Below are 57,671 nucleotides of genomic sequence, written 5' to 3' on the forward strand. Positions count from 1 at the left end.
GGATCGGCGGACTGGGTGATCGAGCGTAGGGTCTGCGACGGCGCGGCGCCGGCCTCGGAGACCCGGGTCGCCCAGGCCGGGAAGGGGAACTCCAGGCAGAGCGGGACGGGAATGTCGGGCTGGTTGACGAACATGGTGCCCGGTTTGGCCAGCAGCGCCCGTTGCCGCTGCGCGGGCGGGAGGAAGCCGTATTCCGGACGGGACGCCTCGGCCGGGTCGAGCCGGCCGACCACCCGGATCGCCGAGTTGGTGACGATGCGCCGCTCCACCTCGCTGGCGGTCTGCTGCGCGCCGACCAGGATCACTCCGAGCGAGCGGCCCCGCTCGGCGATGTCGAGCAGCACCTCCTTGATCGGGGAGGAGCCCTCCCGGGGGGCGTACTTGTTCAGCTCGTCGAGGACCACGAAGAGCAGCGGCTTGGCGGTGCCGGCCTTCTCCTTGCGCTCGAACTCGCTCTTGAGCGTCACGCCGACCACGAAGCGCTGCGCCCGATCCGGCAGGTTGTGCAGGTCGACGACGGTGACCTGGGCGCTCTCCGAGGTGTTGATGCGGTGCGGGCGGCGGGTGGCCAGGTCGCCCCGGATCAGCCGGGAGAGGTCCTTCTTGCTGCCGATCAGCCGGCGGGCGAAGGCGTTGACCGTGCCCAGGCCGACCGCGCTGCCCGCCCAGTCGCCCCGGGTCTCGTCGTCGCTGAGCTGCTCGACGACGTGATCGACCAGGTCGGCGTAGGTGCCCAGGCGAACCCCGTCGATGCTGACCCCGCCGTCGGCGGGTTGGGCGTACCGGGCCAGGTGGGCGGCGACCGAGTGGACCACCATCGTGTACTGCTGGCGCTCGTCGTCGGCGTCGGCGAAGACGTACGGCAGGAGACGCTTCTCGCAGAACTCGGCGAGCGTCCAGTAGAAGCTGTCCACACCGGTCAGCCGGCTGCTCACGTCGGGTGTGCCGGAGGAGTCGCCGGCCCGGGGCGGGGCGTACACCCGCACGTCGGGGAAGGCATCGGCGGCCAGGCCTAGCCGGGCGTATCCGGCCCGGGTCGCGTCGTCCAGCCGGGCGTTCGGGTGGTCGAGGAAGAGGAGATCCTCGCCCTTGACGTTGAAGATCAACGCCTTGGCGTTGACCGCGTCGCCGCCGAGCTGCCCGGAGCGGAACACCGAGTAGAGCAGGAAGGTGGCGAAGCTGGTCTTGGTGGCCACCCCGGAGATGCCGGAGATCGACACGTGGGCGCCCCGGGTGCCGTCCAGGAAGTCGGCGTTGAGGTAGACCGGCACCCCGTCGCGGCCGGTGCCCATCGGGATCCGCCGTTCCATCCGGTCGAAGTGCAGGGCCCGGGCCCGGGCGTCGCCCTCGGCCCGGTGCACCACCGCGCCGGGTTGCGGCGGCACGTAGAACTCCGGATCCACCCGGGTGGTGGTGATCTCGGCGGCCTCCTGCACCTGCGCCGGCAGGGTGCCGTCGGCGATGGCGAAGACGTCGGACTCGAACTGGGCGCCCTCGTGCCGGGCCCGGACCTGGGTGACCACCCCGGCGATCGTCACCGGCTCCCGGTCGGGCAGCTCGCGCCGGGTCACCACGACATCGTCGAGCTGGAGGTAGCTGCCGGGGGCGACCGCCGTCCAGAACTGCAACGGAGTGGCGTCGGCGGTGCCGAGCACCCGGCCGACCCCCTCGCCCGGCCCGGCCAACCCCTCGCCCGGGCTGTTGTGCCCCTGGTCAGTCATCGGGCAGCTCCGGTCGGCTGGTCGTCGCGGTCGGCACACACGCCCTGCATCCTGCCGGAGGAGTACGACAGCCCGCCACGCGACGCGGCGGAGACCACGTCGTGGCATGGCGGCGATCGCGTACGGCGACGGCCCGTCCACGGTCCGTGCCGGTGATCGGCCGCTCGGCTACGGGCCCCGCGCCGCGCCGCCCGGCTCCGGTGGGACGGTGTCCGGGTCGAGCCGTCCGGCCAGATCCCGTACGGCGTCCTCGTAGGCGGCATCGGTGTGGTACGGCCAGTGCCGCTCGATCGGCGGGGGCACCGTGTCGTCCGCTGCCACGGTCACCCCATGTGGGTCGCGCAACCGCCGGTCGACCGTCCCGGCCGGGCCCTCAACCCGGGGCTGCTCACCGGGCCGGTGCGCGGAGAACATCGGGCCACCGATCGGATCGGTGTTGCGCCACAGGTTCACCCATCGCCAGCCGATCCGGTCGCCGACCTCGTAGAGGGTCTGGTCGCCGAGGAAGGCCGGACAGAGTCGGGCGTAGAGCCGGTGCAGGGGGCTGCCATGGGTCAGCAGCGCCACCCGGGGCAGCGCCTCCTCCGGAAGCTGGAGCACGGTGGCGGCGGCGAGCACCGAGCCGTGCGAGTGCCCGGAGACGATCACCCCGCCCTTGGTGGACAGCGCGGTGATCCGTCGGGCGAGTTCCGGCACCGCCCGCTCGGCATAGCAGGGTGGTGCGAACGGGTGCACCGTACGCGGCCAGAAGGTGCCCAGGTCCCAGATCACCGCCACCGTACGCCGGGTCTCCTCGGACCGGTAGGAGAGCAGTCCGAGCAGGACGATGCCCACCCCCACCAGGCCGATGACGTAGATCCCGACGTCGGTGGCGAGCGCCAGCTCCTTGGTCCCCCCGCTGTCGCTGTGCACCAGTACCCGGCTCAACTGCGACGGGCCGATGCCGATCAGGTCCAGGGCGACCGTGGTGACCCCGAGCAGCGACAGGAGCAGGAAGGTGGTGAAGACGGGGCTCAACTGCTCGGCGATCGCGGCACGGGCGATGATCTCCCGGACGACGTTCCGTCGGGGCGTGCCCTCCGGTGGCACGTCGGGAAAGTCCTGCTGGACGATGGACTCGGCCAGTCGACGTCGCCGACGCCGGGAGATGTAGATCCGCCATATGGTGCTCGCGGCGACCACCATGACCGCGGCGAGCCCGGCCAGCGCCGCCCAGCGGTAGGAGACCGGTGGCTCCAGTTCCGCTCCACCGGGCTGGTCGGGCCGGGCCGGATTGGGGATGTCGCCCCGGTCGAGGAAGTCGGCGACGCGGTAGACCAGCGCCGCGGAGAACCCGTACGCGGCGGCGACCGCTGCGGCGGCGAGCACCGGGCTGGCCAGTCCGCTCAGCCAGGACAGGGCGGCGGTCGGACTGCGTCGTCGTTGGTGAATGGTCGCCACGACGAGGGCGACCAGCAGGCCGGCCTGGGCCGCGACGACGCCCGCCACCGCGCCCTCGTACCCCGGTAGTTGCCCGCGCGGTGTCTCCGGCTCGATGGGCAGCACGGTGTAGCCGAGGGAGAGGACGGTGATCGCGCCGGCCGCCAGCCGCAGCGGCCGGATGCCCCGCAGGTCGACCGGCCCCCGGCCCAGGCCGGGCGACGGGGTGCGCGCGGGCAGGCAGAGCAGGACGGCGCAGGCCGCCAGCAGGATCCAGGCCGCGACGTAGAGCACGTGCCCGACCAGCGTGGGGTGGATGTGGATTTGCGCGCCGAGCAGCAGCGCGGCGAGCGTGCCGAGCCCGACCGCGAAGTGGATGGCCCGCAGCCGTTGCACGACGAGGGCATCGTTCCAGAATCCGGGCCGGTCGATCCGGTCCTCGCCCTCGGTGGTGCGGTTCTGCCCGCGCCCGGCCGGGAACGCCTCGAACGCCCGGGCCGAGCGCTCCCCGATCCACCAGAGCAGGCGGAGCGCGGCGATCGGCAGCAGCGCGAGAACGGCCAGGCGCGGCCCGAGGGCCATGTCGGCCAGCCAGCCCAGGTAGCCGCGATCCCGCACGCAGACGTGGAAGGGGGCGCACTGCCAACCCACCAGGTCGACGCTCACTCCCACCATGGACAGGACGAACGCCGCGGTCAGGGTGGCCGCCAGCAGCCGGCACAACGGGCCGATCGCCCCGCCGGTGCCGCCGGTGGCCGGTCGGGTCCAGACGGCGAGGTTCACCAGCATGAACGGCAGCAGGAACAGCAGGGACAGGGTCCGCACGGCGGTGCCCGCGGTCAGCGCGCCCCATCGGTACGCCTCCACCAGCAGCCCGGTCGGCCGGTCGCTGACGCCGAACCCGGCGCGGGGGCGGTAGAAGCCGGCGTTCTCGTCACCGGCGACGCGGTCCACCACGGGGTGGTCCAGCAGGGTTTCGGCCGAGGTGCCGGAGACCCCGTGCACTCTCAGCTCGACCACCTCGTGCACCAACGTCCCGCCTCCCGGCAGTTGCCGCTTCCGGTTCACGGTAATGAGTTGACCGGTTGCTATGCGGCGATTTCGACCAATTCTCGGCTGGCCGCTCCCGGCTGCCGGGCGGGACTTGCCGCACGGCCCGGTGGGACCGGCCGTGGGCCGCCGGTGGCCGGAGTCAGCGCCGGGCGTAGCGCAGCAGCAGGGTGTCGTCGCCGGCGAGCAGGACGTGGCGCAGCGGCAGCTGGCGGGCGGGGCTCGGGTCCCCGGTGGTGATCCGGCCGGCGCCGGCCCCGGCGAGCAGCGGAGCGACCGACAGGCAGACCTCGTCGACCAGGTCGGCGGTGGTGAGCGCGCCGAACAGGCGCGGGCCGCCCTCGCAGAGCACCTGGTCGAGCCCGCGTCGGCGCAGCTCGGCCAGGCCGGCGACGAGGTCGACCCGGCCGTCACCGCAGCGCACCAGGTCGGCCACGGCGGCCAGCCCGGCCGGGGCCGGCGCGTCGTCGCGGGTGAGCACCACGGGGCGTACCGGCGCGTCGGCGAAGGCCGCCTGGGCCGGGTCGAGGTCGAGGAGACCGGAGACCACCACGAGCGTCGGGTACTCGGTCAGCCCGTGCGCGCGCCGCCAGGCCCGACGCCGCTCGTCGAGGCGGACCGCCCGGTACCCCTCGCGGCGCAGCGTGCCGGCCGCCACCAGCAGCGCGTCGCAGAGCATCCGGAGCAGCCCGAAGACCCGCTTGTCGGGCTCGCCGGACAACCCGGCGGAGAGGCCGTCGACGCTGACCGCGCCGTCGACGCTGGTCACGAAGTTCATCCGGAGGAGGGGCCGGTCGGCGCGACCGTAGCGGGCGACGAGCGTGTCGTCGTCGAGCGGCGCGGGTGACGGGTCCGGCCAGAGTGCGGAAATCGGAAGTCCGACGTTCATTCGCCGGCCGGACCGGTGACCGGAGGGGTGGGTCGGGGGGTACGGTGCTGGCAGTCGCACCAGTTCCGGCCGGGGCAGTCGACGTGCCGCCGCGTCCGGCACGCTCGGCAGATCATGCTCGCAGCCTATGCCGCGGGAGGATGGGACAGCATGCCGCGTCAGATCTTCCAGCTGAGGATGTCGCTGTCCGGGGTACGTCCCCCGATCTGGCGTCGGGTGCTGGTGCCCGGCGGCTACACCCTGGATCGGGTGCACCGGGTGGTGCAGCACGCGATGGGCTGGCGCGACTGCCATCTGCACTCGTTCGAGATCGACGGCCTACAGTACGGCGAGCCGGATCCCGACGGTGAGCTGGCCGTGCAGGACGAGCTGGACGTCCGGCTGGACGCGGTGGTGGGCAAGGGCAGCCGGTTCCACTACACCTACGACTTCGGCGACTGGTGGGAGCACGACCTGCTGGTGGAGGACGCCTTCACCGCCGAGGCGGACGAGCGCTACCCGAGCTGCCTGGACGGCGAGCGGGCCTGCCCGCCGGAGGACGTCGGCGGTCCGCAGGGCTACCTGGTCCTGCTCGCCGCGCTCGCCGATCCGGGGCATCCGGACCACGGGCCGATGCGCGACTGGGTGGCTGCCGGCTTCGACCCGGCCGCCTTCGACGCCGGTCGGGCCGACACGCTGCTGCGTCGCCTCTGCTGACGACCACCGCTGACGACCACCGCGTCCGGCGACCGCCGGCGCGCCGGGTGGCGGTCCGGCCATCGACCAGGCCCGTTCGGCGGTAACGATCTGGGAACGCTCCCATTGGCCTATTGACACTCCTGACACCTCCCGGCAATCTCATGGGAGCGTTCCCAAAGAGGTGTGGATCACAATCCCGCCCTGGGCGCCGCCGCCGGCTGACCGAGCCGGCGGCGGCAGACGCTGCGGCACCCCCCACCACACGTAAACCAGCCTCACCACCGAAAGAGGGGTCAGGATGAGCCTCACCACGCGGCGTACCCGCATGGCGGCGGCCGCCCTGGCGGCGATCACCGCCGTCGGCGGTCTCGCGGCCTGCGGCAAGGACGATGACACGCCGGCCGACGGCGAGAAGCCCGCCAAGTTGGTCGTGGACACCTTCGGCGAGTTCGGCTACGACGAACTCGTCAAGCAATACGAGCAGCAGACCGGCATCAAGGTCGAGCTGCGCAAGACCGCCCAGCTCGGTGAGTACCGGCCCAAGCTGGTCCGCTACCTCGCCACCGGCAAGGGCGCGGCCGACGTGACCGCCCTGGAAGAGGGCATTCTCAACGAGTTCAAGGCCAACCCGCGCAACTGGGCGGACCTCACTCCGCTGGTCGCCGACCACTCCAGCGAGTACCTGCCCTGGAAGTGGGAGCTGGGCAAGGCGCCGGACGGGCGGCTGATCGGCCTGCCGACCGACGTCGGCAGCCTCGCGGTCTGCTACCGCAAGGACCTGTTCGAGGCGGCCGGGCTGCCCACCGACCGCGACGCGGTCTCGGCGCTCTGGCCGGACTGGAACGGCTTCCACGCGGCCGGCAAGAAGTACAAGGACGCCACCGGCAAGGCCTTCATCGACTCGATCACGGCGGTCTCGAACGGCGTGCTGTTCCAGCAGGGCAGCGACCTGTTCTACGACAAGGAAAACAACATCATCGCGGACACCAGCCCCGCGGTGAAGTCCGCCTGGGAGACCGCGACCTCGATGGCGGACATCTCCGCCAAGGCGCAGACCTGGTCGCCGGAGTGGTCGGGCGGCTTCAAGCAGGGCACCTTCGCGGCCACCTTCTGCCCGTCCTGGATGCTCGGCATCGTCGCGGACAACTCCGGTGAGGCCAACAAGGGCAAGTGGGACGTGGCAGCCGTGCCGGGCGGCGGCGGCAACTGGGGCGGCTCGTGGCTGGCCGTGCCGGAGCAGAGCAAGTACCAGAAGGAGGCGGCCAAGCTCGCCGAGTTCCTGACCAACGCCACCAGCCAGGTGGAGGCGTTCAAGGCCAAGGGCCCGCTGCCGACCAACCTGGAGGCGCTGAAGAACGAGGCCTTCCTCGGCTACACCAACGAGTACTTCAGCAACGCGCCGACCGGCAAGATCTTCGGCGAGAGCGTCAGCAAGATCGAGCCGATCCACCTCGGTCCGAAGCACCAGGCCGTGAAGGAGAACGCACTCGAGCCGGCCCTGCGGGCGTTCGAGAACGGGCAGGTCAGCAAGGACAAGGCCTGGGATCAGTTCACGAAGGACGCACAGACTCAGGGTGCCTTCTGAGTGATTCGCATCCGGTGGCGTCCGGGGACCACCCGGACGCCACCGGTCGGTCCCCTTCCGGGTAGCACCCTGCGCGAGGGCTCCCCGGGCCTCGCCGGCAAAGGAAACATGTATGAGCCTCTCGGCCGCGACGGCGCCGCCGTCACCAACAGTTCCGTCACCATCCGACGCCTCCTCCCGCCAGCGGCGTCGCGGGTACCTGCTCAACCGCCTGGACCTCAAGTACTCGCCGTATCTCTACATCGCGCCGTTCTTCCTGATCTTCGGCGCGTTCCAGCTGTACCCGATGGTGCGCACCGGCTGGATGTCCCTGCACGACTGGGACATGATCGGCGACCACTCGTTCATCGGCATCGACAACTACACCCGGTTGCTCTCCGACGAATACTTCTGGAACGCGCTGGTCAACACCTTCGGCATCTTCGCCTTGTCGACCATCCCGCAGCTCATGCTGGCGCTCTTTCTGGCCAACCTGCTCAACCGCACGTTCCTGCGGGCCAAGACCTTCTTCCGGATGGCCATCTTCGTCCCGAACGTGGTCTCGGTGGCGGCGGTCGCGATCGTCTTCGGCATGCTGTTCCAGCGTGATTTCGGCCTGTTCAACTGGCTGCTCAGCTTCGTCGGGGTGGACCAGATCGACTGGCGCGCGCAGCGGTGGAGTTCCTGGACGGCGATCGCCACCATGGTCAACTGGCGGTGGACCGGCTACAACACCCTGATCCTGCTCGCCGGCATGCAGGCCATCCCGAAGGACCTGTACGAGGCGGCCGCGATCGACGGCGCCAGTCAGTGGCGGCAGTTCTGGCAGATCACCCTGCCCATGCTCAGGCCCACCTTCCTCTTCGTGGTCATCCTCTCGACGATCGGCGGCATGCAGCTCTTCACCGAGCCGCTGCTCTTCGGCAACGGGCGCATCCTCGGAGGCAACCAGCGGGAGTTCCAGACCCTGGCGATGTACATGTACGAGAAGGGCATCGACAACCTGAGCACCGCGGGCTACGGGGCCGCGGTGGCCTGGGCGATATTCATGATCATCGTCCTGGTGTCGCTGTTCAACTTCATCCTCGTCCGCCGCTCGGCCAAGTGAGGAGAGATCGGTGATCTCGGCTTCCCAGCGCCTGTGGCGCACCAGTCCGCTGACCTACGTCGCGCTCGTCCTGGCGGCCCTGCTGTCGATCTACCCCTTCTACTACATGGTGGTGATCGGCACCCGCTCGCTGGACTCGATCAACGACGTGCCGCCGCCGGTCACCCCGGGCGGGGCCTTCGCCGACAACTTCGGCCGGGTCCTCGACAACGACGCGGCCAACTTCCTCACCGGCCTGATGAACTCGATCATCGTCTCCTCGGTGGTCACCGTGTCGGTGGTGCTCACCGGCTCGCTCGCCGGATTCGCCTTCGCGAAGCTGCGCTTCCGGGGCCGCAACGTGCTGCTGCTGTCGATCATCGTCACCATGATGATCCCGACCCAGATGGGCCTCATCCCGCTCTGGGGCATGATGCAGACGCTGGGGTGGTACGACACCCTGTACGCCGTCACCGTGCCGTTCCTGGTCACCGCCTTCGGCGTGTTCATGATGCGGCAGTACGCCAGCCAGGCGATCTCCGACGAGCTGATCGAGGCGGGCCGGGTCGACGGCGCCAGCACGTTCCGGATCTACTGGAACATCGTGCTGCCCGCGTTGCGCCCGGCCGCCGGGGTCCTCGGTCTGCTGACCTTCATGGAGAACTGGAACTCGTTCCTCTGGCCGTACGCGATCCTCACCCCGGAGAACCCGACCCTCCAGGTCTCGCTCTCCTTCCTCTCGTACGCCTACTACACCGACTACTCGCAGGTCTTCGCCGCCACCGCGGTCGGCACCCTGCCCCTGGTGGTCGTCTTCATCCTGTTCGGCCGCCAGATCATCGGCGGGATCATGGAAGGTGCAGTCAAGTCGTGAGCAACCCCGCCATCCCACCCGCCGTCGGCGTCCTCGACGAGCGCGCGCCGTTGACCTTCCCGCCCGGCTTCCTCTGGGGGGCGGCGACCGCCGCGTACCAGATCGAGGGCGCGGCGGCCGAGGGCGGGCGTACCCCGTCGATCTGGGACACCTTCAGCCACACCGATGGCCGGACGGTCGCCGGGCACACCGGTGACGTCGCCTGCGACCACTACCACCGGCTCGGCGACGACGTGCGGCTGATGGCCGAGCTGGGGCTGAAGTCGTACCGCTTCTCGGTCTCCTGGCCGCGCGTGCAGCCGGGCGGGTCCGGCCCGGCCAACGCCGAGGGGCTCGACTTCTACCGACGGCTGGTCGACGAGCTGCTGGCCAACGGGATCGAGCCCTGGCTCACGCTCTACCACTGGGACCTGCCCCAGGAGCTGGAGGACGCCGGCGGCTGGCCGGCCCGGGACACCGCCGCCCGGTTCGCCGACTACAGCCAGCTGGTCGCGGACGCGCTGGGCGACCGGGTGAGGTACTGGACCACGCTCAACGAGCCATGGTGCTCGGCCTTCCTCGGCTACGGCTCCGGGGTGCACGCCCCCGGCCGCTCCAACGGGGCCGCCGCGGTCCACGCCGGGCACCACCTGATGCTCGGGCACGGGCTCGCCGTGCAGGCGCTGCGCGCGGCCCGGCCGGCCGCCCAGCTCGGGGTGACCGTCAACCTGTACCCGGTGACCCCGGCGACCGGGTCGCCCGGCGACTCCGACGCCGCCCGGCGCATCGACGGGCTGGCCAACCGGTTCTTCCTCGACCCGATCCTGCGCGGGGCGTACCCCGACGACCTGGTCGCCGACCTGGCGAAGGTGACCGACTTCGCGCACGTCCACGACGGCGACCTGGCCACCATCGCCACGCCGCTGGACCTGGTCGGGGTCAACTACTACAGCCGCCACGTGGTGGCCGCGCCGGTCCCCGGCGAGCAGCCGGAGCGCTACTGGCGGGCCCCGTCCAACTGGCCGGGCAGCGAGGACGTCCGGTTCGTCAGCCGGGGCGTGCCGGTCACCGACATGGACTGGGAGATCGACGCCCCCGGCCTGGTGGAGACGCTGCGCCGGGTGCACGAGGAGTACACCGACCTGCCGCTCTACGTCACCGAGAACGGGTCGGCCTTCGTCGACGCGGTGGTCGACGGGCAGGTCGACGATGCCGAGCGGCTGGCGTACTTCGACGCGCACCTGCGCGCCGCGCACGAGGCGATCAGCGCCGGCGTCCCCCTGCGTGGATACTTCGCCTGGTCGCTGATGGATAATTTCGAGTGGGCCTGGGGCTACACCAAGCGGTTCGGCATGATCTACGTCGACTACGACAGCCAGACCCGCATCCCCAAGTCCAGCGCCAGGTGGTACGCGGAGGTGATCCGACGCAACGGTCTGGCCGCACAATAGGGCGATGGCCAGCCAGTAACGGGCGGCCCGGCACTGACGCGCAAGCAGGTGCCGGGGCCGCCTGACGTCGGAGGAGCAGACGATGACAACGCAGCGCACCCGGTCGCTCGGGCGCCCGACCCTCGATGCGGTCGCGGCCCGTGCCGGAGTCGGCCGCGGGACGGTCTCCCGTGTCGTCAACGGCTCTCCCCAGGTGAGCCCGGAGGCCCGCGCCGCCGTGCAGCAGGCCATCGCCGAGCTGGGGTACGTGCCGAACCGGGCCGCCCGGGCGCTGGTCACCCAGCGGACCGACTCGGTGGCCCTGGTGGTCAGCGAGTCGGGTGAGCGGCTCTTCGCCGAGCCGTTCTTCGCCGGCATCGTCCGGGGGATCAGCTCGGTGCTGCTGGAGACGCCGTTGCAGCTCTGGCTGGCCATGGCGCAGTCTCCGCTGGAACGGGAGCGGGTCGAGCACCACCTGACCAACCAGCACGTCGACGGCGTGCTGCTGCTGTCGCTGCACGACGCCGATCCACTGCCCACCCTGCTGGAGGAGCGCGGCCTGCCCACCGTGCTCGGCGGCCGGCCGGCGCGGATGCTGCACCCCGACGCCCAGCCCGCCTCCTTCGTCGACGTGGACAACGCCGGTGGGGCGCGGCAGGCCGTGGAGTACCTGGCCGGCCGGGGGCGGCGGCGCATCGCCACCATCGCCGGCCCGCAGGACATGGGCGCCGGCCTGGCCCGGTTGTCCGGCTACCGGGACGCGGTGCGGACCGCCGGGTTCGGCGTCAACCCCGACCTGATCGCGTACGGCGACTTCAGCGAGGAGAGCGGGGCGACCGCCATGCGGCAGCTGCTGGACCGCTGCCCCGACCTGGACGCGGTCTTCGTCGCCGCCGACCTGATGGCCTTCGGCGCGATGCGGACGCTGCGCGAGGCGGGCCGGCGGGTGCCGCAGGACGTGGCCCTGATCGGTTTCGACGACGCGCCCATCGCCCGGCAGTCCGACCCGCCGCTGACGTCGGTGTTCCAGCCGGTGGACGAGATGGGCCGGCAGATGGCGCGGCTGCTGGTCGCCCGGATCCGCGGCGACGAGATCCCCGACCCGCACATCGTCCTGGACACCAAACTCGTCGAACGCGCCTCCACCTGACCTGAAGGAAGGGCCCCCTGTTAACGCCTGCGGTATAGCAGGGGCCCCCTTTTAACGCGGGAGCGGCGGGGCGGGCTCTTAACGCGGGAGCGGTGGGGCGAGCTCTTAACGCGGAGGCGGCGGGGCGGGGCGCTCCCAGCGACGTAGTTCGCGTTTGGCGAGGCTGGCCCGGTGCACCTCGTCGGGGCCGTCGGCCAGCCGGAGGGTGCGGGCCTGGGCCCAGAGCGCGGCAAGGGGGGTGTCCTGGCTGACGCCGGCACCGCCGTACGCCTGGATCGCCTTGTCGATCACCCACTCCGCCATCGCCGGTGTGCCGATCTTGATGGCCTGGATCTCGGTGTGTGCGCCCTTGTTGCCGACGGTGTCCATCAGCCAGGCGGTCTTGAGCACCAGCAGCCGGGCCTGCTCGATGCGGACCCGGGACTCGGCGATCCACTCGCGTACCACGCCCTGCTCGGCGAGCGGGCGGCCGAACGCGACCCGTTCGATGGCCCGGCGGCAGAGCAGCTCCAGGGCCCGCTCGGCCATCCCGACCAGGCGCATGCAGTGGTGGATCCGCCCCGGGCCGAGGCGGGCCTGGGCGATGGCGAAACCGGCCCCCTCGGCGCCGACCAGGTTCTCCGCCGGCACCCGTACGCCCTCGAAGTCGATCTCGGCGTGCCCGCCGTGCGCGGCGTCGCTATAGCCGAAGACGGTCAGGCCCCGGCGGACCGTGACCCCCGGGGTGTCCCGGGGGACCAGGATCATGCTCTGCTGCCGGTGCCGGTCGGCGCCGGGATCGGTCTTGCCCATCACGATGAAGATCTCGCAGGCCGGGTCCATCGCCCCGGACGACCACCACTTGCGTCCGTCGATCACGTAGTGGTCGCCGTCGCGCCGGATCGCCGTGGCGATGTTCGTCGCGTCCGAGGAGGCCACCTCGGGCTCGGTCATGCAGAACGCCGAGCGGATCTCCCCGGCCAGCAGCGGGGCGAGCCAGCGCTCGCGCTGCGCGGCGGAGCCGAACTCGGCGAGCAGCTCCATGTTGCCGGTGTCCGGGGCGGCGCAGTTCAGCGCCTCCGGGGCGAGGTGCGGGCTGCGCCCGGTCAGCTCGGCCAGCGGCGCGTACTGGAGGTTGGTCAGCCCGGCGCCGTGGCGCGGGTCGGGAAGGAAGAGGTTCCACAGGCCGCGCCGGCGGGCCTCGGCCGTCAACTCGGCCAGCACCGGGGGGCGGGCCCACGGGTCACCGGCGGCGGCGACCTGGGCGGCGTGCACCGCCTCGGCCGGGTAGACGTGCTGCTCCAGGAACTCGGTCAGCTCCGCGCGCAGCTGCTCGGTGCGGGCGTCGTACCCGAACTCCATCACGCCTCCCCAACCTTGGCCAGTCCGTGTGCCACCAGCGGGGACACCATGTTTCCGATGCTGTCGAAGCCTTCGCCGAGGGTCTGCCCGAGGGCGTGCCGGTAGTGGATGCCCTCGCAGATCACCGCGAGCTTGAAGCAGCCCAGCGCCACGTGCCAGTGCAGCGGGCCGACGTCGACGTCGCTGCCGGCGGCGTACCGCTCGATCAGCTCGGTGCCGGTCGGGAAGCCGGCGCGCGGGCCGAGGCCGTCGGCGACCGGGTTGCCGTCGGCGAGGTCGCTGCCGCCGAGCACCTCCCAGTAGGTCAGCAGCAGCCCGAGATCTGCCAGCGGGTCGCCGAGGGTGGCCATCTCCCAGTCCAGCACCGCCGTCACGGTCGCCGACGGCGCGCCCTGCTCGGCGGTGTCGCGCGGGGCGGGTCGCGGGTCCGCCGGCGCGACGGTGGCGAGCAGGTTGTCCAGCCGGTAGTCGCCGTGCACGACGCGGCCCGCGTTGGCGCCCTCGGGCACGGTGGCGGCGAGCCGGTCGCGCAGCTCGTCCATGCCGGGCAGCGGCCGGCTGCGGGAGCGGTCGAGTTGGCCGGCCCAGCGGCGGACCTGCCGGGCGAGGTAGCCCTTCGGGCGGCCGAAGTCGCCCAGCCCGACCGCCGCCGGCTCCACCATGTGCAGCGCCGCGAGGGTGTCCATCATCGCCATGGCCAGCCCGCGCCGCTGGCCGGCGGTGAGCTGGTCGGTCCGGGACCGGCTGCGGAACACCTCGCCGGTGACCCGTTCCATCAGGTAGAACGGCGCCCCGAGCACGTCGGCGTCCGGGCAGAGCAGCAGCGCCCGCGGCACCGGGACGGCGGTCGGGGCCAGCGCCGAGATCACCCGGAACTCCCGGGCCATGTCGTGCGCGGTGGCCAGCACGTGCCCGAGCGGTGGCCGGCGCAGCACCAGCTCCCGCCCGCCGGCCCGCAGCAGGTAGGTCAGGTTCGACCGGCCGCCCGCGATCAGCTCCGCCCGCAGCGGCCCGCCGGTCAGCTCGGGCCGGTGCGCGGCCAGGTAGCCGCCGAGCCGATCGAGATCGAGCCCGGCCGGGGAGCCGTCGGCAGGGCCGGGGGAGCCGGCCGCCGGGCGGTGCTCCGGGGCGGCCCGGCGCGCGGCCGAATCGGTCATCCGGACAGTCCATGGCAGCTCGGACGGGTTGTCAAGGTCAGGCTTGACCCTCGGGACATGCTGCCGCAACAGGGACGAAATGGTCAGCTGCCAGGCTGGGGACCAGCCTGCCGGCCACCGCGTCGGCCCGCCGAGCGGAGGGGTTCAGATGTTGCTGCGCGTACGGGTCACCCTGCCGGACCGTCCGGGCACCCTGGGCCAGGTGGCGCGCACCCTCGGGGTGTCGGGCGCGGACATCGTCCAGGTGGTCGTGCTGGAACGCCTCGGCGGACGCGCGGTCGACGACTTCACCGTGGTGTGGCCGGGCGCCGCCCGGGTGGAGCGGCTGTTGGCCGGCCTGGCGGCCATCCCGGGGGTACGGGTGGACGGGGTGTGGCGGGCGATCGGCGCGCCCAACACCGCCGGACAGGACGCCGAACTGCTGGCGCAGGTCGCCGCCAACCCGGCCGACGGGATGGCCACTCTGGTCGACGCGGTGCCCGGGCTGCTCGCCGCCGAATGGGCGGTCGCCGCGGTGGTGCCGGTCGACTGGGCCTCGCGTACCGGTGGCGGTGGGGCGACGGTGGAGCAGGCCAGCTGGCGTACGCCGGTACCGCCGCAGTTGCCGGAGGTGACGCCGCTGCGCGCCCGGTCGATGACCATGCCCGACGGCGGCCACTTCGCGGTCGCGCCCTTCGGTCGGGCCGGACTGGTCCTGGTGGTGTCCCGCGAGCACAGCGAGACCCTCGCTCCGGCCGCGTTCCACTCCACCGAGGTGGACCGGCTGGCGCAGCTGGTCCGGGCCAGCGCGGTGATTCTCGGCGACCGCCTGGACCTGGTCGGCACCCCGCCGGTCAGCGCCAACCCGTGACCCCGTCCGGCCAGCTGTGACGTAGACCGCAGGGCTGGTCGCGGCTGGACACGGTGGGGCAACCGGCCGGCAACAGCGGGGCGCGAAGGTGGCACGGGAAGGGAGGCAACGATGACGCTGTGGCGAATCCGAGCCACCGTGGACGACCGGCCGGGCTACCTGTCGGTGCTCACGGCGAGCCTCGCGTTGCGCGGAGTCAACATCCTCACCGTGCAGGTGCACACGACCGAGCGCGGTGCCGTCGACGACTTCCTCGTCGACGCGCCGGAGAGCATCGACGAGGCGGACATCATCGCCGCCGTGGAGCGGGGCCGGGGTCGGGACTGCTGGGTGGCGCGCAGCGAGGCGCGTGGCCTGGCCGACCAGCCGACCCGGGTGCTCGGGCTGGCCAGCCGGCTGGTGCACGACCCGGACTCGACCGGGGAGGTCCTGCGGGCCCTGCTCGCGGCCGACGAGGTAACCTGGCGACCCGCGCCGGCCACCGCCCGGTCCGGGATCGACGGCATGACGATGCTGCTGGCCGACCCCAACGGCGGGTCGTACGCCCTGCGCCGGGTCGCGCCGAGCTTCACCCCGGCGGAGTACGCGCGGGCACAGGCGCTGCTGGAGTTGGGCGCCACCGCGGCCCGCCGGGCCACCGAGCAGGTCACCGTGGTCCTGCCGGACGGTGCCGAGCTGACCGTACGCCCGGCGGTCGCCGAGGACCTGGCGGCCGTGGTCGAGCTGCACGAAGCCTGCTCGGCGCGTAGCCGCCAGCGGCGTTACCTGGGCGGGGCGGCGCAGCCCTCCCCGGCCCGGCTGCGCCGGCTGCTGGAACCGGCCCGCGGGGTGACCCTGATCGCCGCGACGACCGGCTCCGGCGGGGCGGCGGAGTCGGTCGTCGCGATGGCGAACCTGCTCGGCGAGGGCGACGAGGCCGAGCTGGCGCTGTTGGTGCGCGACGACTGGCAGCGGCGCGGGCTGGGCTCGACGCTGCTGCGGCGGGTGACCCGGCAGGCCGAGTCGGCGGGCTACGCGGCAATGGTGCTGCACGTCCAGGCCGAGAACGCACCGATGCTGCGTACGCTGCGCCGGCTCTCCCGGCCGAGCACGGTCGAGCGGGACGCCGGGCTGCTGACCCTGACCGTGCCCCTGACGGTCGACGTGCCGGCGCCGGTGGAGCGCACCGGCTGACAACCCGGACGACCGTCCTCCGGTGCGGAGGACGGTGAGGTGGGCAGGACTCCCGGTGCGGGGGCCCTGCCCACCGTCATGTGGCGCTCTCTCGGCTGGCCGGACAGCGGCTTCGGGCTTCCCAAACCGGCGGCCTGCCGATTACATTGCTGACTATCCATGGGAGCGCTCCCGGTCCTGCTGGGGCCACCCTCGCCGCCACCATCGGCAGCCGTCCGAACCGACGCGGCCCGCGTCGGTGCTGCCGTCCGCGCACCGACAGGAGCAGCCACATGCACCACACCAGACCACCGGACCGCGCCCGCGCCGATCAACCTCCGCCGGGCCGGGCCGATCAGCCTCCGCCGGGCCCGGCCCGCGCCGATCAGCCCCGGCGACGTCGCCTGCTGGCCGCCGGCACGGCGCTCGCCGCCACGCTCGCCCTCGCGGTCGGCGTACCCGCCTCCGGGTCCGCCGCACCGACGGCCTCCGCCGTGTCGGCCGCCGTGTCGGCCTTCAACTACGCCGAGGCGCTACAGAAGTCGCTGCTCTTCTACGAGGCGCAGCAGTCCGGGAAGCTGCCGAGTTGGAACCGGGTCTCCTGGCGCGGCGACTCCGCCCTGCAAGACGGGACCGACGTCGGGCTCGACCTCACCGGCGGCTGGTACGACGCCGGTGACCACGTGAAGTTCGGCTTCCCGATGGCGTTCAGCGCCACCATGCTCGCCTGGGGCGCGGTCGAGTACCGGGCCGGGTACGTCGCCTCCGGCCAGCTCACCCACCTGCTGAACAACCTGCGGTACGTCAACGACTACTTCGTCAAGGCGCACCCGTCGCCGAACGTCCTCTACGGACAGGTCGGCAGGGGCGACGACGACCACAAGTGGTGGGGACCGGCCGAGGTGATGCCGATGGCGCGGCCCGCGTACAAGATCGATGCGAGCTGTGGCGGCGCGGACCTGGCGGGGGAGACGGCGGCGGCGATGGCCGCGTCGTCCATGGTGTTCCGGCCCACCGACGCGGCGTACGCCGACAAGCTGCTCACCCACGCCCGCCAGCTCTACACCTTCGCCGACACGGTGCGTAAGAGCTACCACGAGTGCGTCACCGACGCGACCAGCTTCTACCGCTCCTGGAGCGGATGGCAGGACGAGCTGGTGTGGGGCGCGATCTGGCTCTACCGGGCCACCGGCGACGCCGCCTACCTGGCCAGGGCGGAGAGCGAGTACGACCGGCTCGGCACCGAGCCGCAGACCACCACCCGCTCCTACAAGTGGACCGTGGCCTGGGACAACAAGCAGTTCGGCGCGTACGTGCTGCTGGCCAACCTGACCGGCAGGCAGAAGTACATCGACGACGCCAACCGGTGGCTGGACTTCTGGACCGTCGGGGTCGACGGGGAGCGGGTCCGGTACTCGCCCGGCGGGATGGCGGTGCTCGACTCCTGGGGCGCGCTGCGCTACGCGGCCAACACCGCGTTCGCCGCGCTGGTCTACAGCGACCGGACCACCGACGCGACCCGCAAGGCCCGCTACCACGACTTCGCCGTCCGGCAGATCAACTACGCGCTCGGCGACAACCCACGCAACTCCAGCTACGTGATCGGTTTCGGCGCCAACCCGCCGCGCAACCCGCACCACCGCACCGCGCACGGCTCCTGGTGGGACAGCATGACCGTGCCCACCGAGACCCGGCACACCCTCTACGGCGCGCTGGTCGGCGGGCCGTCGTCGCCGAACGACGCGTACACCGACAGCCGGTCGGACTACGTGATGAACGAGGTCGCCACCGACTACAACGCCGGCTTCACCTCCGCGCTGACCCGGCTGACCCAGGAGTACGGCGGCACCCCGCTGGCCAACTTCCCGGTTCGCGAGCAGCCGGACATCGACGAGTTGACCGTGGAGACCACGGTGATGCAGAACGAGCCCCGGGCCACCGGGCTCAAAGTGATGATCTACAACAGGTCGGCGTTCCCGGCGCGGGCGCTCACCGACGCGAAGTTCCGCTACTACTTCCGCCCCGACGGCACCGGCCCGGTGCAGGTCACCCCCGGCTACACCCAGGGCTGCCCATCCCCGACCACCGCCCGCCAGGCCGGCGGTGACCTCTGGTACGTCGAGGTCGACTGCACCGGTCACACCATCGCCCCGGCCGGCCAGTCGCAGCACCGGATGGAGGTGCAGTTCAAGGTCGGCGTACCGGAGGGCGGCGCCTGGAACCCGGCGAACGACCCGTCGTACCAGGCGACCGCCGGGCCGAACCGCAACGTTCCGCTCTACGCCGGCGGGGCCCGGGTGTGGGGTGTCGAGCCCACCCCGGGCACCGACCCGCCCCCGGGCACCGGCGACACCACCCCGCCGAGCACACCCGGCCCGGTGACCGCCTCCGCGATCACCTCGACCGGGGCGACGCTGACCTGGGGCCCGTCGACCGACAACGTCGGCGTGACCGGATACCGGGTCTACCGTGGGACGGCCTCGGGTGACGTGCTGGTCGCCACGGTCACCGGCACCACGTACCCGGTAACGGGGCTGAGCCCGCAGACCACGTACCAGTTCCATGTGGTCGCGATCGACGCGGCCGGCAACGCCTCCCCGCCGACGGCGAAGGTCTCGGTGACCACCACGACGGCGTCGCCGGCCCCGCCCTGCCGGATCGACTACGCCACCAACGACTGGGGCACCGGCTTCACCGCGAACATCACGATCACCAACACCGGCAGCACGGCGATCAACGGCTGGACGCTCACCTTCACCTTCCCGAACAGCGGGCAGCGGGTCGGCCAGGGCTGGTCGGCCACCTTCCAACAGGCCGGTACGGCGGTGACCGCGACCAGCCTCTCCTACAACGGCACGCTCGCGCCGGGCGCCTCGACCGGCATCGGCTTCAACGGTACGCACACCGGCAGCAACCCGAGGCCGGCGAGCTTCACCCTCAACGGCGCCACCTGCACCGTCTCCTGACGGTCCGGGCCGGATCCGCGTGGATCCGGCCGACCGGTCGCCGTTCCCGATCCCGTACCGATCGGTGCCCGTGTCGACCTGGGTGAAGAAGCTGGGAACCTGAACGGACGCGATACTCGAACACGCCGGCGGCGCCCGCCTGCCCTCGTGGCCGCAGGGACGGCGGCCGGGACCGGGCTGGCGCTCGCACCGCTGACCGGGCCGCTGGCCCGCCGACTGATCTGGTCGGTCGCTCGGCGGCCTGCGGCCCCTCGGCCGGCTTCCGTCACCTCCACCGCGGCCGTAACTTGTTCGGCGTGACCTCGTTAAACAGCCGGGAGCCGGGAGCCGGGAGCCGGGAGCCGGGAGCCGGGAGCCGGGAGCCGGGAGCCGGGAGCCGGGAGCCGGGAGCCGGGAGCCGGGAGCCGGGAGCCGGGAGCCGGGAGCCGGGAGCCGGGAGCCGGGAGCCGGGAGCCGGGAGCCGGGAGCCGGGAGCCGGGAGCCGGGAGCCGGGAGCACGGTTGGTGTCCGCCGCCAGCTGTTGGTGGTGGTCCGGACGGTGACGACGTTGGGCCGCTTGCGGGACGTGTTGTCGCTGACGGCCGGTGATCGGCGTATTCAGACGTCTTTCACCCGTGATGTTCGGTCCCGGTCGGCGCTGGCGGCCGGGGTGGACGAGGCGTTGGCGGAGTTGGGGGCGCCGGTCCTGCCGTGGCGTGACGCGGTGAGCACGAGGTTCGATCTGGCGCTCGCGGCGAGCGAGAACGACCGGTTGGCGGATCTCGACGCATCGGTGCTGCTGCTGCCGCATGGTGCGGGGCACCAGAAGTTCTACCCGGACACGGCGGTGGTGTCTGGCCTGAACCCGGAGCGGCTGGTGACGGGCGGCCGGGTGGTGCCGGCCGCGATCGGTCTGCCTCATGCCGCGCACTTGGCTCGTTTGGCGCGGCTGTGTCCACCTGCGGCGTCGCGTGGGGTGGTGGTGGGGGATCCGGCGCTGGCGCGGATGCGCGGTTCGCGCTTTCGGTCCGGCCAGTTGCGGGCGGCGTTTGGCGCGCGGGACAAGCGGCTGGTGGTGCTCGCGTCGACGTTCGGGCCGGACTCGGCGTTCGGCCGGTTGCCGGACTTGCCGGAGCGTCTGGTGGGCGGGTTGCCGGTGGATGAGTACCAGGTGGTCGTGGTGCTGCATCCCGGGGTGTGGGCGGCGCACGGCCCGTGGCAGGTGAGGTCCTGGTTGGAGCAGGCCGCCGCGTACGGGGTGCAGGTGGTCACGCCACACGAGGGATGGCAGGCGGCGTTGTTGGCCGCGTCGGTGGTGATTTCTGATCATGGCTCGCTGGCGTTGTACGCGGCGGCGTTGGACAAGCCGGTGGTGCTGGTAGGGCGGGGCAGCGCGGTGACGGTCCCCGGGTCAGCGGCGGCGCGGCTCGCCGCGACCGCGCCGGTCTGGGACCTCGACGAGCGACCCCGACAGCAACTCGATGCGGTGATCGATCAGCATGAGCCGGGCATACACGGCCAGGTCATCAACCTGCTGGCAGAGCCGGATCTTCACGGTGAGGACTGCGCGCGTCGGCTGCGGCGACTGCTGTACGGGCTGCTGCGGTTGGAGGAACCGCCGGCCACGGCGACGTTCGGCCCCGTCGTCGCGCCCGCGATGTCGGTGCCGGCGGTACCGGCGACCGTGGTGGGCGCCGAGATTCAGCGCGACGGGATGCGGATCGAGCGGTACGCCGACCTCGGCCACGGCGAGCCGCGTGGCGGGCTGGAGCATCGGCATCTGGTCGCCGACCTGCGTACCGCCAGCCTGGCGCAGCTCTGTTCGGCCAGCGTCGTGCTCGTCAACGACCGTGATGTGTGGTCGACGAGGGGCTGGCCGGTGCGGGCCGCCGAGGAGATGGCGCGGTGGCCGCAGGCGAGGATACTGGCGACCGTGGTGGACGAGGCGTCCTGCGTCGTCTGGGCTGACGGACAGGTGACTCTTCTGCGCGCTGACGAACCGTTGGATCCGATCGTGCTCGCGTCGCTGGCGTACCTCCGTCTCACCACGCTCGGCCGGATCCCGGCCGAGGACAGCGTCCACCTTGGTCGGCGGGCTATCGGGGTGGTGGCGGTAGCACGTTGAGTTTGCGCAGGTAGAGATCGAAGCGGGGATCGCCGGTGTTCCAGTAGAGCTGGGCGATCCAGCCCCAGCGGGCGCGGGCCGTCTCAGGGTCGCCGCCGCGCCAGGCCAGCTCCGCTTCGATGTCGGCCAACTCGACCTCGTACTGCGTCGCCGTCGCCTCGGTCACCAACTGGCGGGCCAGTCCGATCGAGGCGTGCGCCTGCGGCAGGTCGCCGAGCGCGAGGTGGGCGCGGGCGGCCACGGTGTGCGCGCGGGCGGCATTGCGTACGTCGCCGCTCAACGTGAGCGCGGTGGCCAGCAGCGGCAGCGCCTCCTGCGGCCGGCCGGAATGCACGAGCACGTTGGCGAGCATCCGGTGGTGGATACCGGAGGCCCGGCGCAGCTCGTGCCGATCGTCGATGTCGAGGCAGCGACGGAACGCCTGCTCGGCGGCGTCGTAGTCACCCTGGGCCTCGGCCAGCCGGCCCCGGAACTCCCCGACCGACGAATGCATGTGCGGGTCATCGGTCGTGGCCAGCAGGCGCTCCGCGTCGGCCAGGGCGGTGTCCGCCCGGTCGAGCAGGTGCAGTTGGGTGAAGAGGCGGGCCTGCGCCGCGTGGATCCGCGCCTCCAGCACTCGGTCCCCGAGCGCGTGGGCGGCCCGTACCCCCCACTCGTTGGCGCCGGAGATGCGCCAGTGGTGGCCCCGGCTGGTCAACAGCGGCTCCAGCGCACCGCACAACTGCGTCACCTCCACGAACCGGCCGGCGTGGAACGCACGGGGGACGACCGCGACGATCGCCGGCAGTTCGGTCTCCAGCCAGTCCAGCGGCGCCGGCCACGACGGGCTCCACACCAGCCCAGGCGGAATCTCGTAGCGGCGTAGCCGCGGACCGCCGGCCAGGTCCGCCGCGACCGCCCGGTCCCGACAGAACCACAGCAGCCGATCGAACGGCGTGTCGGTGTCGACCGCGCGGTCAGGGCGCATCCGGAGCGCGTGGTCCCGGATCAGCCCCGGCAACCGCAGACGGCCCCGTGTCTCGGCCACCAGCAACCCGGCGTCGATCAGACGGTCGACACCATGTCCCACCATCGCCGCCGCCGCCTCGTGGCTGAAATCCCGCACCGGCTGCGTGGCCAAGACGATCAGGTCGTCGACGGTGGTGTCGGGCAGCTCCCGCATCGTCTGCGTCAGGCACCGCAGGATCAACTCGCCCGGGTCGTCGCTGCTGGCCAACTCGTCCCGGACCGCCGCAACCGCACCCGGAACACCGCGCCGCCGGGACAACCGCACCGCGACCTGCACGATCGCGAACGGGATCCGATCGCACAACTCCAGCAGCTCCCGCGCCGCCGTCGGCTCGGCGGACAGCATCCCAGGACAGCGATGCTCCAGCATCGCCCACGCGCCCGGCTCGTCCAACCCGTGCAGGAGCACCGGCGGACCCGGCGCCCAGGCACGTAGGTCATCGGTCAACCGGCGAGTCGTCGCCAACACCAGGCTCGCCGGCCACGGCTGCACCAACGCCGACAACTCGGCCGCGCCGAGCACGTTGTCCAACACCAGGACACACCGGCGGTGCAGCAGCGCACGAAGGTACTGCTCCGCCATCACCGCCAGCGGAACCTCAGCGACCGGCACCCCGAACTGACGCAGCACCGCCGCCTGTGCCTCGCCCACCTGCAACGCCTCGCCCACCCGGAAAGCGTCCAGGTCGACGTACGCCCGCCCACCCGGAAACTCGTCCGCTGCCTCGTGGCTGACCTGGAGCACCAAAGCGGTCTTACCCACCCCGTGCACCCCCGCCACCAGATGCACACCCGGCTCCGCCAACTCCGCCCGCGCCGTATCCCGATCGAGGAACACCGTCGGCGGCAGAACGCCACTCTCGGTCACCGCGCCCGCCACCGCGGCCAGCGCGACACCGACCTCCGCAGCGAACTGTGGATCCCGCTCACCCGCCGCCAGAATCGCGTCCCGCAACTTCTCCGGATCATTCGGCAACGCGCCGAGCCGACGCAGCAAGGCCCGCATCACCCCACCCGCACCGGCCACCACGACACCACCGACGCCTGCCGTGACGGTCTTCGCCGCCTCCGCCGCCACGACATCCCAGCTCACCGGCAGACCCCCTTGCGCAGTCAGTCACCCCAACCTGACACACCGCAAGGACTATAGCGATCACCAACAATGCGACTCCAGAAGCGCACAGTCATCCATCTCGTTGCCCGACGACCCAGAAGCCAGGCGCTGGGGTGGAGCGACCGGGGCGGTCAGTCGGGCAGTTCGTCGGCGAGGAGATCCATCAACAGGCCGTCGTGCCAGCGGCCGTCCGCGCCGCGCTCGTAGCGGCGCAGCACGCCCACCGGCCGGAAACCGACCTTCGCGTACGCCCGGATGGCGGCGGTGTTCGCCGCCGCCGGGTCGATGGTGAACCGGTGGTGGCCGTGGGCGTCGATCAGGTGCCGGACGAGGGTGCGGATGGCGTCCCCGCCGAGCCCGGCACCGCGTACCGACGGGTCGAGGAAGATGTCCAAGCTGGCGTGCCGGTAGTCCGGGTCGTCCTCGGCGTACCACTGGATCGCGCCGACCACCCGGCCGTGCTGCTCGATGGCGTACACGGTCAGGTCCTCGTCGGTGAGGTCGGCCTCGACGGCGGTGGCCAGGTCGTCGTCGCCGCGCCACCAGCGGCGCACCTCCGGTTCGGCGCGGATGGCCGCGAGGGCCGGCACGTCCGCGGCCGTCGCCGGCCGCAGGGTCACCGCCCGGCCCCGCAGCACCGCGCTCAGCCCCGCAGTTCGCCGTGCTCGACGCAGACCGCCGACCAGCCGACCGGCAGCACCTGCACCTTCATCCGACGCCGGCAGCGCGCGCAGTACCGGGGCGGCTCCAGCGCCCGCGCCGCCGCACAATCCTCGTGCCCGCCGGTCGCCGCCGTCTCGCCGCACCGCTCGCACCACACCCCGACCGCCGCTGGCCCGCCGGTAGCCGGCCCGGCCTCCGCCGCGCGTTCGCCGGTCGGCATCACAGCGTCGCCGAGAGCGCCTTGACCGGCATCTTCAGGTCGTCGAGCAGCTTGAGGTCGTCGGTCGCCGGCCGGCCGAGGGTGGTCAGGTAGTTACCGACGATCACCGCGTTGATGCCGCCGAGCAGCCCGTCGCGGGTGCCCAGGTCGCCGAGGGTGAGCTCCCGGCCGCCCGCGTACCGCAGGATGGTGCGCGGCATGGCCAGCCGGAACGCGGCGATGGCCCGCAGCGCGTCCTTCCCCTCGACCACCGGGCGGTCACCCAGCGGGGTGCCCGGGCGGGGGTTGAGGAAGTTCAGCGGCACCTCGTGCGGGTCCAGCTCGGCCAGTTGGGCGGCGAACTCGGCCCGCTGCTCCACCGTCTCGCCGAGGCCGAGGATGCCGCCGCAGCAGACCTCCATGCCGGATTCCCGGACCATCCGCAGCGTCTCCCAGCGCTCCTCGAAGGAGTGCGTGGTGACCACGTTCGGGAAGTACGACCGGCACGTCTCCAGGTTGTGGTTGTACCGGTGCACGCCCATCTCGACCAGCTCGTCGACCTGCTCCTGGGTGAGCATGCCCAGCGAGGCGGCGACCTGGATGTCGACCTCGGCCCTGATCGCGGCGACGCCCTCGCGCATCTGCTTCATCAGCCGGGCGTCCGGGCCGCGCACGGCGGCCACGATGCAGAACTCGGTCGCCCCGGTCTCGGCGGTCTGCCGGGCCGCCTTCACCAGCGACGGGATGTCCAGCCAGACCGACCGCACCGGCGAGGCGAAGAGGCCGGACTGCGAGCAGAAGTGGCAGTCCTCCGGGCAGCCGCCGGTCTTGAGCGAGACGATCCCCTCGACCTCGACCTCCGGGCCGCACCAACGCATCCGCACCTCGTGGGCGAGCTGGAGCGCGGCGGGCAGGTGCTCGTCGGGCAGGTTCAGCACGGCGAGGACGCCGGCCTCGTCGAGGCCGACGCCGTTCTCCAGTACCTGGGTGCGGGCCTGGTCGAGGATCTCTGGCATGGCTCGTACCCTACAAGGCCCCCTGACCGCGGGAAACGGGCTCCGGGCGGTGCGGGCGGCAGCGCGTCCGGGTTCCCACGGGCCGATCGTTCAAGTTCAAGCGGGGTTGAGGCCAAGCCCGGAGTGGATCCGCCGGGGCCCGGCGGGCGGGTGGTAGTTTCGCCCCGCGGAAGCGCCGGACGGGCGACGGTCGGCGCGGAAGGGACGTACGGTGGCGGACTGGCTGGCGGCGCTGGACCGCCGCGCCGAGCTGCGGGCGAAGGCGGGACTGACCCGCCGGCTGCACCCGCGCGCCGCCGGCGACGCCGTGGTCGACCTGGCCGGCAACGACTACCTGGGCCTGGCCACGCATCCCGAGGTGGTCGCCGCCGCGGCGCAGGCGCTGTCCGCGTACGGACTGGGGGCGACCGGGTCGCGGCTGGTCCGCGGCTCCACCGACGCCCACCACGCGCTGGAGGACGCCCTCGCCGACTGGATCGGCACCGACCGGGCGCTGGTCTTCTCCTCCGGGTACCTGGCCAACGTCGGCGCGGTCCGCGCCCTGGTCCGACCCCGCACGCTGCTGGTCTCCGACGCGCACAACCACGCCAGCCTGATCGACGGGTGCCGCATCTCCGGCGCGGAGACCGTGGTCACCCCGCACGTCGACGTGGACGCGGTCGCGGCGGCCCTCGCCGCGGCCCCCGGCCGCCCGGCGGTGGTGGTCACCGAGTCGGTCTTCTCCGTCGACGGCGACCTGGCCCCGCTGGCGCGGCTGCACGCGACCGCCCGCGAGCACGGGGCGCTGCTGCTGGTCGACGACGCGCACGCCCTCGGCGTGACCGGGCCGGCCGGGACCGGTGCGGTGGCCGCCGCCGGGCTGGCCGGCGAGCCGGACGTGGTGGTCACCGCCACCCTCTCCAAGGCGCTCGGCGGCGCGGGCGGGGTGGTGGCCGGCCCGGCCGAGTTCGTCCGGCACCTGGTGGAGACCGCCCGGACCTTCATCTACGACACCGCCCTGCCGCCCGCGGTGGCGGCCGGGGTGCGCGCCGCCGTCGGGCTGGCCCGGGCCGGCGACGACCTGCGCGCCGAGCTGGCCGGGCGGTCCGACCTCGTGGTACGCCGGATGCGGGCGGCCGGCCTCGGCGTCTCCGCGCCCGACGCCGCCGTCGTCTCGGTCACCGCACCGGGCCCGGAGGCGGCGACCGCCTGGGCCGACGCCTGCCGGGACCGGGGGGTGGCGGTCGGCTGCTTCCGCCCGCCCTCCACTCCGGACAGCCGCTCCCGACTGCGGCTGACCATCGGCGCGGGAGTGCCGCGGGCAGACTTCGAACGCGCCCTGGAGGTCATCGTGGAATGTGCGCCATGACGGATCAGTGGCGGGGACCGGTGCTGGTCACCGGGACCGACACCGAGGTCGGCAAGACGGTGGTGACCGCGGCGATCACGGCCGCCGCGCAGGCGGCCGGGCTGCGGGTCGCGGTGGTCAAACCCGGCCAGACCGGTACGTCCCTCGGCGAGCCCGGCGACGTCGAGGCGATCACCCGGCTGGCCGCGCCGATGACCGGCCGGACCCTGTCCAGCTTCCCCGACCCGCTCGCCCCGCTGGCCGCGGCCCGGGTGGCGCAGCTGCCGCCGCTGGAGCTGTACAACGCCGTCGACGCCGTCCGCGAGGAGGCCGACAAGCACGACCTGGTGCTGGTCGAGGGGGCCGGCGGGCTGCTCGTACCGATGGGGCTGCGGCCGTCGGGGGAGCCCTGGACGGTGGCCGACCTGGCCGTGTCGCTGGGCGCACCGGCGGTGGTGGTGGCCCGCGCCGGCCTCGGCACCCTCAACCACACCGCGCTCACCCTGGAGGCGCTCGACCGGCGGGCGGTGCCGGCCGGCGTGGTGATCGGCGCCTGGCCGGCCGGACCCGAGCTGGTGCACTGGGCCAACCTGAGCGACCTGCTGCCGAACCTGCTCGGCGCGCTGCCGGCCGGCGCCGGGGCGATGGACCCGGGGGTGTTCCGGCGGTCCGCGCCGGGCTGGCTGACCCCGGCGCTCTACGGCGTGCTCGACGACTGGCGCGCCTGGGCCGAGGAGATCAGCTGACCTGCGGCCCTGACCACAACCTCAGCGGCGGACGACGAGGGCGTCGGGCATCCGGAAGGTGAGGTTGTCCGGATAGCGGGGCGGGCGGACGACGCGTACCCCGGCCAGCAGCGGCGCGACCTCAGCCACCACCGTCGTGGCCTCCAGCCGGGCCAGCTGGTCGCCGAGGCAGCGGTGCACGCCCGCCCCGAAGGCCAGGTGCCGGCGTGACCCGCGCTGCCCCGGCCGGAACTCGTCCGGCGAGTCGACCGTCGCCGGGTCCCGGCCGGCGCGGGCCAGCCACAGCACCACACTGGTGCCCGCCCGCACCCGCGTACCGCCCAGCGTGGTGTCCACGGCGGCGACCCGCCGCCAGGTGACGATCGGCGGCTCCAGCCGCAGCCCCTCCTCGACCACGTCGGCGACCGCCACCGAGCCGTCGCCCAGCCCGGCGAGCACCGCCGGCTCGCCGGCGAGCCGGTGCATCAGCAGGGTGAGGAACTGCGAGGTGGTCTCCTGGCCGGCGACCAGCAGGAAGAACAGCGCGCCGACCACCACGTCGGGCGGGTGCCCGGCGGCCCGCAGGGACCCGGCCAGCCCGCCGCCGTCGGCCGCGAAGTCCCGCAGCACCCGGTGGAACCGGCCCACCTCGGCGGCGAGGGCGCGCTGCCGGCCGCCGTCCAGCGGGGCCCAGAACAGCTCCAGCGCCGCGCGGGCGAAGTCCTTCACCGCCGCGACCGGGGCGTCCGGCAGCTCGACCAGCCGGGCCAGGACCAGCAGCGGCAGGTCGGCGGCGAGTCCGGCGTGCAGATCCACCGCCGCACCGGTGTCCAGCGTGGCGCTCAGGCCGGCCACCCGTCGGCGGACCAGCGCGGCCAGCCAGTCCCGCTGGTCGGCCACCCGCTTCGGGTGCAGCGCGTCGGCGACCAGCGCGCGGATCTCCGGGTGGCTGGCGCCGCCGTTGTTGGCCAGCGTCGGCGGCAGCCGGAACCGGTGCGCGGCGAGCACCCGCAGCGCGGCCACCGGCATCGGGGTGACCGCGTCCAGGGCGTTGTCCGGTCGGTACGTCTCCGGGTCGGTGAGCACCTGCCGGACCAGCGCGTGCCGGGTCACCAGCAGGTGTTCGACGCCGACGTGGTCGGCGACCCGGGCCACGTCCGGCCATCGGGGCACGCCGCTACCGGCCCCGGCACCCTCGGACCGGGTCGGGGCCTGCTCCCAGCTGCGGAACAGCACGGCGTCACGCTAGCCGGACGGCCGGGGCCGCTCCGCGCGCAGCTGCCAGACCGTGGTGCGCTTCACCCGTACGCTCTCCAGCGCCTCGCTGACCGGCACGTCGTAGGCGGCGAGTTCGTCGAAGCGGTCCCGGGGCAGGAAGGCCCGCCCGGGGTCGCCGACCAGCACCTGCGCCCCGGAGCGCGCGGCGCGCAGCAGGAACCGCAGCATCCGGTTGGCCATCGCCGCGCTGTAGAACACGTCCCCGGCGAGGACCACCTCGGCGTCGCCCGCATCGCCGTCGAGGAGGTCGCCGAGTTCGGCGTCGACGCGTACCCCGTTGGCCTCGGCGTTGAGCGCGACCGCCGCGACGGCCAGTTCGTCGACCTCCACCGCGCGGACGACGGCCGCGCCGGCCCGGGCGGCGGCGATGGCCACCAGGCCGGAGCCGGAGGCCAGGTCGAGCACCCGGCGGCCGGCGAGCAGCTGCGGGTGGTCGGTGACGTACCGGGCCAGGGCCTGGCCGCCGGCCCAGGCGAAGGCCCAGAACGGCGGCGGCCGGTCGCTGCGGAACTCGCCCTCGGTCAGCTCCCACAACCCGATCGGCTCGTCCGCCTGATGCAACCGCACCTCGGGTACGAAGGCGACGGGCGCGAGCCGGGCGTGTAGCCGGACGAAGGCGGTGGAGAGCGCGGACACGTCGGTGATTGTCCACTCCGGCGCCCCGACGGCGTGTCGCGGGTTGGGTGTGACCGGTTCAATACCGTACGTGAAAAGGGGCATCTTGCTTCACAATACGTGCGAACACGCCCGTCTACCGGCTGGCTTCCGGCCCTCCTAGCGTTGCCAATGGAGGCGACCAACGGGAGGACGGATCGTGAAGAGGCTGTGGCGGAGCACGCTACGGATCGGTGTGGTGCTGGCATGTTTCACCGGGGTGGACGTCGCCATGGCCACACCGGCGCACGCGGCATTCGCCACCGAGCTCAGCGGCCTGCCGGACCAGTTCACCGCCGGGGGGCGGGTGGAAACGGTCTCCGCCGTGGTGTCCCGCTCGGACCAGGGCGACTGCATCAAGGTCCGCTGGTCGATGGTGCTCGGTGTGCAGGGGCTGCGACTGGACCAGGTGCGGGTGGACCGGATCGAGGAGACCGGGTCGTTCCCGATGGAGGTCCAGATCGACGGTGACGTGGCCCGGTTGACCGATCGCCAACTCGACCCGGGCACGCTCTGCCCGGGGCGGACGGTGACCGCCCAGTACCGGATCGCGTTCGCCCGGGACGTCGGCGAGGGCCGGGTCAGCCTCGCCGCCGAGGCGTACGACCAGAACCTGCAACTGCTGTCCCGCCAGACGGCGACGCGTGCGGTGGTCGGCCAGGGTGCGAGTGCCCCGTCCACGACCGCCGCGCCGACCCCGACCGAGGACCCGGTCGAGGAGCCCGGCGCGGTCCCGACGGTGGACCCGGTCGATGAGGAGAGCGACGCCGCCGACGAGGGGTACGCCGGCGGCTCGACCGCTCCGCCGGCTGCCGGCGCGGCCGGCAACCAGGTCTCGCAGAGCGGCGCCGGTCTCGGCCTCACCGAGGCCGCCTTCCTCCTCGGCGGCCTGCTGCTCTTCCTCGGGGTCGGGCTGTTGCTCCGGCTGCGGCACCTGACCCGCGAGCCGGAGGCGGTCGACGCTGGCGCCGCGACCACCGGCCGGTGGGATCGGCAACCCGGCCCGCGGGGGCGGTGGCGCACCGTACCCCGGGATGACGGCTACCCGCTGCGCTGACCGGCGTCCGTCGCCGGCTCCGGCGGCGGGCGCGCGGCTACGGGGTCCAGTCGGGGTCGCGGCCGAAGGCGGCGATGAGCCGATCCTGCTGGTCCTCGTCGGCGGCGGGCAGCCCGACCCCGGCACGGACCAGCCCGTGGTGCTGGTAGTCCCCGACCCGGCGGGAGAACCAGCGGGCGCACTCGGCTACCGCGTCGGCGTCCATCCGGGGGTCGGCGCCGATCGCCACGGCCAGATCCCAGCCGTGCACGAGGTGCTCGGCGACCAGTTGGTGCAGGTACTCCTCGGCGGGGGTGTCGCCGGCCGAGAGGTGGACGGTGCGCTCCCGCGCGCCGGGATGCGTGGCGGCCAGTTCGGCCTGCGCCGCCGCGTCGCGGGCGGCCTCGACCGGGTCCGCGCCGAGCTGGTCGCCGTCGTACCGGTCGCCGACCTCCGCGATGGTCCGGCCGGCGAAGAGGGCGACGCTCCAGTGCTCCTCACCGACCACGTGGTTGACCAGCGTGCGGACGTCCCAGCCCGGGCACGGGGTGGTGGCCGACCACTGCCCGGCGCCGACCTGTTCCACCCGGGCGGTGAACTCCACCAGGCTGCGGCGGTACGTCTCCAGCAGGTCCATGCCGTCATTGTGGCCGCCGGCCGCCCCGCTGGCGGCCGGTTCGCCCGACGCCGGTCGGGCCACCGCCGGTGGCCGCCGGTGGCGGCCGGTGTGGCTCCGGTGGCCGCGGCGGTGGCTCCGGTGGCCGCCGCGGTGTGGCTCCGCCCGCAGCCGGGCGGCTCAGTCGAGCTGTGCCGGGTCGAGCCCCAGCTCGCGGGCGGTCACCAGGCGTACCCACTCGGCGAACTGCCGGCGGGAGATCACCCGGTCGTGCACCGCGAGCTGTACCGCCAGGCCGTCCATCACCGCGCTGATCCGCCAGGCCGCGCCGGCCGGGTCGGCGCACTCGAAGATGCCCTCGCGGACCCCGTCGGAGATCACCGTGGCGAGGTCCTGCCGCCACCGCAGGTCCAGCTTGCGGGAGACCTTCTCCAGTTCGGGCGTACGCAGCGACTCCGCCCAGCCGTCGATCCACATCGACCACGAGGTGGGCCGCCCGGCCGGGGTGTAGAGGCGCAGGATCCGGCGGAGCTTGGTCAGCGGTGGGGCGCTGGATCTGGTCACCGCGTCCAGCCGGGCCAGATCCTGCTCGACTGCGTACGCGAAGGCCTGGGCGAGCAGCCGCTCCTTTGTGGCGAAGTGGTAGAAGACCAGCGCCTGGCTCACCCCGGCGGCCTGCGCCACGTCCGCGGTGCGGGTGTTCGCGAGCCCGCGCTCCACGATCACGTCACACGCCGTGCGCAGCAGGGCATCCAGGCGGATCTCGGCCGCACGTCTCGTCACATCGGTCACCGTAGCCCATCGAATTGGATACAGTCGGTCACCAAAACCCCGTTGATCCGGCTTGCGACAGTCAGAACCCGGACAGTTGCCCGGACGGCAAGTTTCACGTTCCCGCTGCTCCGGCCGTTGCGCCCGGAAGCCACCACCCGCCGGGCCCACCCAACGGACGGCTGATCCAGTCTCCTAGGAAGCTCTGCGGGCGGGGATTCCGGACGCGCCGTGACCGGGCCCCGATTTGGCAACCCTTCCGTCGCTCGGCTAAAGTTCTCATCCGTCACCGGAAAACACCCGGGGGCGTGCGGACGTAGCGCAGCTGGTAGCGCATCACCTTGCCAAGGTGAGGGTCGCGGGTTCGAATCCCGTCGTCCGCTCGGAGCTGCCGCCACGCGTGACGGGGGCAACCTCGGTGGGGTGGCCGAGAGGCGAGGCAACGGCCTGCAAAGCCGTGTACGCGGGTTCAAATCCCGTCCCCACCTCGCACAGCAAGGGCGATTGGCGCAGTGGGAGCGCGCTTCCTTGACACGGAAGAGGTCACTGGTTCAAACCCAGTATCGCCCACCGGTGTGGTAATAGAGCCGGATGCCCGATTTGGGGCATCCGGCTCTTGTCGTATCGGAGCCGGCTGTCCGGCTGTCTTCTGTGATGTGGACCGGGGGGCGTGTCGATCCTGAACGCGATGCTGCGGACGGTTACATCGCCGAGGCTGCCGTAGTGGCCCCTCAAACCCGCCCCCAGTTTGATAAAACGAAAGTTGTGCAATGCTACTGTTGTTTTATCGAAGGTGAGGATGTGATGGCCAAGCGAACCAGGTCCTACATGCCGACGACCCGGGCCGCTGTCGCGCTGCTCGGCTCGCAGATCGCTGCCGCACGCAAGGAGCGCGGCTGGACGGCTGCGGACCTGGCCGAACGCGTCGGAGTGCAGCCTCAGACCATCGGACGTCTCGAGCGGGGCACCCCGACCGTGGCGCTGGGCGTGGCGTTCGAGGCTGCGGTGATCGTCGGCATACCGCTTTTCGCCGCCGACGAACGAGAGCTGCGCTCTCTGGCCGCCGCCGCACGGCAGCGGCTGGCACTGCTGCCGACCCGAGTGACCCGGCCGTCAATCGTCGTCGACGACAACTTCTGACAGCGTGCCAAGGAGGACGAGCATGGCAGGCGGAACGGCCATACCGCGAAGTGCCTACGTCTGGGTGTGGCTACCCGGTGCCACGGAGCCGGTGGTCGCGGGTCGCGTCGTCGCCGTGGACGACGGGCGTTACGTCTTCGCATACGGTCAGACCTATCTGGCACGCCCCGACGCGGTCCCTCTGTATGCGCCGGAGCTACCCCTGAGGGAGGGGCCGATAGAACCGCGGCGGGATCTGTCGCTGGCCGGCTGTCTACGCGACGCCAGTCCTGATGCATGGGGCCGGCGTGTCATCATGGCCCGCCGCTTCGGTCACCTTGACAGCGACGCGGATACTGCTGCCCTGGATGAGTTGACCTATCTGCTTAGCTCCGGCTCCGGCCGCATCGGCGGGTTGGACTTCCAGCCCAGCGCCGCCGAGTATGTCGCGCGTGATGAGACGGCTGAACTGGCCGAACTGATCGACGCTGCCGAAGCGATCGAGGCTGGTCGACCTCTATCGCCAGCCTTGAGTGAGGCGCTGACTCGTGGCACGTCCATTGGTGGTGCCCGCCCGAAGGTCACGTTGGTTGACCAGAGCCGCCACCTGATCGCCAAGCTGTCCGCGACGGGGGACTACTACCCGGTGGTGAAGGCAGAGGCTGTCGGAATGATTCTCGCTCGGCGGGTGGGCCTGCACGTCGCTGCCTGCGAGGTGATCCGCTGCGCCGGTCGCGACGTGCTGCTCGTGGAGCGCTTCGACCGTACCGCGATACCCGGTCAGCGCCGCATGATGGTGTCGGCCTTGACCATCCTGGCCGAGAACGAGATGGGTGCACGGCACGCCAGCTACCCGGATATCGCGGACGCGATCCGCAGGACGTTCGCCGACTCCGCCCAGAGCCTGCGTGAGCTGTTCGCAAGGATGGTCTTCAATGTGTGCATCGGGAACACCGATGATCATCTGCGCAATCATGCCGCCTTCTGGGATGGCGCACAGTTGACGTTGACCCCGGCGTATGACCTCTGCCCTCAGCTACGAAGCGGCGAAACCGCCAGCCATGCCGTGAACATCACGCGCACCCCCGGCGGGCGTGCCAGCCAACTGAGACTGTGCCGCAAGGCAGCCCCGGACTTCTTGCTCTCTGGACACGACGCCGATCTGATCATCGAGGCTCAGCTCGAAGTCATCTCACGGGAGTGGGAAGAAGCCGCCGACGAGGCTCAGCTGACGAAGTCGGAGCGCAACTACCTGTGGCGGCGGCAGATCCTAAACCCGTACATCCACTACGACCAGGCATGAGGTCGCCACGGCGGACCACGGATGTGGTGTGCTGTCGGGGGAGATCTGCACTCCGCCGGTGGCCTGCGCAACCACGTCGGCGCCGGGGGTGTCGCTTGGGCGATCTTGTCATCGGGTAGAGTTGGCCCGTCCCCGGCACTGTCGGGGGCGTGCGGACGTAGCGCAGCTGGTAGCGCATCACCTTGCCAAGGTGAGGGTCGCGGGTTCGAATCCCGTCGTCCGCTCGCGATCTGCCCGCACCTCCGGGTGCCGGCGGTCACCACGGGCGATTGGCGCAGTGGGAGCGCGCTTCCTTGACACGGAAGAGGTCACTGGTTCAAACCCAGTATCGCCCACCATCTATCGCAAGCTGGCCATGGTTTGGGTGTCGGCGGCTCCGGCGGCGTGGGCAGATGCTCGTGTCGGCCTGCTCGGCTACCGCTCGCGGTCATCGTGCCGACGAGCTGCCGCCCTTGCCGTGGTGGCGGTATCCCGCTTTCTGCGGGCCTCGACGGGGGCCTTTCGCAGGGTGGATGCGCCGCACTCCGGGCACCACCGCTCCTTGACCTTGAAGCTGAACAGTCCTGCCAGGAATCCCAGTAGTACGGCGCTGATCAGAGCACCAAGCGTCATCACGGGTCACCTTCGCCTGCTTGAGGGTGGCTGCCGGACGGACACCGTTGCCGCGGGGCCGTCCGGCAGCCTCAAGGGAACCTCGTCACCGAACGGACAGACGTTGATTCGTCATGGCCAGGCGAGTGGCCGGCCGTTCGTCCGTTAGCCAGTGGGCTTCCGGCCTGGGTGTCGTCACCGGATCCACTGCAACGGCCGTCTTTCGTACCTGGCGTCCGTCTTACCGAAGTTCCGCAATGACGGTATGAGCGGGCCGTCAACGGCGTCCATGATGTTGCGAAGTGTTGCGACACTACTGGCCGAGGTGGTCGATCGTGCGGCCGATCAACGCCCGCGCCTCAGGGCCGTACACGGCCGATACCTGGAGGCGGTCGAACATCCGGGCGTACAGCTCGATCTCGTGCGGCCGGGTGACCTCGATGCTGGCGGTCGGCGTCTCCAGCGCGACGAGCAGGTTGTCGAAGATCCAGAAGCCAGTGGACGCCACCGCCGGGCGTTCCGTCATCAGGGGGATGATGCCCACCGAGACGTTCGGCAGGGACATCACCGCGAGCAGCCGGTCCAGCTGCCCGGCCTGGGTGGCGGCGTCCCCGAACCAGGTGCGCAGCGCCTGTTCCTCCAGCACCACCACGAACCGCTTGCCCCGCTGGTAGAGGACTCGTTGACGCTCCATTCGCACCGCGACGGCTTCGTCCAGGTCGTTGGGCGTCTCCAGGAAGTCGATCCAGAACGACAGCATCGCCGCCGTGTAGTCGGCGGTCTGGAACAGTCCGGGGATGGCGTTGTGCTCGTAGATCCGGAACACCGACGTCTGCTCGTACAGGGCCAGGGTGTGCGCGCCGAGCACTCGCTTCATGCCCGCCCGGCTCTGCCGCCGGAACTCCAGGTACGCCGACTCCACCGCCCGCAGCGTGGCGGTCAGATCCGGGATCTGGTCCTCGGCGTTGCACGCCCGGCACCAGGCGCGGATGTCGTTGTCGGTCGGCGGCTGCACGCCATGCTCGATCTTGCTGACCCGCGTGAAGTGCTGGCCGGTCAAGGCTGCCAGCGCCCGCCCCGTGAGCCCTGCTTCCTTACGCAGCTCGCGGAGACGGACGCCGAGTGCTTCTTGGCCCTGGCGGGCGGCGCTAGACGGGTTGGTAGTCACGGTGCGGGATAGCCAACTGCCAAACGGCCTCGAACGCCGACCGGCACAACTTCAGGTCGGCGGGATCGGTGGACGCCACCCGGTCCACGGCCAGGCCGTTGCCCGCGTAGATCAGGAAGACCGCCAGGCGGTCGTCGAACAGGTAGTAGTCGTTGCCCGGCAGCGCCAGCGACGACACCAGCCGACGCGGCACCCAGCGGATGTCCTCGCCAGCGTCCACCATGGGCTCGGCGATGCTGTGCGACCAGCGTTGGTAGTCGCTCAACGGCTCAGAGACGATACGCGCCCGGCGCACCGACCGGCCTGCCTTGACGTGCTCGCGCAGGCTCTCGCACCAGCCCTCCAGCCACGCTAGATCGTCCGGCTCGCCGACGGCCCACTTGGCCATGTACGGCAGCTCAACCGCAGTGCCGTAGGCGTCGCGCGTCTCCAGGTGGATGGCATCGCGTTCGAAGGTCACGAGCAGCCGTTCGAACTCGTCCTCACTGATCGAGGTCACGATCCCCCTGCCTGAAGAACTGGAGCATCCGGTCCGGGATCTCCACGCAGGACTCACCCTCCGGGATGCTCATCTGTGCCAACACCGCTGGATCCGACACCTCCCAACCCTGCACCACCCAGCTCTCCCGGTCGGTGCGGTACACCGTGGGCGAGCCGGTCGGGTTCGACTCCGGATCCTTACCGATCAACGTTAGGCGCATGGTCCACTCCCTGTCCTGACGGTTGCGGGATGTTGCGACGTGGCCATCCTGAGGGCAGACATGGATGGCGTCAAGGAGTATGCGGTTGATTGCGGATGGTGACGATCGGCGTAGACCTCACCGCCGAGATCGTTAGCATCTGCGGCAGTTCGGAGCCCAGAAGTCCAGGAGCCCGGAGCCGCACTGCGAGCTGCCGAGCGTCAAGGGGTCGCGAGCGAGGATCTAGACAGCCGCTGCGCGACAACTCAGAAGGCATGTATCAGCACTCCGGGCACCGCTCTTTGACCTTGAAGCTGGACAGTCCTGCCAGGAGTCCCAGTAATGCGGCGCTGATCAGAGCGTCAAGGGTCGTCACTGGTCACCCTTCCACCTCACCCGGCTGCTCCCGCCCACCGAGCGGTTGAGGCGGAACCAGGCTGACACGGGCGTGTCCCTGGTGAGGCATCAGCGAGGCGGGGCCACGGTGCCTGTCCGGTTCGTGCCAGGATCGCCAGGTGTCGATTCGTGGTGGTTCCGCGCTGACCGCAGTCGCCTTCGCCTATGCGATCTCCTCGCTGGGTGACCAGGTCGCGTTGGTGGCGTTGACACTGCGGCTCTACGAGCAGGGCGCATCGGGGGTCCTGATCTCCGCCCTGGTCGTGGCGGGGGTGCTGCCGGTCGTGGTGATCGGTCCGTTGGCCGCGCCGCTGATCGACCGGGTGGAGAGCCGCCGCCTGATCACGGCGGTCACACTGGTGCAGGCTGGCGTCGTGGTGGTCGTCGCGCTCACCGACCACGTCGGCATCACGCTGCTGCTCGTGGCCGCGCTGGGCGCGGGTCTCGCCATCGTCTCGCCAGCGCTGTTGCTCCTGGTGCCCGCGGTTGTCGGCGAGGAACGGGTCGCGCACGGCTATGGACGCCTGGAAGCCTTCCGGTCGGTCGGGAACGCCCTGGGACCGGCCCTGGCCGGGGTGCTCGTGGCCGCGTTCGGCAGCCGGGTCGCGTTGCTGGTCGACGCGGTGACGTTCGTGCTGGCGGCGGTGCTTCTCACCGTCGTCGCCGTGCGCCGCGAGCCGGTGCCCGCCGCCCGCCCACGCTGGTCGCAGCAGGTACGCGAGGGGGTCAGCGTGTTGGGCCGCAACCGCCTGCTGGCCACGGCCATCTCCGCGTTGGCTGCCGCCGTCGTCTTCACCGCCACCGTGAGCGTCGCCCGGGTGTTCTTCGTCCGCGAGGACATCGGCACCACGAACATCGGCTACGGGCTGGTGGTCACCGCCCACGCCGTCGGCATGGTGGCCGCATCGATCCTTCTCGCGCCTCGCGTGCCGGTGGCCGCCCAGCCGCGCGTGCTCGCCGGAGCCGGGCTCCTCATGGGGGTGGCGCTGACCGTCGTCGCCGCCATCCCCGTCCTTGCCGTGGCCCTCGTCGGCTTCGTGTTCACCGGCGTCGCCAACGCCATGCAGGTCCTGGCCATCCGGAACCTCATCCACGCCGAGATACCCGCCGAGGTACGCGGCCGTGCCTTCGCCTCGTCCTCGGCAGTCCTCAACGGCGCCAACCTCTCCGGCACCGCACTCGGCGGACCAGCGGTCGTGCTCCTCGGCGGCGCGACCAGCCTCCTCGTCGCCGGCCTCGGCGCGATCGCCGCAACCCTTGCCGCAGCACCCGTCCTGCTCGCGCGGCATGGCCCGCCGAGGCGCACGGGCGTCAGTCGATGATCGTCAGCGCGAGCAGGCCCCGATCCAGACCCACCAGCAGGGTGTCGCCGAGGGTGTGGCAGGTGAGCGCCGGGTGGTAGACGGGAATCGTGCGTACCGTCCGCCCGGTCATCGGATCCCAGATCCGGACCGTGCGGTCGCGGCTGGTCGAGGCGAGCAGGTCCCGACCGCCGACCCGCACCAGGCTCAGGCCGGTGACCGCGGCGCTGTGGCCGATGAACCACCGGACCGGCTGGCCCCACTCGGCGTCCCACATCCGGATCGTGTGGTCGGCGCTGGCCGACACCAGCATCGGGCGGCCGGCCACGGTGACACCGCACAGCGCGCTCACGGCGTCCTGGTGGCCCTGTTGGGTCCAGATCGGAGTGTCCGCGCCGGCCCAGAGCATCACCGTGCCGCTCTTGTCCGCCGAGGCGAGCGCCTCGAAACCGGGCCAGCCGATGGTGGCCAACGCGGTCACCCAGGCGTGGGTGACGTGCCCGAGCAGCACGGTGCGTACGGTGCCGGTGTAGGGGTGCCACAGCCGGATGGTCTGGTCGTCACCGGCGGAGGCGATCAGCGTCTCGCCGTTGACGACGATCGGGCAGAGCGCCGCGACCGGGGCGTGGTGCTCTCGTATCTCCTCCGCCAGCGTGCCGTCGCGGGCACTCCACCTCCCGATGGTGCTGTCGTCCTGGGCGGTGAACACGAGGGGCTCCTCGTCGTCGGCGACCATGCACATCGCGTTGACGGCGGCCCCCGCCGTGCCGAACTCCAGCAGCCGTTCCCCGGTGTCGACATCCCAGAACCGCACCTGGCCGTCGACACCGCCCGTGGCGATCGCCGGCCGCTCGCCGGGCACCCGGCAGATGGCGCCGACCGGCCCGAACCGGTCCTGGTCGGCGACCGGGTCGGGCTGGCCGCCGGCAGGATCCCACAACCGGACGGTGCCGTCGTCCCCGGCGGTGGCGAGCATCCGGTTCTTCGCCGTCCGCAGTTCGCACACCGCGCGGATCCAGCTCGCGTGTCCTCGCAGGCTGGGTCGGCTGACCCAGGTCGGCACCTCCCACAGGCGGATGAGCCCGTCCTCGCCGGTGGAGGCCAGCAGGCGACCGTCGACGGTGTCGACCGTGCAGAGGTCGGTGATCGGTCCGCCGGTGTCGAGAACCTGGACGGCCCGCCCGGTCAGCGGATCCCAGAGGCGTACCGTGCCGTCGTAGCCGGCCGAGGCGAGCAGCGTGGCATCGGGCGTGCGGACCGCGTAGAGGGTGGTGACCCATCCGGTGTGGCCGGTGAGCACCAGCGTCGGCTCGGTGCCGGCGGTCGGTTCCCAGATCCGGATCAGGCCGTCGTAGCCGGTGGACGCGAGCAGGTGGCGGCCGGCGGCCGGCAGGTACGTCACGGCCGTCACCCAACCGACGTGTCCGGTCAGCTCGTACCGCTGGGCGCCGGTGACCGGGTCCCACACCCGTACCGTCCGGTCGTCTCCGGCCGAGGCGAGCAGGTCACCGTCGGGAAGCGGGATGGCGCAGATGTTGCGTACCCAGTCGTGGTGCCCGCGCAGGTCGTGCCGCCGGTGTCCGGTCCGCGCGTCCCACAGCCCGACCGTGCCGTCGTGGCTGGCGGTGGCGATCAGCACCTCGCCGGTGCCGGTCCGGACCGCGCAGACCCCGCGGATCGTGTCGTCGTGGCAGGTGAAGACCTGTTCGGCCTGGTTGGTCAGCGGGTCCCAGAGCCGGACGGTGCCGTCGTCGCCGACGGAGGCGAGCAACCGTCGACTGTCGATCTCGATGGCGGCGACGTCGTAGACGGCCTGCGAGTGCCCGTCCAGCACGCTGCGTTCCTGCCGGGGCGGGGTGTGCGCCCAGCGCGCCCGGTACGGCGCCGCGGTGGCCGTGATCGCGCTGTCGAGGCCGTCGAGCCGGTCGACCACCGAGAAGAGGGCGGCCCGTTCGGCCGGTTCGGCGGCCACCGCCAGTGGGGTGCGTTGCAGCAGCCGGGCCCGGGCCCGGGGCAGCGACGCCATCGGCGTCTGCTCGGTGTCGACCACCGTGAGCAGCCGGTCCAGGTGCGCGTGCAGCAGGTAGTCCTCGTCGGTGAGCAGCTGTTCGACGAGCCCGGCGCGGGCGGCGTGCTGGGGCAGCGACCGCAGCAGGTAGTCGGGGGCGGAGGCCCAGCCGCTGGCGGTGGCCAGCTCGACCCAGGCGGACACCAGCCGGCGGTGATCGTCCCGGCGCGCGGCCCGCGGGTCGCGGTCGGCCAGCAACGCGTCGTTGAGCGCCTGGTGGAACAGCCGGTACGCGGGCTGCGCGCCGCCGCCGGTCTCGACCAGGAAGTTCGCCGCCGAGGTGCGGGCGAACGCGAGCAGTTCCGCCGCGGTGACCGTCCCGCCGAGGGCGGTCACCGCGGCCTGCCACAGCGACAGTGGCAGTCCCGGTGTCTCGGCGTACGCCACGGCGGTCAGCGCCAGCCGGGCGGAGGTCGAGCCGGCCGCCGGCAGCCCGGCGAGGTAGGCGTCCAGCGCGTGCGCGACGGTGGCGGTGAACGACACCGAGGCCGGGTCGACGGGCGCGGTGTCGTGCAGCGCGTGTGCCCGCGCGACGAGGCCGGCGACCAGGAAGTTCCCCTTCGCCAGGGCGGCGATGCGGCGGGCGAGCGGCGCGGCGGCGGATGGGTCGGCGTACGGGTTGGCGGGGCGTTCGGCACCGCGCAGTTGCAGGGTCGCCTGGGCGTAGTTGACGAGATCGGACTCGGCGAAGTATTCGGGTGCGTCGAGGTCGATCAGCGCGGCGTTCTCACCGAAGCGGGCGATCAGATCGCCCTGGTCGTCGGAGCGCCGGGTGCCGATGACCACCCGGACTCCGTACGGGCCGCAGTCCCGGGCCAGCCGCAGCAGGATGTCGTCGATGACCTGCCGGGCGTGGCCGGGGTCGGCGGCCTCGTCGAGCGCGTCGATGACCAGGGCGAAGCGGGTGGGGCGGCGCTCCAGCCGTTCGCGTACCGCCGGCATCAGGTCGGCCGGGGCGCCGGGCAGGTCGACGGCGACGGCGCGGGCGATCTCGGTGGCCACCTCGATGGCGGTCTTGCCCTTGGCGTGTACGGCGCAGGAGACCGAGCCGACGGTGGCCCGGACGGCGACGTCGTCGTCCGGCAGGGTCGCCCGGATCTGCGGGTCGGCGGTGGTGACGATCCGGCCGAGGGCGGCGGACTTGCCCACGCCGGGGGAGCCGGTGACGATCAGCGGTCGGGTGACCGGCGCCGCTGCGTCGATCCAGTCCACGATGCGCCGCAGGGCCGCGGTCCGGCCGCGGAACCGGGCGCCTCCCTCGGTGTCGACCGCCACTCCCCGGGCCCGGGGCAGCCAGTGCCGCCCGGCTTCGCCGTCGGTGCGCAGCGTCCATCCCCAGGCGGAGAGGGCGGTGTCGTCGGCGTCCTCGACCCGCCACGCGGCGAGGGTCCCCAGTTTCATCTCGGGCAGTTGTTCGTCGGCGTGGTGAAGCGTGACGGCCTGCCCCTTGCCCTGGCCGTTGGCGGTGACGACGACTCCGATCACCGCCTGGTATTCGGGTGACCAGACGGCGCCACCGCTGAATCCCTTGCTCAGCGCGCCGCCGGCGCCGCTGTTGATCATGATGTGTCCCCAGCCGCCGATCTCACTGAGGGTGCCGGTGGTGGGGGTGCCACCGGCTATCCCGGCGGGGAAGCCGTACGTCCAGAAGGGGCGTCCGATCAGCGGTTTGGGTTCGAGGCAGCGCAGCCGCGCCGGTACGACTGAGGCCGGCACCGGCTCGACCAGTTCGAGCAGGACTAGGTCGACGTGCGCCGCCCGCTTGCCGTCGTGCAGGCACTGCCCGACCCGCCGCCGATCGAAGTAGTTGACCTTCGGGGCGAGGGGGAAGGCGACCCAGAGGTCATCGTGGAGGGTGCCGTCGGCGGCGAAGGCCACGTGGTGGCAGGTGAGGACGAGGTTGGTGTCGATGACGATGCCGGTGCCGACCGGGGTGTGCGGGTTCGCCTCCCGGTGGAGGGCGACCGCCCACGGGCTGTCGTCGGGGGCTGCGGTCACGGGCCGGGCCGTCCGTCAACGTCCGGGCCCGGTGCCGCGCTCCGGGGCTCCGTCGGGGTACCAGGCGAGGGTGACCTCGAAGTTCGCCTCGCCGGCCGCCTTGGCCACCACCCAGTTCGCCGTCCCGGTCGCCTTGATGCCGAAGCGCACCTCGACGGCGTCCGGGGCAACCGATTTGACCTCTTCCAACAGCTCCTTCGCGGCGGCTACCGCCGGCGCGGCGGATTCCCGTACCCAGCCGGCGACGTCACCGACCCCGGCGGGTTGGAATCCCTCGGGCGGCTCGACCTCGATCAGCGCGACCGTCTTGTCGTCGACCTGGTAGCGGACCACCTCAGACTGCACCGGTCACCTCCGTGGCGGTTTCCCGAAAAGGCGAGCAGGCGGACTCGGTGCCGCAGAAATTGCCGACGTGCGTCTCGCCGATCAGCCATGCTGCCCCGTGCCGCCGATATTTGGCAACGGTCCGACCCGTGATCGTTCCCCAAGGCTCCGAACAGGTGTTTCAGGCACCCGTTCCAGGCTGGACCGCTGAAGATCCACTCAATGGTGCTGTCGGTTTTCTGCGGCCGGTTACGTGACCTTGCGCTTGCCGGACGCCGTCGGCAGAATCGGCCGGGGCGCGGGGCCACCCCGTTGCCGAACCCTCATCACGGCCACCCCTCCGAGTCTTCGATCATCACCGTCAACGTGGTGGAAGCTCGTGCCACAGAGGAGCATCCGCATGCCGGAAAAGGACCTTACCCTCGTTGACCGGTGCATTCTCGTCACGCTAATGATCAAAGCGACTCCGTTGCCGCAGACGTACCTCATCAACGTCGCCGGAATTTCTTCGCTGAAGCCCGAGCACCGCCGTCGGCTGTTGTCCCTCGGCCTGATCGAGGTCACCGAGAAACCCATCACCCTGGCGCTGACCGACAAGGGCTGGGAGCGGGCCGTCGGGGAACTGGGCGCGGAGCCACCGAAGCGCGCCGGTGCCGCCGGCGGGACGCTCTACGTCGCGCTGGACTTCCTGCGCCGGCTGATCGACCACTCGGGCATCCGTGCCGACGACCTGTTCCGGTTGCAGATCAACGCCGCCGAGGTCGCCCCGGCGCTCGCCGTGCCGGCGGACGACGCCCCGGCCGCGCCCCGGCCCGACCCGGTCACGTTGGTACGGCAGGCGTACCGGGGGCTGGCCGCCGCGCCCGGCGACTACGTGATGCTCGCCGACCTGCGTACCGCGCTGGACGGCCTGCCCCGCACGGAGGTCGACGACGCCCTGATCCGGCTCAACCGGGACCGCGACGTACATCTGGTTCCCGAGTCCAACCAGAAGGTGCTCAGGCCGGAGGAGCGGGCCGCCGCGGTCAGCATCGGCAACCAGGACAAGCACCTCATCGCCATCTCGTCATGATGACCGACGAGGAACGGCGGGCCCTGGCCGCGCTGCGGTTCAACTGGGCGCCGACCCCGGACGACGTGTGGAAGCCGGCGCCGTTCCACGTCGAGGGCCTGCACCGCGACGTGCTCCAGACGCTGCTGGACAGCTTCGCGGAGGCCGACGTCAGCGCCGACTCCAGCCCGGTGGGGGTCGCGATCCTCGGTCAACGGGGCACCGGCAAGACCCACCTGCTCGGCACGGTACGTCAGGAGGTGCAGCGGCGCGGCGGGTTCTTCTTCCTCGTCGCCCTGCTGGAGGCCCGCGCCTTCTGGCACAGCACCGCGATGTCGATGCTGGCGGACTTCGCCCGCCCGATGCCGGACGGGACGACGCAACTGCGGACGTTCCTGCGCCGGCTCTGCGACGAGGTCAACGCGCCGCGGACGGTACGCCGGGCGATCACCGGCGAGACCGAGCTCAGCCGGCCCGCGCTCGACGCCTTCGTCGACCAGATCCGCAAGACGAACCGCCAGATCGGCACCGAATGCCAGGACACCGCCCGGGCCCTGGTCCTCTACGCCGCCGAGTCCTCCGCCCTCCAGGACGTCGGCTACGACCTGCTCTGCGCCAACGACGAGGAGGAGCCGGGCACCCGGGCCGAATGGGGCCTGCGGCGCAGCCGGCGGGCGCCCCAGGAGGTGGTCCGCGACGCGTCCCGGCTGCTGGCCATGGTCGGCCCGACGGTGATCGCGGTGGACCAGATCGACCTGATGGTCGCCCAGTCGGTGAAGGCGACCAACCGCGATGTCCGGGGGGAGACCGACTGGCAGACCTCGCTGCTGCTGGAACAGATCGCCAGCGGCCTGATGGCGCTGCGCGAGACCACCCGAAAGTCGCTCTCGATCGTCTCCTGCCTGCCGCAGACCTGGCAGAACGTCAAGACACAGGCCACCGACACGGTCCAGGACCGGTTCCGGGAGGCCGCCCCGCTCAAGGACATCCCCTCCGTCGAGGTCGGCCGGGAACTGGTCGAGAAGCGCTTCGCGGTGATCTTCGACGAGCTGGGCAGCGTGCCGCCGTACCCGACCTGGCCGGTGCATCCCAGCGCCTTCGACGAGGTCGTCGGCTTCACCCCGCGCGAACTGCTCCGCCGCATCGACACGCACGTGCGGTCCTGCCTCGCCGCCGGCGAGGTGCGGGAGCTGACGCACCTGCTGTATTCGACCGCCGGCCAGGAAGCCGGCGCGGCCGGGCCGACCCAGGCGGTCGGCACGCCGGCAGCCGGCACTGTGGCGGATGAGTTCGGCAAGATCGACGCGCGGTACGCGGAGCTGATCACGGGGGCGGACCCCGAGCCCGCCCTCCTCCAGCAGTCCGAGGACGGCTGGGTTCCGGAGTTGCTCAGGGCCGGGCTGACCGCGTGGATAGCCGAGCAGGGCCCCGCCGTCGACGCGTACAGCCTCGACCCGATCCCCGCTGGCGGGAAACCGGCCCTGCACGCCCGGCTGCGACACAGCCTCGACGAGGAGAGCGAGGACGAGGAGCACTGGTCGTTCCGGGCGGTTTCCGCACCGCACCACATCGCCGCGCTCAACCGGATCCGCAACGCCGTCACCACCGCCGGGCTCACCGAGGGAGTCGCCAAGCGGAAACTCTTCCTGCTGCGCAGCGCGCCGTGGTCGGGCGGTGCCCGGACCCGCGAGGTGCTGGAGGTCTTCGAGCGGGCCGGTGGCCGTACGCTGCCCTTCCCCGCCGCGGACATCCGCCGGTTGGTCGCCCTGGAGCAGCTCATCCGGCACCACGGGTTGGAGACGCTACGGCCGTGGTTCGCCGACCGGCGACCGGCGTCGGAGATCACCTGCCTGCGGGACGCGTTGGGCGGCCGGACCGGTGCGGCCCCGGCGCGGCAGTCGCCGCCGGTCGTCCCACTCCAGTCGGGGCCGGCGCCGGAGGCGGCGGTCGGGACGGGGGCGGCGGTCGGGCCGGGGGCGTCCACGCCGGCCCGGGTGGTCGGGCGGGCCCCGGTCGTGCCGGCGCCGCGATCCGGGGAACCCGTGCCCGTCGCGGCGGAGCCGATGGCGGTGGCCGGGATCGATCCGGAGTACGTGGACCTGGGCGCGGTCGCCGGCCGGCCGGACCCGGTGCGGATCGGCCTCGAATCACTGCGCCGGCACACGGTGATCTTCGCCGGCTCCGGCTCCGGCAAGACCGTCCTGATCCGCAGGCTGGTCGAGGAGTGTGCGTTGCGTGGCGTCTCCGCGATCGTCCTCGACCCGAACAACGACCTGGCCAGGCTCGGCGAGGCGTGGCCCGTGCCGCCGAACGGATGGGGCGCGGACGACGCGGAGCGGGCGGCGGCGTACCTGTCCGGGACGGACGTGGTGATCTGGACGCCGGGCCGGCAGGCGGGCCGGCCGTTGACCTTCCAACCGTTGCCCCGCTTCGCCGACGTGCTCGACGACCCGGACGGCTTCACCGCGGCGGTGAATGCCGCCGTCGCCACGCTCGCCCCGCATGCCCGCGTGGACGGCGGCACCGACAAGGCGCGGCTGGGTCGGGCGGTGCTGCGCGAGGCGCTGATCAGCTATGCCCGTACCGGCGCGAACGATCTGCGCGAGTTCGTCGAGATCCTCAACGACCTGCCGGACGGCACGAGCCAGCTCGACGGCGCGCCGAGGCTGGCGGGCGGGATGTCGCAGCTGCTCAAGGCCGCGCTGATCAACGACCCGCTCTTCGGCGGCGCCGGCACGCCCGTCGACCCGGGCGAGCTGCTCACCCCGGCGCCCGGCCGGCGGGCCCGGGTGTCGGTGATCAGTTTCGTCGGCCTGCCCGAGGAACACCAGCGGCAGAGCTTCGTCAACCAGTTGCAGCTCGCGCTCTTCACCTGGATAAAGCGGCACCCGGCCGGTGACCGGCCGCTGGGCGGGCTCTTCGTGATGGACGAGGCCCAGACCATGGCCCCGTCCGGCGGCGTCACCGCCTGCACCCAGAGCACCCTGGCGCTGACCTCGCAGGCCCGCAAGTACGGGCTGGGCCTGGTTTTCGCCACGCAGGCGCCGAAGGCGCTGCACAACCAGATCCCCGGCAACGCGGCCACCCAGTTCTTCGGCCTGCTGACCGTGCCGGTGCAGATCGAGGCGGCCCGGGACGTGGCCAGGGCAAAGGGCACCGACATCTCCGACATCGGAAAGATGCGGACCGGGCAGTTCTATGCGGCGGTCGAGGGTGCCCGCTTCGTCAAGATGCAGGCGCCGATCTGCCTCAGCCACCATCCACGTAGTCCGCTGACGACCGAGGAGGTCGTCCACCGGGCGGCCTCCCCCGCGCCGGGCGGGTAGTCGGGGCCGGTGCCGGCCCGGCGACCCGTCACCGCTCTCCGGTGGCTGCGGTCGTATCGGGCAGGGTGAACCGCCAGCCGCGCGCCCGCAGGGCCGGCACGACGCGGTCGACGGCGTCGACGGTCTGGCTGCGGTCGCCGCCGCCGTCGTGCAGCAGCACCACCGCGCCGGGGGCGACCCCGTCGTTGATCCGCCGGACCAGCTCGTCGGTGCCGGGGGGTTCCCAGTCGGTCACCGCCAGCCGCCAGCCCATCGGCCGCATTCCCAGCGCGGTGGCGACCGGCGGGGTCTGGCCCCAGGCGCCGAAGGGGGCCCGGAAGTAGGGCACGGGGGCACGCGGTACGGCCTGCCGGATGACCGCGTTGGTCTCCAGCAGGTCCGAGGCGATCCGGCCGGCGGTCCAACGGCTCATGTCGTCGTGGCGCATGCCGTGGTTGCCCAGGGTGTGGCCGGCGGCGACGATCCGGCCGACCAGGTCGGGATGCTCGGTGACGCGGTTGCCCTGGAGGAAGAAGACCGCCCGGACCTGGTGCGCGGCCAGCACGTCGAGCAGGCGTGGGGTGTGCACCGGGTGTGGTCCGTCGTCGAAGGTGAGGCAGAGGACGTGGTCGGTGCCGATCGCCTCTACGGGCCGTGCCGTGGCAGCCGGCCCGGACCAGGCGCGGTGTGCTGCCAGTGGGGGGTGGGTGCGGGGTGCCATCGGTCAGACCTTCCGTGTCGCGTTTCCGGGGGAGCGGTGGGCCGGGTAAGGCGGCGCGCTCCGTCCCGCCCACCCGGCGGCCGATTGTTAACAGGGGGCCCCGCCTCTACCGCAGGCGTTAAAAGGGGGCCCTTCCTTGCATGGGGGCTTCGAGGTAGGTGGCGTGGTCGAAGTCGGCGTAGCGGCCGTCCCCGCCGAGGTCCTGGACCCAGAGCCCGAGGAACGAGCCGGTGAAGCCCCAGGCGGCGGGCTCGCCGTCGATGATCAGCGCCGCGTGCTCGTCGGAGAGGATGGTGGCGTCCAACTCGACGGGCACCTGTTGCCAACCGTGGCCCAGGTCGTACGCGAAACGCAGCACCGAGCCGTCGAACGTCACCCGCAGGCCGACCCGGCGGGCGCCGCCGGCATCGACGGTGAGCTGCGGGTATGCGGTGCGCCGGCCGCTGTCACAGCTGAGCAGTTCCAGCACGGTCCGCCCGTCGTCGGCGCGGGTCAGGTAGAGATAGTGCCAGTTCTGGGTGTTGTAGTAGCCGGTGATCCCGGCCAGGTGGCGGTGGTCGCCGGGGTCGAACTCGACGACGGTCTCCAGCGAGCAGTGTGCCGCCCCCGCGCGCCGCGCCACCAGGCTCGGCGTCTGCTTGCCGACCGGCGACTGGCCGCCGTAGACGCGCAGGTGCGACCGGCGGGACCGCAGGTCGATCCAGTCGTCGGTGGCGGGCCGGCGCAGCGTCGACCACCAGGTGGCCAACTCGGGCGTGTCGAAGTGGTCGGTGGCCGGCTGGTCGGGCCACGGGTGGGCGGGCAGGTCCGGGGCGGGGATCTCGTCGGCCGGGATGCCTCCGGCGATGCCGGGCCAGCCGCCCGCCGGCCAGTCGACCTTCTGGAGGGCGGTCTCCCGCCCGAGCACGCAGTTGCCCAGCGGGGTGTAGGGGCGTCCGACCAGGTGGGCGAGGTACCAGTCGCCACGCTGGGTGCGGACCAGGCTGCCGTGGCCGGCCTTCTGCAGGGTGAGGTCCGGTCGGCCGACGGAGCTGAGCAGCGGCCCGGCCGGGTCGATCTCGTACGGGCCGAACAGCTCGCGCGAGCGGGCGACCGTGACCTGGTGTTCCCAGCTGGTCCCGCCCTCGGCGGTGACCAGCCAGTACCAGCCTTCGTGGCGGTAGAGGTGCGGCCCCTCGGTCAGGCCGACCTCGGTGCCGGTGAAGATGATCCGGGCCTGGCCGACCAGTTGTCGCCGGACCGGGTCGTACTGCTGGATCTCGATGCCGCCGAAGCGGTCGCGGCCCGGTCGCCAGTCGGCGCTCATCGACAGCAGCCAGGTCGTGCCGTCGTCGTCGTGGAAGAGCGAGGCGTCGAAGCCGTGCGAGTGCAGCCGGACCGGGTCCGACCACGGGCCGGTCACGGCCGGCGCGGTGGTGAGGAAGTTCTGCGCGTCCCAGTAGCCGCTGGCGAAGCTGGCCACGTCGCTGTAGACGAGGTGGAACAGCCCGTCGTGGTAGGTGAGGTCGGGTGCCCAGATCCCGTTGGAGTCGCCGCAGCCGCGCAGGTCGAGCAGGCGGCGTTCGGCGATGATGCCGCCCAGGGCCCGCCAGTGCACCAGGTCCTTCGAGTGGTGCACGCGTACCCCCGGGTACCACTCGAAGGTCGAGGTGGCCAGGTAGTAGTCGTCGCCGACGCGCAGGATGGACGGGTCCGGGTGGAAACCGGTGAGCACGGGGTTGCGGATCGACCGGGCCGTGGCCACGTCTGCGATCTCGGTCGACATGTTCGACTCCTTCAGGTTCTGGTCCCGGTGTTTTTCCGGAAGTCTCCACTCCGGAAGCTCCAGAATTCCGCTCACGGTAGCGGCTGAAGCCCGCCCGCGACACCCCCTTGACCGCACACGTCAACGCGTCGTAACGTGCCGGCCATCACATCGAAAATACCGGCAGCTGGCTGAAACTTCCGGGCTGTGCTTCCGCACCTTCCGCCGAACCGTGGCGGCACTCCGAGCACTTCACACGTTCTCGAAGGGATGAACCATGACAGCGCACATCTCCCGCAGGTCGCTGCTGGGTCTGGCCGGCATGGGCACCGGCGCGCTCCTGCTCGGCGCCTGTGGCAGCGACGGCGGGTCCAGCGACCCGGACGGCCCGCAGACGATCAACTGGTGGCACATCCAGAACACCGAGCCCATGCTGCCGGTCTGGGCGGAGATGGCCAAGGAGTACGAGACCGCGCACGACAACGTCAAGATCGAGATCCAGCCGCTGGAGAACGAGGCGTTCAAGGCCAAGCTGACCACGGCGACCCAGGCCGGCTCGCCGCCGGACCTGTTCCAGTCCTGGGGCGGTGGCGTGTTGCGGCAGCAGGTCGACGCGGGCCTGGTCAAGGACATCACCAAAGACGTCGAGCCCTGGGTCGGCGAGCTGGTGCCGGCGGCGTTGCAGCCGTACACCCTGGACGGAAAGATCTACGGCGTCCCGTTCGACGTCGGGATGGTCGGCTTCTGGTACAACAAGGACCACTTCGAGAAGGCCGGCATCACCACCCCGCCGACGACCTGGGCCCAGCTGCTGGAGACGGTGAGCAAGCTCAAGACGGCCGGCATCGTCCCGGTCGCGCTGGCCGGCAAGGACAAGTGGCCCGCCCACTTCTACTGGGCCTACCTCTCCATGCGCATCGGTGGCCTGGAGGCGTTGCAGCGCGCGGCCGACGAGAAGAACTTCGACACCCCGGACTTCGTGGCCGCGGGCGAGCGGTTCAAGGAGCTGGTCGACCTGCAACCGTTCCAGCGGGGTTTCCTGGGCGCGGAGTACGGCTCGCCGGACGGGCAGGCCGCGACGATGGGCAACGGTGGCGCCGCGATGGAGCTGATGGGCCAGTGGGCTCCGGCGGTCCAGGCGTCCTCGTCGACCAGCAAGAAGGGCCTCGGCGACAAGCTCGGGTTCTTCACCTTCCCGACCGTGGACGGCGGCAAGGGTACGGCGACCGAGGCCTTCGGCGGTGGCAACGGCTTCGTGCTGGGCCGCAACGCCCCGCCGGCCACCGTGGACTTCCTGCGGACGCTGCTACAGGTGGAGAACCAGCGCAGGTCCGCCGAGACCGGCGCGGTGCTGCCGACCAGCAAGGCCGCCGCCGACGCGATCAAGGACCCGAACAACCAGGTCGTGGCGGCCACCCTGGCCAGCGCGACCGGGTTCCAGCTCTACCTCGACCAGGCGTACCCGCCGGCGGTCGGCCAGCAGGTCAACGACAGCGTCGCCGAACTCGTCGCCGGCACCAAGCGGCCGGACCAGATCGTCAAGGACATCACCTCGGTGGCGAAGAGCCAGTAGCGATGCCGGTAAGCCGAAACCCGTACGACGATCGAGTGGAGCGGGCACGATGAGTCCCTCGCCGGTGACCAACCAGCGGCGCGACGTCGCGGTGCCCGAACTCGTGCCGGCGGTTCCGGCGGCCCCCCGTGGCCGCCGGGACCGCCCCCGCGGTCTGGTCACCATCGCTCTCTTCCTGGCCCCGGCCCTGGTGCTGTTCCTGCTGCTGGTCATCGCGCCGATCCTGGTCGCGGGCTACGCCAGCATGTTCAAGTGGAACGGCTTCGGCCTGCCGGAGGACTACGTCGGCCTGGACAACTTCACCCGGGCCTTCGGTGACCCGGTCTTCCAGGGCGACCTGTGGCGCGCGGGGATCCTGATCGTGCTGTCGCTGCTGATCCAACTGCCCGCGTCGCTCGGTCTGGCGATGCTGCTCAACCAGCCGCTGCGCGGGCGCAGCGTCTACCGGTTGCTCTTCTTCGCCCCGTACGTGCTCTCCGAGGTCACCACGGCGGTGCTCTTCACGCTGGTGTTCTCGCCGAACCGGGGGCTGGGCGACGCGCTGTCGGGCCTGCTGGGGGTGGAGGCGGTCTTCGCCGACCCGGACACCGTGCTCTTCGCCCTGTTCCTGGTGATCTCCTGGAAGTACTTCGGCTTCCACATGATCCTCTATCTGGCCGGCCGGCAGAACATTCCCCGGGAGCTGACCGAGGCCGCCACCACCGACGGGGCGACCAGCTGGCAGGTGTTCCGGCACGTGACCCTGCCGCTGCTCGGGCCCACCATCCGGATCAGCGTCTTCCTCTCCGTGATCGGCACCATCCAGCTCTTCGACATGGTCTGGGTGCTCACCGGCGGCGGGCCCATCCACGCCTCGGAGACGATGGCGGTGACGATGTTCCAGCACGGCTTCCGCCGCTTCGAGGTCGGTTACGCCAGCGCGATCAGCATCATCATGTTCCTGCTGAGCCTCGTGTTCGCCCTGTTCTACCAGCGGGTCGTCATGCGCCGGGACACCGAGGGCGCGATCACCACCAGGGGAGTCCAATGATGACCAACGCGCCGAACCCCGCTCGGCGGACCCGCCACCTCGTGCTGCACCTTGTCTCCATCGCCATCGGCGCGCTGATCGTGGTGCCCGTGCTCTTCGGCGTGCTCGGCGGCTTCAAGGACAACGGGCAGCTGTCGGTCAACCCGATCGGGCTGCCGGACCCGTGGGTCTTCGACAACTACGTCGGCATCTTCGGCTCGGGCGTGTTCTGGCGGCAGCTGGGCAACAGCACCCTCATCGCGCTGGCCACCACCGTCGTGGTGGTGGGCACCGCGGCGATGGCCTCGTTCGTCTTCGCCCGCTTCGCCTTCCGCGGCCGGGAGCTGCTGTTCACCCTCTTCGCGGTCGGGTTGATGTTCCCGTTCGCGGTGGCCATCCTGCCGCTGTTCGTCCTGCTGCGCAGCATGGGCCTGCTGGACAATCCGCTCGGTGTGATCCTGCCGCAGGCGGCCTTCGGGCTGCCGGTCACCATCATCATCCTGCGTCAGTTCTTCCGGACCATCCCCGCCGAGGTCGAGGAGGCCGCGACGCTGGACGGCTGCACGGCCTTCGGGTTCTTCTGGCGGATCCTGCTGCCGATGGCCCGGCCGGCGCTCGCCACCGTGTCGGTGCTGGCGATCGTGGCCAGTTGGAACAACTTCATGCTGCCGCTGGTCGTCTTCACCGACCAGAGTTGGTGGACACTGCCCGTCGGGGTTCAGGCGTTCCAGGGTCAGTACGCTGACGACACCGCCCGGGTGCTGGCGTACGTCGTACTGTCCATGGTCCCGGCGCTGGGCTTCTATGCCATCGCCGAACGTCAGCTCGTCGGCGGTCTGGCCGGCAGCGTCAAGGGATGAGCGAGCAGAGGGAGGGCGCCGCGTGGCTGCCAACGACAACCGGACAGTGACCATCGCGGCGATCGCGCGCCTGGCCGGAGTGTCGGTGCCGACCGTGTCCCGGGTGATCAACGGTCGTTCGGATGTGGCACCGCAGACCCGGGAGCGGGTGGAGGAGCTGCTGACCCGGCACGGTTACCGGCGCCGGCCGCCGAGCATGCGGGCGAGTTCGGGTCTGCTGGATCTGGTCTTCCCCGATCTCGACAGCCCGTGGGCGGTGGAGATCATCCGGGGTGTGGAGGACGTGGCGCACGCCGCCGGGGTGGGCACCGTGGTCTCGGCCATCCACCGCCGTACCTCCTCGGCCAAGCAGTGGCTCGACAACATCCGGACCCGGTCCACCGAGGGGGTCATCTTCGTGACCTCCACCCTCGAACCGCCGCAGCAGGCCGACCTGCGCCGGCTCAACATCCCGGTGGTGATCGTCGACCCGGCCGGGGTGCCCGCGCAGGACGCGCCGACGATCGGCGCCACCAACTGGGCGGGCAGCCTGCGGGCGACGGAGTATCTGATCGGTCTGGGGCACCGGCGGATCGGGTTCATCGCCGGACTGCCGCAGCTGATGTGCAGCCGGGCCCGGATGGACGGCTACCGCGCGGCGCTGGAGACGGCCGGCATCTCGATCGACGACCGGCTGATCCAGCCGGGCAACTTCTACCACGAGGCCGGTTTCTCGGGTGGGGTGCGGTTGTTGGGGTTGGCGGATCCGCCGACGGCGATTTTCGCGTCGAGTGATCAGATGGCGTTGGGTGTGTATGAGGCGGTGCGTCAGCGGGGGTTGCGGGTGCCGGATGACATCAGTGTGGTCGGGTTTGATGATCTGCCGGAGGTGCGGTGGTGTTCGCCGCCGTTGACCACGGTGCGTCAGCCGTTGGCGGAGATGGGCATGCTGGCGGCCCGGACGGTGCTGCGGCTGGCCAAGGGCGAGAAGGTGGAGAGCCCGAGGATCGAGCTGGCCACCGAGCTGGTGGTCCGCGACAGCGCGGCGGCCCCCCGCGGTTGACGGCCCGCGCGGCTGTCCAGATCCGCTGGCCCGGTGCCGATGTGACCTGCGCCAACTACCGGTAGGCGGCGCGAAACTTCCGGTACTAGGGTGGGGGAGGCAGCCGGCCGCCCGTCCCGGTCGCCCCTGGTCGCCGTACGGGCTGTCGCTGTATCGGGGGAGTGCCGTGGTTGCCAGAGACACCCGCAAGGTCACCATCTCGGCGATCGCCGACCTGGCCGGGGTGTCGGTGCCGACGGTGTCGCGGGTGCTCAACGGCCGTTCGGATGTGGCCCCGCAGACCCGGGAGCGGGTGGAGGAGCTGCTGAGCCGGCACGGCTACCAGCGCCGGCCGGCGAGCACCCGGACCAGCTCCGGTCTGCTCGACCTGGTCTTCAACGACCTGGACAGCCCGTGGGCGGTGGAGATCATCCGGGGTGTGGAGGACGTGGCGCACGCCGCCGGGGTGGGCACCGTGGTCTCCGCCATCCACCGCCGCACCTCCTCCGCCCAGCAGTGGCTCGACGGCATGCGCCGGCGCGGCACCGAGGGCGTCATCTTCGTGACCTCGATGGTGGAGCCGCCCTTGCAGGACGAGCTGCGCCGGCTCGGCGTCGCGCTGGTCGTCGTCGACGCAGACGGCCTGCCGACCCGGGAGGCGCCGACGATCGGCGCCACCAACTGGGCCGGCGGCCTGCGGGCGACGGAGTATCTGATCGGTCTGGGGCACCGGCGGATCGGGTTCATCGCCGGGCCGCCGCAGCTGATGTGCAGCCGCGCGCGGATGGACGGCTACCGGGCCGCGCTGGAGGCCGCCGGGCTGGCCGTCGACGACGACCTCGTGTGCCCCGGGGACTTCTACCACGAGACTGGTTTCTCGGGTGGGGTGCGGTTGTTGGGGTTGGCGAATCCGCCGACGGCGATTTTCGCGTCGAGTGATCAGATGGCGTTGGGTGTGTATGAGGCGGTGCGTCAGCGGGGGTTGCGGGTGCCGGATGACATCAGTGTGGTCGGGTTTGATGATCTGCCGGAGGTGCGGTGGTGTTCGCCGCCGTTGACCACGGTGCGTCAGCCGTTGGCGGAGATGGGCATGCTGGCGGCCCGGACGGTGCTGCGGCTGGCCAACGGCGAACAGGTGGAGAGCCCCCGGATCGAGCTGGCCACCGAGCTGGTGATCCGCGACAGCACGGCCCCAGCCGGGTAGAAGCCTATCGATAGTCTTCCGGAAGTTGTTGACCTCCACGCCGCGCGGGCGACCCCGCCCCCGCTTCTGCCCTCGGCAGATCCGCCGAGGGTGAACGGGCCGCCCGCGCGGCGTAGACAACCGGCAGGGTGGACGGCATGAGACTCCTCATGCTGGGCGGTACGGGATTCGTGGGCGGGGCGACGGTCGCCGAGGCGCTGCACCGGGGCTGGTCGGTGACCGTGTTCAACCGGGGGCGGCACGGGGCGCCTCCGGCGGGCGTACGGCGACTGGTGGGTGACCGGACGGCGCCCGGCGGGCTGGCCGCGCTGGCCGGTGGCGGGTGGGACCTCGTCGTCGACACCTGGGACGGCGCGCCCCGGGCCGCACAGGCGGCGGCGCGGGCGCTGGCCGGCCGGGTCGGCCACTACGTCTACGTCTCCAGCGCATCGGTCTACGCGCCGCCGGTGGTGGCCGGGGCGACCGAGTCCGCCCCGGTGGTCGACGCCGACCCGGCGGCCACCGACGGCGACTACCCGACGTTGAAGTCCGGTGCCGAGCGGGCGCTGCGGGAGCTCCTCGGCGACCGGGTGCTGCTCGCCCGGGCCGGGCTGATCCTCGGCCCCGGCGAGGACATCGGCCGGCTGCCGTGGTGGCTGAGCCGCATCGCCCGGGGCGGCGACGTCCTGGCACCCGGCCCGGCCGACCTGCCGGTGCAGTACGTCGACGTCCGGGATCTGGCGGCCTTCCTGCTGGACGCCGGAGCCGCCCGCCGTGGCGGCCCGGTCAACGTGGTGAGCCGGCCCGGACACGCCACCACCGGTGAGCTGCTCAGCGCCTGCCTCGCGGCCACCGGCGCCGCCGCCCGGCTGCGCTGGGTCGACCCGGACCAGCTGCTCGCCGCCGGAGTGGCGCCCTGGAACGATGTGCCGATCTGGATTCCGCCGGGCCACGAGTACCGCTGGATGCAGCAGCTCGACGTCGGCCGCGCCTACGCCGACGGGCTGACCTGCCGCCCGGTGGCCGACACGGTCGCGGAGACCTGGGCGTGGCTGCGCCGGGTCGGCACGGTTCCGGCCCGCGCTGGCCGGCCGGCCCGGCCGCCGGTCGGCCTCGACCCGGCCCGGGAGGCCGACCTGCTGGGCCGCGTCTCATGAGACCCGCCGGGCCGGCGCCGGCATCGCCGTGGTGACGATGGGCGAGCGGGTCGGGTGCGGGGTGGACGCGGCCCTGCCGCGATCGGTGCGGGCCCGGGCGGCTCCGACGCCCCCCGGGCTGACGCCGTTTCGGCGGGGGCGTGCGGAGTCGATCAGGTCGGCAGCTGGTTGGTCAGGGCGGCGCGTACCGGCAGGTCCAGCACCTCGTCGACGGGGCGTCGGGGGGTGGGCCGGCCCGGCTGGCCGTACCCGATCCGCATCACCATCTGCGGCGTGCCGAAGCGCCCCAGCGACATCCGCAGCTGCTCCCGCGCCGTCGGCACCTCGATCGGCTGGGACAGCATCGACACGGACAGCCCGGCGTCGGCGGCGGTGAGCAGCACCCGCTGCAACGCCTGACCGGCGACGACCTGGTCGACGGCGGTGTTGCCGGCCGAGCCGAGCACCGCCACCAGCGGCTCCGGTTCGAAGTCCCGGCCGGGCGCCCGCTGTGAACCGCCGAAGCTCCGCGACGGGAGCAGGTCCTGCGGCTCGGCCTGCGGGCCGCCGGCGGCCGCCGGCACCCCGTCGGGCGCGTGCGTGGCGCGCACCCAGGCCGCCCGCTCGGCCCGGTAGCCGGGGTCGCGTTCGAGGACCCGGTGCGCGCCGTTGGCGATCTCGGCGAACGCGTTGACCGCGCTGACCCCGATCAGCAGCTCCAGCCAGCAGTGCTCGGCCCGGGCCGCCTCGCCGAGCTGCCAGCGGGCGTCGGCCGGGACCGGGTCGGGCCAGAACGGGGCACGGTTGCTGAACCGCCGGGGAATGGCCGCGTAGAGGTGCTGCTCGGCGGGGGTGGGGCGGCGCGGCAGGTCCGGCAGCAGCCGGGCCAGCACGTTCGGTTCCGACGGGTACGGGCGCAGCCGGACCGCCGCCGGGGTGCCCGACACCGTGAGGGCCAGGCGCAGGTTGAACAGGGCCGCCCCGCCGGCGACCCGGGCGCCCCAGCCGCTCGGGTCGGTGGCGGGCAGCCGGCGGGTCGGGTCGACGAGCACCTCGATCCCGCCGTCGCGCAGCCGGAACCGCCACGGCTGGACGTTGTGCAGGGACGGCGCGCGGATCGCGTCGGCCACGGCGGCCCGCAGCTGCTCGACGGTGTAACCGGTCTCCATGGTCCTGCCCCCTCGCGCTAGTCCGGTCTCCTCCCACGGTGCCTCCCCACCACCCCCGCCCAGCAGGGCCACACGTCCCGACCCCGGGGGACCCCCACCTACCCCCGGGGCTTGTTGATCAAAAGTTTTCGGT

45 protein-coding genes and 5 tRNA genes (1 of these 50 cut by a window edge) are annotated in these 57,671 nt (G+C 72.0%); 29 read left to right on the plus strand and 21 right to left on the minus strand.

Features of this window, described 5'->3' with window-relative positions:
- The 3 genes from ACQPYA_RS08895 to ACQPYA_RS08905 all read right to left on the minus strand — a co-directional run.
- Positions 1–1,721, minus strand: partial view of an ATP-binding protein gene (locus ACQPYA_RS08895; protein WP_433532143.1) — the 5' portion only. It extends 52 nt beyond the left edge of the window; 1,721 of the gene's 1,773 nt are visible here — the first part of the coding sequence; its start codon is at positions 1,719–1,721; the stop codon falls past the left edge of the window.
- 168 nt (positions 1,722–1,889) lie between these two features.
- Positions 1,890–4,208: a hypothetical protein gene (locus ACQPYA_RS08900; RefSeq protein ID WP_433532144.1), complete on the minus strand. Its 2,319-nt coding sequence runs from the start codon at positions 4,206–4,208 to the stop codon at positions 1,890–1,892.
- Positions 4,209–4,332: 124 nt separating this feature from the next.
- Positions 4,333–5,079, minus strand: a complete 747-nt coding sequence (locus ACQPYA_RS08905; RefSeq protein ID WP_433532145.1) for a pyrimidine reductase family protein — start codon at positions 5,077–5,079, stop codon at positions 4,333–4,335.
- A gap of 150 nt (positions 5,080–5,229) precedes the next feature.
- Here ACQPYA_RS08905 and ACQPYA_RS08910 point away from each other — a divergent pair, with 150 nt between their 5' ends.
- The 6 genes from ACQPYA_RS08910 (at position 5,230) to ACQPYA_RS08935 (ending at position 11,841) form a co-directional block, all read left to right on the plus strand.
- Positions 5,230–5,775 carry a plasmid pRiA4b ORF-3 family protein gene (locus ACQPYA_RS08910; RefSeq protein WP_433532146.1) on the plus strand — a complete coding sequence of 182 codons (546 nt, stop codon included), beginning with the start codon at positions 5,230–5,232 and terminating at the stop codon, positions 5,773–5,775.
- Positions 5,776–6,055: 280 nt separating this feature from the next.
- The gene (locus ACQPYA_RS08915) at positions 6,056–7,342 is read left to right on the plus strand and encodes an ABC transporter substrate-binding protein (RefSeq protein ID WP_433532147.1); all 1,287 of its coding nucleotides are present in this window, start codon (positions 6,056–6,058) and stop codon (positions 7,340–7,342) included.
- A 112-nt stretch (positions 7,343–7,454) separates the two neighbouring features.
- Positions 7,455–8,429, plus strand: coding sequence for a carbohydrate ABC transporter permease (locus ACQPYA_RS08920; RefSeq protein ID WP_433532148.1), 975 nt, complete (start codon positions 7,455–7,457; stop codon positions 8,427–8,429).
- Between the two features lie 10 nt (positions 8,430–8,439).
- The gene (locus tag ACQPYA_RS08925) at positions 8,440–9,282 is read left to right on the plus strand and encodes a carbohydrate ABC transporter permease (RefSeq protein ID WP_433532149.1); all 843 of its coding nucleotides are present in this window, start codon (positions 8,440–8,442) and stop codon (positions 9,280–9,282) included.
- Entirely contained in the window at positions 9,279–10,712 is a 1,434-nt protein-coding gene (locus ACQPYA_RS08930) for a GH1 family beta-glucosidase (protein WP_433532150.1), read from the plus strand. Before ACQPYA_RS08925 ends, ACQPYA_RS08930 begins: the two co-directional genes overlap by 4 nt.
- An 82-nt stretch (positions 10,713–10,794) precedes the next feature.
- Positions 10,795–11,841 carry a LacI family DNA-binding transcriptional regulator gene (locus ACQPYA_RS08935; protein ID WP_433532151.1) on the plus strand — a complete coding sequence of 349 codons (1,047 nt, stop codon included), beginning with the start codon at positions 10,795–10,797 and terminating at the stop codon, positions 11,839–11,841.
- 105 nt (positions 11,842–11,946) lie between these two features.
- On the opposite strand, the gene ACQPYA_RS08940 is transcribed toward ACQPYA_RS08935, so the two are convergent.
- Together ACQPYA_RS08940 and ACQPYA_RS08945 are read right to left on the minus strand one after the other, a co-directional pair.
- Entirely contained in the window at positions 11,947–13,182 is a 1,236-nt protein-coding gene (locus tag ACQPYA_RS08940; protein ID WP_433532152.1) for an acyl-CoA dehydrogenase family protein, read from the minus strand.
- Positions 13,182–14,339: a phosphotransferase family protein gene (locus tag ACQPYA_RS08945; protein WP_433532153.1), complete on the minus strand. Its 1,158-nt coding sequence runs from the start codon at positions 14,337–14,339 to the stop codon at positions 13,182–13,184. Before ACQPYA_RS08945 ends, ACQPYA_RS08940 begins: the two co-directional genes overlap by 1 nt.
- Before the next feature lie 148 nt (positions 14,340–14,487).
- Between ACQPYA_RS08945 and ACQPYA_RS08950 the strand changes: the two genes are divergently transcribed.
- The 4 genes from ACQPYA_RS08950 (at position 14,488) to ACQPYA_RS08965 (ending at position 21,411) form a co-directional block, all read left to right on the plus strand.
- Positions 14,488–15,189: an amino acid-binding protein gene (locus ACQPYA_RS08950; protein ID WP_433532154.1), complete on the plus strand. Its 702-nt coding sequence runs from the start codon at positions 14,488–14,490 to the stop codon at positions 15,187–15,189.
- A 111-nt stretch (positions 15,190–15,300) separates the two neighbouring features.
- Positions 15,301–16,362: a GNAT family N-acetyltransferase gene (locus tag ACQPYA_RS08955; protein WP_433532155.1), complete on the plus strand. Its 1,062-nt coding sequence runs from the start codon at positions 15,301–15,303 to the stop codon at positions 16,360–16,362.
- A gap of 272 nt (positions 16,363–16,634) precedes the next feature.
- Complete coding sequence (locus tag ACQPYA_RS08960) at positions 16,635–19,307, plus strand: glycoside hydrolase family 9 protein (protein ID WP_433532156.1); 2,673 nt, start codon at positions 16,635–16,637, stop codon at positions 19,305–19,307.
- Between the two features lie 538 nt (positions 19,308–19,845).
- Positions 19,846–21,411: a hypothetical protein gene (locus tag ACQPYA_RS08965; protein ID WP_433532157.1), complete on the plus strand. Its 1,566-nt coding sequence runs from the start codon at positions 19,846–19,848 to the stop codon at positions 21,409–21,411.
- On the opposite strand, the gene ACQPYA_RS08970 is transcribed toward ACQPYA_RS08965, so the two are convergent.
- From ACQPYA_RS08970 to bioB, 4 genes are all read right to left on the minus strand, one after another.
- On the minus strand, positions 21,383–23,512 hold the full coding sequence (locus tag ACQPYA_RS08970) for an NB-ARC domain-containing protein (RefSeq protein WP_433532158.1): 2,130 nt from the start codon (positions 23,510–23,512) through the stop codon (positions 21,383–21,385). The two genes, ACQPYA_RS08965 and ACQPYA_RS08970, sit on opposite strands and share 29 nt — an antisense overlap.
- Positions 23,513–23,664: 152 nt before the next feature.
- Positions 23,665–24,171 carry a GNAT family N-acetyltransferase gene (locus tag ACQPYA_RS08975; protein WP_433532159.1) on the minus strand — a complete coding sequence of 169 codons (507 nt, stop codon included), beginning with the start codon at positions 24,169–24,171 and terminating at the stop codon, positions 23,665–23,667.
- 5 nt (positions 24,172–24,176) lie between these two features.
- Positions 24,177–24,416, minus strand: a complete 240-nt coding sequence (locus tag ACQPYA_RS08980) for a hypothetical protein (protein ID WP_433532160.1) — start codon at positions 24,414–24,416, stop codon at positions 24,177–24,179.
- Positions 24,416–25,411: a biotin synthase BioB gene (bioB, locus tag ACQPYA_RS08985; RefSeq protein WP_433532161.1), complete on the minus strand. Its 996-nt coding sequence runs from the start codon at positions 25,409–25,411 to the stop codon at positions 24,416–24,418. The genes ACQPYA_RS08980 and bioB overlap by 1 nt, the downstream gene beginning before the upstream one ends.
- Positions 25,412–25,622: 211 nt before the next feature.
- On the opposite strand from bioB, the gene ACQPYA_RS08990 reads away from it, so the two are divergent.
- Together ACQPYA_RS08990 and bioD are read left to right on the plus strand one after the other, a co-directional pair.
- Positions 25,623–26,759, plus strand: coding sequence for an 8-amino-7-oxononanoate synthase (locus ACQPYA_RS08990; RefSeq protein WP_433532162.1), 1,137 nt, complete (start codon positions 25,623–25,625; stop codon positions 26,757–26,759).
- On the plus strand, positions 26,747–27,484 hold the full coding sequence (gene bioD, locus ACQPYA_RS08995; RefSeq protein WP_433532163.1) for a dethiobiotin synthase: 738 nt from the start codon (positions 26,747–26,749) through the stop codon (positions 27,482–27,484). Before ACQPYA_RS08990 ends, bioD begins: the two co-directional genes overlap by 13 nt.
- Before the next feature lie 21 nt (positions 27,485–27,505).
- On the opposite strand, the gene ACQPYA_RS09000 is transcribed toward bioD, so the two are convergent.
- Together ACQPYA_RS09000 and ACQPYA_RS09005 are read right to left on the minus strand one after the other, a co-directional pair.
- Positions 27,506–28,699 carry a cytochrome P450 gene (locus ACQPYA_RS09000; protein WP_433532164.1) on the minus strand — a complete coding sequence of 398 codons (1,194 nt, stop codon included), beginning with the start codon at positions 28,697–28,699 and terminating at the stop codon, positions 27,506–27,508.
- 9 nt (positions 28,700–28,708) lie between these two features.
- The gene (locus tag ACQPYA_RS09005; protein ID WP_433533437.1) at positions 28,709–29,377 is read right to left on the minus strand and encodes a class I SAM-dependent methyltransferase; all 669 of its coding nucleotides are present in this window, start codon (positions 29,375–29,377) and stop codon (positions 28,709–28,711) included.
- A 178-nt stretch (positions 29,378–29,555) separates the two neighbouring features.
- On the opposite strand from ACQPYA_RS09005, the gene ACQPYA_RS09010 reads away from it, so the two are divergent.
- A complete protein-coding gene (locus ACQPYA_RS09010) occupies positions 29,556–30,452 on the plus strand; it encodes a hypothetical protein (protein ID WP_433532165.1) in 897 nt (298 codons plus the stop codon).
- Between the two features lie 37 nt (positions 30,453–30,489).
- Here ACQPYA_RS09010 and ACQPYA_RS09015 read toward each other — a convergent pair whose 3' ends face one another.
- The gene (locus tag ACQPYA_RS09015; RefSeq protein ID WP_433532166.1) at positions 30,490–31,068 is read right to left on the minus strand and encodes a TIGR03086 family metal-binding protein; all 579 of its coding nucleotides are present in this window, start codon (positions 31,066–31,068) and stop codon (positions 30,490–30,492) included.
- 159 nt (positions 31,069–31,227) lie between these two features.
- Positions 31,228–31,830: a TetR/AcrR family transcriptional regulator gene (locus tag ACQPYA_RS09020; RefSeq protein WP_433532167.1), complete on the minus strand. Its 603-nt coding sequence runs from the start codon at positions 31,828–31,830 to the stop codon at positions 31,228–31,230.
- A 298-nt stretch (positions 31,831–32,128) separates the two neighbouring features.
- On the opposite strand from ACQPYA_RS09020, the gene ACQPYA_RS09025 reads away from it, so the two are divergent.
- The 7 genes from ACQPYA_RS09025 to ACQPYA_RS09055 all read left to right on the plus strand — a co-directional run bounded on the left by ACQPYA_RS09025 (position 32,129) and on the right by ACQPYA_RS09055 (position 34,578).
- A tRNA-Gly gene (locus tag ACQPYA_RS09025) sits at positions 32,129–32,201 on the plus strand.
- Positions 32,202–32,235: 34 nt separating this feature from the next.
- Positions 32,236–32,306: transfer RNA gene (locus tag ACQPYA_RS09030), tRNA-Cys, on the plus strand.
- Positions 32,307–32,316: 10 nt separating this feature from the next.
- A tRNA-Val gene (locus tag ACQPYA_RS09035) sits at positions 32,317–32,388 on the plus strand.
- A 21-nt stretch (positions 32,389–32,409) separates the two neighbouring features.
- Entirely contained in the window at positions 32,410–32,958 is a 549-nt protein-coding gene (locus tag ACQPYA_RS09040; RefSeq protein ID WP_433532168.1) for a helix-turn-helix transcriptional regulator, read from the plus strand.
- A 22-nt stretch (positions 32,959–32,980) separates the two neighbouring features.
- Complete coding sequence (locus ACQPYA_RS09045; protein ID WP_433532169.1) at positions 32,981–34,240, plus strand: type II toxin-antitoxin system HipA family toxin; 1,260 nt, start codon at positions 32,981–32,983, stop codon at positions 34,238–34,240.
- Positions 34,241–34,391: 151 nt separating this feature from the next.
- Positions 34,392–34,464 (plus strand) — tRNA-Gly (locus ACQPYA_RS09050).
- A gap of 39 nt (positions 34,465–34,503) precedes the next feature.
- Positions 34,504–34,578: transfer RNA gene (locus ACQPYA_RS09055), tRNA-Val, on the plus strand.
- Between the two features lie 566 nt (positions 34,579–35,144).
- On the opposite strand, the gene ACQPYA_RS09060 is transcribed toward ACQPYA_RS09055, so the two are convergent.
- The 3 genes from ACQPYA_RS09060 to ACQPYA_RS09070 are packed head-to-tail and all read right to left on the minus strand — an operon-like array spanning position 35,145 to position 36,700.
- A complete protein-coding gene (locus ACQPYA_RS09060) occupies positions 35,145–35,999 on the minus strand; it encodes a helix-turn-helix domain-containing protein (protein WP_433532170.1) in 855 nt (284 codons plus the stop codon).
- Complete coding sequence (locus ACQPYA_RS09065) at positions 35,980–36,498, minus strand: DUF6879 family protein (protein WP_433532171.1); 519 nt, start codon at positions 36,496–36,498, stop codon at positions 35,980–35,982. The genes ACQPYA_RS09060 and ACQPYA_RS09065 overlap by 20 nt, the downstream gene beginning before the upstream one ends.
- Complete coding sequence (locus tag ACQPYA_RS09070) at positions 36,482–36,700, minus strand: hypothetical protein (RefSeq protein WP_355051786.1); 219 nt, start codon at positions 36,698–36,700, stop codon at positions 36,482–36,484. The genes ACQPYA_RS09065 and ACQPYA_RS09070 overlap by 17 nt, the downstream gene beginning before the upstream one ends.
- A 494-nt stretch (positions 36,701–37,194) precedes the next feature.
- Between ACQPYA_RS09070 and ACQPYA_RS09075 the strand changes: the two genes are divergently transcribed.
- A complete protein-coding gene (locus ACQPYA_RS09075) occupies positions 37,195–38,397 on the plus strand; it encodes an MFS transporter (protein WP_433532172.1) in 1,203 nt (400 codons plus the stop codon).
- Here the strand turns inward: ACQPYA_RS09075 and ACQPYA_RS09080 are convergent.
- The gene (locus ACQPYA_RS09080) at positions 38,387–42,442 is read right to left on the minus strand and encodes a trypsin-like peptidase domain-containing protein (RefSeq protein ID WP_433532173.1); all 4,056 of its coding nucleotides are present in this window, start codon (positions 42,440–42,442) and stop codon (positions 38,387–38,389) included. The two genes, ACQPYA_RS09075 and ACQPYA_RS09080, sit on opposite strands and share 11 nt — an antisense overlap.
- A 15-nt stretch (positions 42,443–42,457) precedes the next feature.
- Positions 42,458–42,787, minus strand: coding sequence for a CU044_2847 family protein (locus ACQPYA_RS09085; RefSeq protein WP_433532174.1), 330 nt, complete (start codon positions 42,785–42,787; stop codon positions 42,458–42,460).
- 430 nt (positions 42,788–43,217) lie between these two features.
- On the opposite strand from ACQPYA_RS09085, the gene ACQPYA_RS09090 reads away from it, so the two are divergent.
- Entirely contained in the window at positions 43,218–43,838 is a 621-nt protein-coding gene (locus ACQPYA_RS09090) for a hypothetical protein (protein WP_433532175.1), read from the plus strand.
- Positions 43,835–47,143, plus strand: a complete 3,309-nt coding sequence (locus ACQPYA_RS09095) for a helicase HerA domain-containing protein (RefSeq protein WP_433532176.1) — start codon at positions 43,835–43,837, stop codon at positions 47,141–47,143. Before ACQPYA_RS09090 ends, ACQPYA_RS09095 begins: the two co-directional genes overlap by 4 nt.
- 28 nt (positions 47,144–47,171) lie before the next feature.
- Here the strand turns inward: ACQPYA_RS09095 and ACQPYA_RS09100 are convergent, their stop codons facing one another.
- Together ACQPYA_RS09100 and ACQPYA_RS09105 are read right to left on the minus strand one after the other, a co-directional pair.
- On the minus strand, positions 47,172–47,843 hold the full coding sequence (locus ACQPYA_RS09100; protein WP_433532177.1) for a polysaccharide deacetylase family protein: 672 nt from the start codon (positions 47,841–47,843) through the stop codon (positions 47,172–47,174).
- A 118-nt stretch (positions 47,844–47,961) separates the two neighbouring features.
- Positions 47,962–49,608 carry a glycoside hydrolase family 43 protein gene (locus ACQPYA_RS09105; protein WP_433532178.1) on the minus strand — a complete coding sequence of 549 codons (1,647 nt, stop codon included), beginning with the start codon at positions 49,606–49,608 and terminating at the stop codon, positions 47,962–47,964.
- 256 nt (positions 49,609–49,864) lie between these two features.
- Here ACQPYA_RS09105 and ACQPYA_RS09110 point away from each other — a divergent pair, with 256 nt between their 5' ends.
- The 6 genes from ACQPYA_RS09110 (at position 49,865) to ACQPYA_RS09135 (ending at position 56,390) form a co-directional block, all read left to right on the plus strand.
- Positions 49,865–51,160 (plus strand): extracellular solute-binding protein, encoded by a 1,296-nt coding sequence (locus tag ACQPYA_RS09110; protein ID WP_433532179.1) that lies wholly within the window; start codon positions 49,865–49,867, stop codon positions 51,158–51,160.
- A 49-nt stretch (positions 51,161–51,209) separates the two neighbouring features.
- Entirely contained in the window at positions 51,210–52,190 is a 981-nt protein-coding gene (locus ACQPYA_RS09115) for a carbohydrate ABC transporter permease (RefSeq protein WP_433532180.1), read from the plus strand.
- Positions 52,187–53,029, plus strand: a complete 843-nt coding sequence (locus ACQPYA_RS09120; RefSeq protein WP_433532181.1) for a carbohydrate ABC transporter permease — start codon at positions 52,187–52,189, stop codon at positions 53,027–53,029. Before ACQPYA_RS09115 ends, ACQPYA_RS09120 begins: the two co-directional genes overlap by 4 nt.
- A 22-nt stretch (positions 53,030–53,051) precedes the next feature.
- Positions 53,052–54,071, plus strand: a complete 1,020-nt coding sequence (locus ACQPYA_RS09125) for a LacI family DNA-binding transcriptional regulator (RefSeq protein ID WP_433532182.1) — start codon at positions 53,052–53,054, stop codon at positions 54,069–54,071.
- Between the two features lie 166 nt (positions 54,072–54,237).
- Positions 54,238–55,254: a LacI family DNA-binding transcriptional regulator gene (locus ACQPYA_RS09130; protein WP_433532183.1), complete on the plus strand. Its 1,017-nt coding sequence runs from the start codon at positions 54,238–54,240 to the stop codon at positions 55,252–55,254.
- A 137-nt stretch (positions 55,255–55,391) separates the two neighbouring features.
- A complete protein-coding gene (locus ACQPYA_RS09135; protein WP_433532184.1) occupies positions 55,392–56,390 on the plus strand; it encodes an NAD-dependent epimerase/dehydratase family protein in 999 nt (332 codons plus the stop codon).
- A 152-nt stretch (positions 56,391–56,542) separates the two neighbouring features.
- Here the strand turns inward: ACQPYA_RS09135 and ACQPYA_RS09140 are convergent, their stop codons facing one another.
- Positions 56,543–57,538, minus strand: a complete 996-nt coding sequence (locus ACQPYA_RS09140; protein ID WP_433532185.1) for an Acg family FMN-binding oxidoreductase — start codon at positions 57,536–57,538, stop codon at positions 56,543–56,545.
- Positions 57,539–57,671: the final 133 nt, after the last annotated feature.

The sequence above is a fragment of the Micromonospora sp. CA-263727 genome, from assembly GCF_050942455.1.
In the GTDB taxonomy this organism is placed as follows: domain Bacteria; phylum Actinomycetota; class Actinomycetes; order Mycobacteriales; family Micromonosporaceae; genus Micromonospora.

What these genes read in the sequence shown, in the direction of transcription:
- ACQPYA_RS08905 (WP_433532145.1), bottom strand. Translation starts at nt 5,079, where the DNA reads ATGAACGTCGGACTTCCGATTTCCGCACTCTGGCCGGACCCGTCACCC.
- ACQPYA_RS08910 (WP_433532146.1), top strand. Translation starts at nt 5,230, where the DNA reads ATGCCGCGTCAGATCTTCCAGCTGAGGATGTCGCTGTCCGGGGTACGT.
- ACQPYA_RS08915 (WP_433532147.1), top strand. Translation starts at nt 6,056, where the DNA reads ATGAGCCTCACCACGCGGCGTACCCGCATGGCGGCGGCCGCCCTGGCG.
- ACQPYA_RS08920 (WP_433532148.1), top strand. Translation starts at nt 7,455, where the DNA reads ATGAGCCTCTCGGCCGCGACGGCGCCGCCGTCACCAACAGTTCCGTCA.
- ACQPYA_RS08935 (WP_433532151.1), top strand. Translation starts at nt 10,795, where the DNA reads ATGACAACGCAGCGCACCCGGTCGCTCGGGCGCCCGACCCTCGATGCG.
- ACQPYA_RS08940 (WP_433532152.1), bottom strand. Translation starts at nt 13,182, where the DNA reads ATGGAGTTCGGGTACGACGCCCGCACCGAGCAGCTGCGCGCGGAGCTG.
- ACQPYA_RS08945 (WP_433532153.1), bottom strand. Translation starts at nt 14,339, where the DNA reads ATGACCGATTCGGCCGCGCGCCGGGCCGCCCCGGAGCACCGCCCGGCG.
- ACQPYA_RS08950 (WP_433532154.1), top strand. Translation starts at nt 14,488, where the DNA reads ATGTTGCTGCGCGTACGGGTCACCCTGCCGGACCGTCCGGGCACCCTG.
- ACQPYA_RS08955 (WP_433532155.1), top strand. Translation starts at nt 15,301, where the DNA reads ATGACGCTGTGGCGAATCCGAGCCACCGTGGACGACCGGCCGGGCTAC.
- ACQPYA_RS08960 (WP_433532156.1), top strand. Translation starts at nt 16,635, where the DNA reads ATGCACCACACCAGACCACCGGACCGCGCCCGCGCCGATCAACCTCCG.
- ACQPYA_RS08980 (WP_433532160.1), bottom strand. Translation starts at nt 24,416, where the DNA reads ATGCCGACCGGCGAACGCGCGGCGGAGGCCGGGCCGGCTACCGGCGGG.
- bioB (WP_433532161.1), bottom strand. Translation starts at nt 25,411, where the DNA reads ATGCCAGAGATCCTCGACCAGGCCCGCACCCAGGTACTGGAGAACGGC.
- bioD (WP_433532163.1), top strand. Translation starts at nt 26,747, where the DNA reads ATGTGCGCCATGACGGATCAGTGGCGGGGACCGGTGCTGGTCACCGGG.
- ACQPYA_RS09015 (WP_433532166.1), bottom strand. Translation starts at nt 31,068, where the DNA reads ATGGACCTGCTGGAGACGTACCGCCGCAGCCTGGTGGAGTTCACCGCC.
- ACQPYA_RS09040 (WP_433532168.1), top strand. Translation starts at nt 32,410, where the DNA reads ATGCCCGATTTGGGGCATCCGGCTCTTGTCGTATCGGAGCCGGCTGTC.
- ACQPYA_RS09045 (WP_433532169.1), top strand. Translation starts at nt 32,981, where the DNA reads ATGGCAGGCGGAACGGCCATACCGCGAAGTGCCTACGTCTGGGTGTGG.
- ACQPYA_RS09070 (WP_355051786.1), bottom strand. Translation starts at nt 36,700, where the DNA reads ATGCGCCTAACGTTGATCGGTAAGGATCCGGAGTCGAACCCGACCGGC.
- ACQPYA_RS09090 (WP_433532175.1), top strand. Translation starts at nt 43,218, where the DNA reads ATGATCAAAGCGACTCCGTTGCCGCAGACGTACCTCATCAACGTCGCC.
- ACQPYA_RS09095 (WP_433532176.1), top strand. Translation starts at nt 43,835, where the DNA reads ATGATGACCGACGAGGAACGGCGGGCCCTGGCCGCGCTGCGGTTCAAC.
- ACQPYA_RS09100 (WP_433532177.1), bottom strand. Translation starts at nt 47,843, where the DNA reads ATGGCACCCCGCACCCACCCCCCACTGGCAGCACACCGCGCCTGGTCC.
- ACQPYA_RS09105 (WP_433532178.1), bottom strand. Translation starts at nt 49,608, where the DNA reads ATGTCGACCGAGATCGCAGACGTGGCCACGGCCCGGTCGATCCGCAAC.
- ACQPYA_RS09110 (WP_433532179.1), top strand. Translation starts at nt 49,865, where the DNA reads ATGACAGCGCACATCTCCCGCAGGTCGCTGCTGGGTCTGGCCGGCATG.
- ACQPYA_RS09115 (WP_433532180.1), top strand. Translation starts at nt 51,210, where the DNA reads ATGAGTCCCTCGCCGGTGACCAACCAGCGGCGCGACGTCGCGGTGCCC.
- ACQPYA_RS09120 (WP_433532181.1), top strand. Translation starts at nt 52,187, where the DNA reads ATGATGACCAACGCGCCGAACCCCGCTCGGCGGACCCGCCACCTCGTG.
- ACQPYA_RS09135 (WP_433532184.1), top strand. Translation starts at nt 55,392, where the DNA reads ATGAGACTCCTCATGCTGGGCGGTACGGGATTCGTGGGCGGGGCGACG.
- ACQPYA_RS09140 (WP_433532185.1), bottom strand. Translation starts at nt 57,538, where the DNA reads ATGGAGACCGGTTACACCGTCGAGCAGCTGCGGGCCGCCGTGGCCGAC.